Raw genomic sequence first — 57671 nt, 5'->3', positions numbered from 1 at the left:
CGCCCTCCGCGCGGGCCATGCCCTGCAGGGCGCCGATCTGGTAGATCACGTCGTCCGCGAGCTCGTCGGGGCTCGCGTCGACGAAGCGCCGGCCGAAGCCGGCGAGGTCCCGGTAGGAGACGTGCGCGCCGATCCTCACGCCGCACGCGGCGGCCGCGCGCACCGTGCGCCGCATGTGCGAGGGGTCCCCGGCGTGGAAGCCACAGGCGATGTTCGCGCTGGTCACGACGTCGAGGATCGCCTCGTCGTCCCCCATGGTCCAGGCACCGAAGGACTCGCCGATGTCGCTGTTCAGATCGATCGTGCTCATGGGGCCTCTCCGTCGACGCTCGTGGGACGCATCCTCGCTCCAAGGATCGCAGACTCCCCCGAGAGCCGGACCGCCCCGTCGGCCGGACCGCCCCGCCAGCCGGACACCCCGTCGACACGCACCGCCCCACCGGCACGGACCGCGATCCCGGACATTCCGCGCGACCGAACGGGTGACATCGCGCCCAACCCATAAGCATTCCTAGGGTCACCCGAGTACGCTCGTCCCCATGGATCCCCGTCGTGTGCTCATCTTCCGGACGGTCGTGCGCAACGGCACCATCGGTGGCGGTGCCCGCGAGCTCGGCTGGACCCAGCCGGCCGTCTCCCAGCATCTCGCCGCCCTCGAGAAGGAGGTCGGCACCCAGCTGCTGCTGCGCTCCTCGAGCGGCGTCACTCCCACCGAGGCGGGCCAGCGCCTGTTCCGCCATTCCGAGCGGATCGCCTCCTCGCTGCACGCCGCCGAGGAGGAGCTCGCCGAGATCACGGCGCTGCGCCGCGGGCGCGTGCGCTTCGCGACGTTCCCGTCGGCCGCGGCGCTGCTGCTGCCGCCCGCGCTCGCGCGCATGGGCCGGGAGGCCGAGGGCGTGGACGTCACCTTCGACGAGCTCGAGCCGCCGGACGCGATCCAGGGTCTGCTCAGCAACGATCTCGACCTCGCGCTCGTCTTCCGCTACGAGGGCACCACCGTGGACGCCGAGGGCGCCCTCGAGTGGACCCCCGTGCTCGACGACCGCGTGCTCGCGGTGCTGCCGAAGGACCACGTCCGGGCCGACGACCCCGACCTCACCATGGCCGACCTCGCCGAGGAGGAGTGGATCGCCGGTTGTGAGCGCTGTCGCGCGAACCTGCTGGTCAACGCGCAGCGCGCGGGCTTCAGCCCGAAGGTCCGGCACACCACCGACGACGCGATCGTGGTGCAGCGCCTGATCCAGCACAGCGGCGGCATCGCCCTGCTGCCCGAGAGCGCGATCGAGGCCGCGCCCTGCGCGGATGTCACCGTGCGGCCGCTCTCCGGGCTCAACGAGCGCACCATCGGCCTGATCAACCGTCCCGGCGCGACCGCGATCCCCGCGGTCAAGGCGCTGCGGGACGCCCTCATCGACGTCGCGGCGGAGCGCTCGAGCGCCGCCGTGATGATCTGAGGTCCGACAGGGACCCGAGGATCCGAGGACTCGAGGAGAAGCCGATGGAGCCGACGATCGCCCCCGATGCGGGCCGACGGATGAGCCGCGCGAGCCTGTGGGTCCGCCCGGTGCTGATGACCGTGGGCGGGCTCGCGGTGGCAGCCCTGCTGCTGCTCGCCGACCAGGAGATCGCGGCGGCGCTGCTCGTCCTCGCGGCCGTGTTCATGGGCTACTGGACCTCGCCGCTGCGCGCGGGGCGCCACGAGCCGTTCACCCAGGCATTGGCGCGTCGCGACGACGCCCACGCGATCATCCTCTGGGCTCCCGGCGATCCGCTCTCGGCGCGCCTGCAGACGGCCGTGCGCGGCGACCGCGAGGACGTGGCCTGGGTGAACGTGCTGCGCGATCCCTGCGCGGTCGAGTTCCTCGAGGCCCATGGCGGCCGCGGCGCGCTGCCGCTCGTGGTGGTCGGCTCGACGGTGCTGCGACGCGCGACCGCGAGCCAGTACCTCGAGGCGAAGGTCGAGGGCGAGCAGCGAGCCGCCGCGGCGGACTGACGCCGCGGCGCGACCGATGGGCGGGACCGCCCGTAAGCAGGGCTGAGCGACCCGCTCAGGAGCGGGCGTACTCGGCGAGCACCACGCCGGACGCGAAGGCGCGCGTGTCCTCGCGCGTCCACGCCGAGGGTGCGTACGGGCGGTGGCCGAAGAGCGGCACGCCCTCGCCGAGCAGGACCGGGTTGATCTTCAGGGCGAGATGGTCGATCTCGTCGGCGAGCTGCGCGGCGAGCGCGCCTCCTCCACACAGCCAGATCCCCCTGCCCTGCTCCTGCTTGAGCGCGCGGACCGTCTCGACGGGATCGGCGTCGGTGAAGGTCACGCCGTCGCTGCCCGCGGGAGCCTCGTGGGAGCGCGTGAAGACGACCTGCCGCAGGTGCTCGTAGGGGTCGGCCAGATGATGATCGGGCAGTCCCACGGCGTAGGTGTTCCAGCCCATGACCACGGTGTCGAAGGGACCGTCCTCGACCTCGAGCCCGACGGCGCGGGCGAGCGCGGTCGGCGCGGTCCCGCGGTAGCGCTCCCAGAGCGGCCCCATGTGATCGCCTTCGGCCAGGAACGCATCGAACTCGCCGCTCGGGCCGGCGATGAAGCCGTCCAGACTCACGGCGACGTAGTAGGTCAGCTCACGCATGGGGGTTCCGTTCAGGAGGGGCGGCGAGCGCCGTGGGATGCCGTAGGGCGGCGGGGCGACGAGTCGACGGGCCGAAAGCCGACGGGCGGCACGTCGACGGGCGGCACGTCGGCGAGCCTGGTCAGACGAAGGAGACGGTCACGCGCCGAGCGAGCCGATGACCACGTTCCAGGTGTGGATCTCCCGTTCGGCGATGAGGCCCTCGCGTCGGAACGGATCGTCCTCGAGCGCCGACTCGACCGCGGCGACGTCGGCCGCCTCGACGAGCAGCAGGGCGCGAGCGCCCTCGGTGTCGGAGTACGGGCCGCTCGCGATGATCGTGCCGCGCTCCTGCAGGCCGCCCAGGAACTCCCGGTGGGAGGGGCGGTGCTCGTCGAGACGGGCCGGATCGTCCGCGTAGTGGTAGGTGACGGCGAAGGTGGTCACGGGTGCTCTCCTCGTGCTCGATGGTCAGGCCCGGCGCCCGCCGGGGTGTCTCGCGGCGGCGCTGGTCACAGCAGGATATGTCGTCGGCACGAGGACCGGGAAGGGCCGTCCGTCGGCCGTCGGCCCGAGCGGCTCGCGCCGCTCCCCGCCGGCGGCTCCCGCCGCGCGCGTCAGGCGCTGACGACCCCGCCCGCGAGCAGGCCCACGAGCACCAGGCCGACGATGATGCGGTACACGATGAACGAGGTGAACGAGTTCTTCGAGACGAACCGCAGCAGCCAGGCGATCGACGCGTAGGCCACGACGAAGGACACGACGGTGGCGATGATCGTCGGTCCCCATCCCACGGCCTCGGAGATGTCCCCGGCCGAGCCCACGGCCTCGAGCCCGCCCGCCGCGACCAGCGCGGGGATGCCCATGAAGAAGCTCAGGCGGGTCGCGGTGACCCGGTCGAAGCCGAGCATGAGCCCCGCGGAGATCGTCGCGCCCGAGCGGGAGACGCCGGGGAACAGCGGCGCGAGCGCCTGGAACACGCCGATGATCAGTGCGTCGAGCACCGAGACGTGGTGCATCTCCTTGGGCACGATCTGGTTCGCCTGGATGCGGTCGGCCGCCCACATGGCGAAGGACCACACGAGCAGCGCGATCGCGATCACCCACATGCTGCGCAGCGGACCCTCGATGAGGTCCTTGAAGGCGAGGCCCACCACCGCCACGGGGATCGAGCCGACGATGACGCCCCAGCCCAGCGTGTAGTCGGGATCGGTGCGCGCCTCGGCGCTGAGCAGGCCGCGCACCCAGGCGACAGCGATCCGCACGATGTCCTTCCAGAAGTACAGGATCGCGGCGATGATCGCTCCGACCTGGATCACCGCCGTGAACGCGGTCATGCCGCGGGAGTCGATGTCGTAGCCCAGGAGCTTCTCGACGATGTTCAGGTGGCCGGTGCTGGAGACCGGGAGGAACTCGGTGATCCCCTCGATGATGCCGAGGAGGATCGCATGCAGCCAGTTCACGGGGCGTCTCCGGATGTCGGTGCGGACAGGACGCCCGGAGCATATCGCCGAGGTGCGGGGCGAGCCTGAGCGGCGTGGGCGGTGTCGCGGCCCGGTGGTGCCCTGGCCCGGGCAGCGTCCCGACCCGGGTGTCGGGCGGGCCCGGCTGCCGGCGGGCCCGAGCGGCGAGCGGGCGGCTCTTCGATGTCGCTGGGTGAGGTCTCAACCCCATATACGCGCCGAGACCTCACCCAGCGACATCGAAGGCCGACGACCCGCCCGTGCAGAGGCCGGAACCACGGCAGCTCGCAACCCTGCCCCACCCTTGTCAACTTCTCCGGATTTCCGTAACCTCAATGTAGGCAGGTAGCGCCCCCGACGATCGGCACGGCCGACCACAGCCGACGAGCAGGAGGAACGATGGTCCGAGGAACGGCGAACAGCGAGGAAGCGTCCGCGCAGACTCCGTCGGGCGCGTCCGGCCACGGCTCCACCCCCACCTCGCCGACGACCCCGACCTCGACCTCGACCGGCAGCCTCGAGGACCGCATGGATCGGATGGAGCAGAGGCTCGAGGACGTCCTGACCCGACTGGAGACGGCAGCGGGAGACCCCTCCGCGCCGTCGAGCGCCGGTGCGCCGCCGGCCCCGTCGGGCGCAGGCGATCCCGCCCCGGCACCTTCTCCCGCCGCCTCGTCAGCCACCACCGATCCAGCCGACCCCACCGCCTCGGACCGCTTCTGGGCGCTCAACGCGCTGAAGTCGCAGCTCCCCGCGCCCGGCGGCGTGGTCTACGCGGGCGCCGTCGACCTGCCGATCGGCCACGTCGAGTACCAATGGGGGCGGCCCACCGATCCGCTGCTGCGCGCGGACTGGGCCGACCGGGCCGAGCGCGTCGCGGCCCTCGGCCACCCTCTGCGTCTCTCACTGCTGCAGAAGCTGCTCGAGAGCGAGTGCACGGTCGCCCAGCTCGTCGACGAGCTGGATCTCGCCTCGACGGGCGTCGCCTACCACCACCTCCACCAGCTGCAGGCGGCCGGATGGGTGACCTCGCCCGCGCGCGGCACCTGGTCCGTCCCGCCCACGCGCGTGGTGCCGCTGCTCGCGATCATCACGGCCCTCGAGGAGGGCTGAGCGATGAGCGAGAACCCGAAGAACGGCACTCCGGAGGTCGGCGTCCCGGGGCCCGAGGACGCGTCATCGGAGGGTCCTGACGTCGTCCGCCCCTCGCGCCGCACCGTGCTCGGGGTCGGCGTGCTCTCGGCCGTCGCCCTGCTGGGCACGGGCGCGCTCGCCGGCCCCCGGCCCGCGCGGCTCGGCGCGCCGACGGGCGACCAGGATCTCGCGGCCGAGCTCGCCGACCACCTCACCGACCAGCGCACCGTCGCGTGCGCGCTGATCGACGGCGACGACGTCCGCTTCGCGGGCTTCGGGGCCGACGAGCACCGGGAGTTCGAGGTCGGCTCGGTCTCGAAGACGTTCACCGCGGCGCTCGTGATGGACGCGGTCCGCCGCGGCGAGCTGGAGCTCGAGGCGACCGTGCAGGACGTGCTCGGCGCGAGCGCGAAGGGATCCGCGATCGCGGACGTCACCGTGCGCGAGCTCGCGAGCCACACGTCGGGCATCCCGTCCCTGCCGGCGCCGGTGATCGCGAAGAACCTCTGGCGCACTCCCCTGCACCGCGATCCGTACGCGGGCTTCGGCGCGCAGGAGATCGTGGACCTCGCGCTGGACGCGACGCCCGCGGGCCGCGGATCGGTCGCCTACTCCAACCACGGCGTCGCCCTCGAAGGGCAGCTCGTCGCCCGCGCCGCCGGCGCGTCCTGGCCGGACCTCCTCGCGGAGCGGGTGCTCACGCCGATGGGCCTCACCGCCACGCACGCCCCGATCACCGCCTCACGGCTCGGGGCGAAGGCCCCGACGGGCTTCACGAGCACCGGCCACGGCAGTGCCGCGTGGACCATGGACGGCTTCGCTCCGGCGGGCGGTATCCGTTCGACCACGGCTGACCTGGTCACCTGGGTGCGCTCGATGATGGACGGCTCCAATCCGGGGGCCGACGGGATCCGCCCCACCGCGCGGCAGGACGAGAAGACCTCGGTGGGCGTCAACTGGTTCACGACGACGCTGGCGGGCGGCGGCTCGGCCGTCTGGCACAACGGGGAGACCGGCGGCTTCCACAGCTTCTGCGGCTTCTCGCCCGAGGCGAAGCGGGGGTGGGTCCTGCTCTCCGACACGGCCGACTCCGGGACCGACGACCTCGCCTTCCGGATCCTCGACGGGGAGGTCGCCGCATGAACGTCACCGCGTTGCTGCTCGCCCTCGCTCCCTATGGGACGGCACTGCTGCTCACGCTGCTGCTGGTCCTCGAGCTCGTCCACATGCTGCTGGGGCGCCGCCACCCGCTGCGCATCCTCGATCACGTGCTGAGCTGCGGGTTCTTCCTCCTGCTCGCGGGCCTGATGGTGCCGATCGGCGGCGCGCTCACGATCGTCTGGTGGGTGTTCGTGGCGCTGTCGCTCGGCGCGGCGATCCTGGCCCTGGCGCGCAGCCGGGTCGCGGCCCCGAAGGCGGTGTCGACGGCGGTCACGGCCTCGCCGGAGGTGCTCCCGGCACGCGGCACCCCGGCGGCTGCAGAGGCGCGACGGAATCGTCGCCGCCTCCACCGCGCCGCGCGGCCATCGCTCCTCGAGGTGGCGATCACGGTCGCCCTGTTCGCGGGCGCCGCGGCGCTCTGGCTCGTCGCCGGCTGATCCCGCGCGCATCGGCTCCGCCCCACTCGGCATCCCGCCGCGGCCCGCACAGCGCCTGGCGCAGTTCCTCCAGCGCCCGGCGCAGCCCTCGAGAGGTACGAAGTTGTTGCCAAGAACCGTCTTGGCAACAACTTCGTACCTCTCGAGCACCGAATGGCGGTTCGAGGATCGGATGGCTGCGGCTGAGCGGGTGGCGCCCCGCCCTTCAGCGTCCGCGGATCGGCAGCCAGTCCAGGACGTCCTGGATGCCGCGGTCCCAGAAGTCCCAGGCGTGGGTGCCGGGGCGCAGGCGGGAGGTGAGGTCGACGCCGCGCTCCTCGGCCAGGTCGATGAACGCCTGGTTCTGGGTGACCAGGTGGTCCTCGGTGCCGCAGTCCAGGAACAGCTGCGGCAGGGCGGTGGGATCGGCCGAGCCGAGCAGTCCCATGAGGTCGTCGGCCGTGCCGGAGATGTCCTGACCACCCCAGATGCGCTGGGCGAGCTGGCCCGCATGCTGGCTGAGGTCGAGGGCCACGGGGTCCAGCGCACCGGAGAGCGAGGCCGCGGCGGCGAAGCGCTCGGGGTGGTTCAGGGCGAGCTTGAAGGCGCCGAACCCACCCATGGACAGGCCCGCGACGAAGGTGTCCTCGCGCGCCGTGGAGATCCGGAAGGTGCGCGCGAGCAGCTGCGGCAGCTCCTCGGAGACGAAGGTCCAGTACTTCTCGCCGACGGCCTCGTCGGTGTAGAAGGAGCGGCGCACCTCGGGCATGACCACGGCGATCCCGCGCTCGGCGGTGTAGCGCTCGATCGAGGTGCGGCGCTCCCAGATCGTGCAGTCGTCGCTCAGCCCGTGCAGCAGGTAGAGCACGGGAACGCCGCGCGGGGCGACCGCGTCGCCGCCTGCGGCACCCGTACCACCGTCTTCAGCGCCGGCGCCGTCGGCCCCGCCCATCCCGATGCCGGCCGCCTGCTGCGGCATGAGCACCACCATCGAGGTGCCCATGCCGAGGGACTCGGCGAAGAAGTCGGTGCGCATGCGGATCATGGGGGCTCCTCGTGGCTCTGCGGTGCGTGGCTCAGCGGTCAGTGGCTCTGCGGTCAGTGGCTCTGCGGTCGCGGGGCCTCGCCCGTCGCTCGTGCGCGGCGCCGCCCCGGTGGGTCGGCCTCAGTATCCCAGCAGCCGCCCCACGGCGGGCTGCCTGCGGGCATAGGCGTCGACGAGCTTCCCGCCCAGGTCGACCGAGCGCACGAGCGGATGCGTGGAGAAGCCCTCCCACGCGGCGCGTCGAGCGCGCACCGGATCGACGACGGTCGCGGCCTCGAGGATGCAGCGCTCCGCGCCGCGCTGCTGGGCCATCAGTCCGAGCTGCTCGAGCGGGACGGGGCCGACGGCCTGCGGGTGGACGCCGTCGCCGTCGACCAGGCAGGGGACCTCGAGGACGAGATCGGCCGGCAGCTGCGGGACGATGCGCCCGGAGGGGTCGGCGGCGGTCGACGATCCGGCCCGCGCATTGCCCACGTCCAGGATCATCCGCTCGGTGCGGCCGCTCGCGATCGCCGTCATCAGGCGCAGCGCGACCTCCTGGTAACCGCCGCCGGCGACGTCCTCGGGACGGCGCTCCTCGTCGGCCTCCCGGGACTCGGCCATGTAGGTCGCCTCGCGCTCGTGCAGCGTCGCGCGCCAGGCCGCGAGCGGCCCGTCGCAGCAGGCCTCCGACCCCGCCCCCGCCCCCTCCGCGGCCTGCCGGTAGAACCGGCCCTGCTGCTCGACGAGGAACTCGCCGCGGGTGGTGCCTGCCTCGAGGATCCGCTCCCGGGCCTGCTGGGTGAACAGGTAGTAGTAGAGGTACTCGTTGGGCAGGGCGCGCATGGCGCGCACCCAGTCGAAGCCGACGAGCCGCGCCTCCTCGATCTGCTCGAGAGCGGAGTCGTCGGCGAGGATCCCGGGCAGGCGGTCCTCGCCGTCGACCGAGAGGCCGCGCAGCCAGCCCAGATGGTTCAGGCCCACGTAGTCGATGCCGATGCGGTCGAGGGCGTCGGCCGCGTCGACGTCCTCGCCGATCAGGCGGCTCACGCGCCGCACCAGGCCGATCGGGGTGTCGCAGATCCCCACCACGCGGTCGCCCAGCACCGAGCGCATGGCCTCCGTGACGATGCCCGCGGGATTGGTGAAGGTGATGGTCCAGGCGCGGGGCGCGACCTCGGCGATGGTGCGGGCGATCTCGATGGCCACGGGCAGCGTGCGCAGCGCGTAGGCGAGGCCGCCGGCGCCCACGGTCTCCTGGCCCAGCAGCCCCAGGTCGAGGGCGACGCGCTCGTCGACCGTCCGCCCCTCGGCGCCGCCCACGCGCACGGCGCTGAACACGAAGTCCGCGCCGGCAACGGCCTCGCGCAGATCGGTGGTCGCGATCAGGCGGGGCAGGGGGCCGACGGTCCGCCCCTGCGCGCGCAGCTCGGCCCCGAGCTCCTCGACGACCCGTTCGATGGTGCGCAGGCGGGACGGTTCGACGTCCTGCAGGACGATCTCGTCGATCGTGAGCCCGGTGGCGCCGGTCGCGGCGGCCTCGTAGACGAGGGGGACGCGGAAGCCTCCGCCGCCCAGGATGGTGAGCTTCATGGGGTGAGGACCTCCAGGTCGGAGTCGGGGGGCAGGTCCAGCTCGCGGGCCGAGGGCGCCCTGTCCGTGACGAGCTGGTCGAAGCGCGCGAGCGGCGCGACCTCGAGGTACCCGGTGCCGGGCAGCTTCTCGTGGTCGGCCAGCAGGCAGGAGACGCTCGCGATGTCGAGCAGGCCGCGCTTGATCGGCACCTCGCTGGGGGTCGTGTCCAGCACGGTCCCGTCGGCCCGGATCCCGGAGGTGCCCAGGAAGGCGCGGTCCACGCGGATCTGGCGCAGCGCGGACTCGGTGAGGGGACCGACGAGGCTGCCGTAGGTGGGGCGCAGGATCCCGCCGAGCACCACGAGCTCCACGTCGCGCGCCCCCGCGAGCCCGCGCACGACGGCGAGGGAGGAGGTCACCACGGTGATGGAGCGCCCCAGCAGGAAGGGGCACATGGCGGCGACGGTGGTGCCGATGTCCAGGGCGATGACGTCGCCGTCGGCCACCTGGGCCGCCGCCCGCTGGGCCATCTCGCGCTTGGGGCCGACGGCGTCGCGGGCTACCTGCTCGAAGCGCCGCGGGTCGGGCTCGGGGTGCGCGTCGCCCCGCGGGTCGCACGCGCCGCCGCGCACGCGCCGCACCTGGCCGTCCGCGGCGAGCTGCTCGAGATCCCGTCGGATCGTCGCCTCCGAGGCGGCGAAGGACTGCGCGAGATCGGCGACCGGGACCGAGCCGCGGCGGCGCACGGCGGCGACGATCCCACGGCGGCGGTCATCGGTGAGCATGCGGTCAACCTAGCACCGCGCACGCATCTTCACGCAGTTCCGAACACGTCCATTCATCTTCTCGCATCCTTGCGCAACCTGTGGGAAGCTGAGGTCCCCGCTCCCCTGGAGGACCTCATGCACCGTCGCCAGTTCCTCGCCTCCGCCACCGCCGTCGGCGGCATGGCCGCCCTCGCCGCCTGCGCCCCGGGCACCGGCACCACCGACGACCCCACCGGCCCGTCGTCCGACGAGGTCGACACCGATGTCGCCGGGCTCGGCGACATCACCCTGCGGGTGTGGGACCAGGAGGTCCGCGGCTCGCAGGACGAGGCCATCACCGCCCTCATCAAGGCCTTCGAGAAGAAGTTCTCGAACGTGAAGATCGACCGCGTCAAGCAGTCCTTCGACGATCTGCAGAAGCAGACCGCCCTCACCCTCTCCGGGGCCGACGTCCCCGACGTCCTGCAGGTCAACAATGCGCGCGCCGACATGGGCGAGTTCGTGAAGGCCGGGCAGCTGCTGGACCTCTCGGGCTATGCGGAGGCGTACGGCTGGTCGAAGCGCTTCTCGGACTCCGTGCTCTCCAAGGCCCGCTACTCGAAGGATGCGAAGACCTTCGGCGAGGGCTCTCTCTGGGGCGTGCCGCAGACCGGCGAGGTCTGCGGCATCTACTACAGCGCGAAGAAGCTGAAGGGCATCGGCGCCGAGCCGCCGACCTCGTGGGACGAGCTGCGGACGGTCCTGGAGACGGCGGAGAAGGCCGGCGAGCTGCCGATCATGCTCGGAAACCTCGACAAGTGGCCGGCGCTCCACGTGTTCGGCCCGCTCCAGGCCGCCTACGTGGACCCCGAGCAGATCACGAAGCTCGCCATGGGCAACGCGGGCGGCGACTGGACCGACGCGAAGAACGTCGACGCCCTCACCGAGCTCGCCGACTGGGCGGAGAAGAAGTACCTGGGCGACTCCCCCAACGGCCTGGACTACGACGCCGCCTGGGCGGACTTCACCAAGGGCAAGGGCGTGCTGCTGATCGGCGGCTCCTGGCTGGGCACCGACATGGCCAAGGCCATGGGAGACGACCTGCACTTCATGGCCCCGCCCGCCGGCGTCGGCGGGAAGGTCGCGACCACGGGCGGCACCGGTCTGCCGTTCTCGATCCCCGCGAAGGCGAAGAACCAGGTCGCGGCCGCGGCCTACATCGACTTCATCACCAGCGAGGACGCGATGAAGCTGATCGTCGAGAACGGCGGCATGCCCGTGCTGGACACCGCCGACCTCGCTCCGGAGAAGGGCGTGAACAAGGAGATCTTCGAGGCCTTCGACGCCGTCTCGAACGACGGCGTGCTGCTGCCCTACCTCGACTACGCGACCCCCACGTTCTCCGACACCGCAGGCGCGACCCTGCAGGAGCTGATCGGCGGGCAGTCCTCGCCCAAGGACGCCGCGGCGGCCCTGCAGAAGGACTACGCGGACTTCACGGGCGCCTCGTGAGCACGCGCGCGGGGAACACGAGGACTCGGCGCCGGAGCGCCCCGTCGGCCGTGGTCCGGGGCCGGCTCACGCCGTACCTGTTCCTGCTGCCCGGCTTCGTGGTCTACGCGGCGTTCGCGCTGTACCCTCTCGTGCGCTCGGCCCAGTTCTCGCTGTACGACTGGTCGGGGATAGGCGCCTCGACGTTCGTGGGGCTGGGCAACTACGCGGACCTGCTGCACGACGGCGGCTTCCTCGCCGCGATCGGCAACGCGCTCGTGCTCATCATCTTCTACGCGCTGCTGCCGCTCGCGATCGGCCTGCTGCTCGCCGCGGTGCTGCGCCGTGCGCAGGTGCGCGGGCTCGGCTTCTTCCGCACCGTGATCTTCCTGCCGCAGGTGGTCGCGCTGGTCGTGGTCGCCGTCGCCTGGAAGCACATCTATGCGCCCGACGGCCCGCTGAACACCGTGCTGCGCGCCGTGGGCCTGGACTCGCTGGCCCGCGGCTGGCTGGGCGATCCCGGGGCGGCGCTGCCCGCCGTGGGGTTCATCGGCACCTGGCTCGAGATGGGACTGGTGATGCTCCTGCTGCTCGCGGGCATGAGCCGCATCCCCGAGGACCTCTACGAGGCGGCGCGCCTGGACGGCGCCGGACCGGTGCGAGAGTTCTTCGCGATCACCCTGCCCTCGGTGCGCGGGGAGATCGTCTCGGCGCTCGTGCTGACGATCATCGCCGCCCTGAAGACCTTCGACCTCGTCTACATGACGACCTCGGGCGGACCGGGCGACGCCACCACCGTGCCCAGCTACGAGGTCTACCGGCGCGCCTTCGAGCTCAAGGACGTGGGCTCCGCGAGCTCCGTTGCGATCGTGCTGACGATCCTCGTGTTCGCGATCAACCTGCTGGTCACCAGGATCGACGAGCGTCCGGAGACGCGAGGGGGCCGACGATGAGGGTCTCTCCCGCCGAGCGCACCATGAACTACGTCGTCCTCGCGGCGTTCGCCGTGTTCGCGCTGTTCCCCGTCGTCACGATCCTGCGCGACGCCTTCTCCCCGCGCATCGGCGTCTCCGGCGGGATCCATCCGGAGAACCTGGTCGACGCCTGGCGGATCGGCGGCTTCGGGGCCTCGCTCGGGAACTCGCTCGTGGTCGCGCTGATCGTCGTGGTGGTCTCGGTGGCCCTGTCGCTGGGCACCGGCTACGCCTTCGGCACCATGCGCTTCCCGGGCTCGCGCGTGCTGTTCCCGCTGTTCCTGCTGGGGCTCATGATCCCCGCCGAGGCGATCGTGATCCCCCTGTTCTACGACCTGCGCACGGTGGGCCTCACGGACACCTACGCCGCGATCGCCCTGCCGCAGATCGCGCAGTCGATCGCCTTCGGCACCTTCTGGATGCGCGCACAGTTCCGCGCCCTGCCGCAGAGCCTCGTCGAGGCCTCCGCGCTCGACGGGGCGGGTCCCCTGCGCACCCTGGTGCGGATCCTGGTCCCGGCCTCGCGGCCCGCGATCGTGACCCTCGTGGTGCTGGTGGGGCTGTGGACCTGGAACGAGTTCCTCATCGCCCTGGTGATGACCCCGTCGGGCCGTCACCGCACCGCCCCGCTGGGTCTGGCGAACTTCCAGGGCCAGTACACCGCCGACAACGCCCTGCTCGCCGCGGGCGCGATCATCGTCGCCGCGCCGATGCTGATCCTGTTCCTGGTGCTCCAGCGGCACTTCATCCGCGGCATGATCGACGGCGCCTCGAAGGAATGAGAGACGGAGTGAGAGAGATGGACGAGACCGCACCAACGACCGACCCGTCGGCCGGCCCGTCGACCGGCCCCGCCCCCGCCACGACCTCGGCACCCGGGGACTGGGACCCGCTGGCCTCCCAGCGCACGCCCGAGGACCCGCCGCTGGACGTGCTGCTCTCGGGCACGGTCTTCTTCGACATCGTGTTCACGGGCCTCGAGCGGATGCCCGCTCCCGGCGAGGAGCTGTGGTCCGAGGGGCTCGGATCGTGCCCCGGCGGGATCGCGAACCTCGCGACCGCGACCGCGCGCCTGGGTCTGCGCACCGGGCTCGTCGCGGGCTTCGGGGACGACGCCTACGCGGACTGGATGTGGGAGACCCTCAGCCACGACGAGGGCATCGACCTGCACGCCTCGCGCCGCTTCCCCAGCTTCCACTCGCCGCTCACCGTCTCCGTCGCGACCCCGCAGGACCGCGCGATGGTCACGCACGGCCACCCCCTGCCCGAGCCTCTCTCGACGCTCATCGACAAGGCGCCCGCCGCCCGCGCGGCCGTCGTGGACCTCGCAGGGGAGACCGCCTGGTGGGCCCGCCTGGCGGAGGCGGGCACGATGATCTTCGCCGACATCGGCTTCGATGCGACCGGACGCTGGGATCCGGCCGACCTCGCCCCGCTCACCCACTGCCACGCCTTCACCCCCAACGCGGTCGAGGCCATGGGCTACACGCGCACCTCCACCCCGGGCGCCGCCGTGCGCGCGCTCGCGGAGAAGGTGCCGCTCGCGATCGTCACCGACGGGGCCGAGGGCGCCTACGCGATCGACTCCTCGACCGGCGAGGAGGAGTACTGCCCTGCCGTCCCCGTGCGCGCCCTGGACACCACCGGCGCGGGCGACGTGTTCGCCGCGGCGATCGTGCTGGGCACCCTCGCCGGCCGGCCCCTCGAGCAGCGCCTGAAGTTCGCCTCGCTGTGCTCGGCGCTGGCCGTCCAGCAGTTCGGCGGCTCGCTCGCCGCCCCCGGCTGGGGCGACATCACCGACTGGTGGAGGGCGCTGACCAGCTCGTCCGACGGCGGCGACCTGCGCGCGAAGCACACCCGCGACGGCTACTGCTTCCTCGAGGAGGTGATCCCCGACCACGCCGTCCAGGGCAAGCGCCGCGCCCAGGGCACCTTCGCGCTGCGCTCGGACGCCGGCGCGCACTGAGCGCGGGCGCCGCATCCCGAGGATCCGTTCGAGGAGGAATGATGATCCCGATCCCCCAGACCACCACCCGCCCGTCCCGCCGCAGCGTCCTGCGCGGCGGCGCCGCCCTCACCCTCGCGGGCGGCGTCGGAGCACTCGCCGGCGGCGCGCTCACCCCCGCCGAGCAGGCCGCGGCCGCCGGTGCCGTCGACCTGGACGTGCTGTACATCGGCGCGCACCCCGACGACGAGGCATGGGCGCTCGCCGCCTTCGGCCAGTGGCACGAGTTCCACGACCAGGAGGCCGGCGTCATCACGGTGACCCGCGGCGAGGGAGGCGGCAACGCCGTCGGCCTCGAGGAGGGACCCGAGCTGGGCATCATCCGCGAGGCCGAGGAGCGCACCGCGGTGGGCATCGCCGGCATCCGCCACGTCTTCAACCTCGACGCCGTGGACTTCTACTACACGCTCTCCGCGCCGCTCACCCAGGAGGTGTGGGGTGAGAAGGCCGTGCTCAGCCGCATCATCCGCGTCGTGCGCGCGACGCGGCCGGGCGTCATCGTGACGATGAACCCGTCGGCCGTCGAGGGCAATCACGGCAACCACCAGCAGGCGGCGCGCTTCGCCCTCGAGGCCTACCTGATGGCCGGCCGCGAGGACGTCTTCCCCGAGCACTTCGACGAGGGGCTGAAGCCCTTCTCCCCCGCCCGGATCCTGCGCTCGGGCTCCGACGGCACGGGCGGCACCGGCCCGGACGCAGTGGCCGAAGGCTTCGAGCCCACCGTCGCCTCCGACGTCGTCTTCGGCGCCTGGAACGGCACGGAGTCCGCGGAGCACGGCACGCGCTGGAGCGCCCTGCTCGACGAGTCGATCCACTCCTACGCCACGCAGGGCTGGACGGTGAATCCGCCGTCGCCGACCGACCCCGCGAAGATCCCCGTCGCCTGGTTCACGCTCCTCGACTCCCGCACGCCGCTCGCGGATCCCACCAGCGGCGACGAGGCCGCCCTGCGCGGCGCGTCCCTGCCGTCGGCGAAGGGCGGGCTGCCCGAGGGCACGCGACTGGAGATCACCGCCGACGCCTTCGAGGTGGTCCCCGGCGTCCCGTTCGCCGTGGAGGTCACCGCGCGCGCCGCCCGCAGCGCCCTGCCGCGGGCGGAGGTGGCGCTGGAGACGCCGAAGGGCTGGACCGTTCAGGGTCGGACGTCCCTCGGCACGATCGCGACGGGGCGCAGCGCGACGGCCCGACTGACCGTCACGCCCGCCTCCGACGCCGAGACCGGGACGGCCGTGCAGGTGACGGCGACCCTGCGCTCTCGACACGGCGAGGGCCGCAACCTGCTCCCGCTGCAGGTCTCCGGCCCGGTGCGCGCGGGTCTGGCGCCCCGCTCCGAGATCGCGCAGTTCCTGGAGTGGACCGAGAGCCTGGGGATGCAGCGCCTCGACGCGCTGGTCCCGACGCAGCACGCGCTGGGATCGGGGCTCGCGAAGACGCTCGACGTCGAGCTCCGCAACCTCACCGACGACCCCCGCTCCGCGGACGTCGAGCTCACTCTCCCCGAGGGCATCACGGCCGACCCCGCGACGCTCACCGGCACCTCGATCCCCGCCCATGGGACGAAGACCGTGCAGGTCACCCTCGAGAACACGGACTCGTCCCTGCCCACCGCCAACCGGGCGCCGCACGGCGGGATCTACCCGGTGACGGTGCGCGCCGTGAGCGACGGCGCCGCGCACGTGGAGAAGCAGGGGCTCGTGCTCGTGCCCCGTCTGGTCGCGAAGACCTCGGACGGGGTCGAGGTGGACGGTCGCCGGGAGGACGGCGAGTACCCGGGCGATCCGATCGACGTGGGCACCCTGTGGGAGGGCGCGGAGGTCACCGCGGCCGACGCCTCCGGCTCCTCCTGGGTCACCGTCGACGAGGACGCGCTCCACGTCTTCGTGCACGTCGTCGACGACGTCGAGGGCACGGTGCTCGGGGCCGACGACAACAAGCAGCGCTTCCGCACGGACTCCGTCGAGATCATGATCGACCCGCGAGGCGACTCGGAGTCGACGGCCTCGACGTTCATCCTGGGCATCCTCCCGGACACCCTCGACGCCGACGGGGCCTCGGCCGGTGTCGCCGCCGGCCGGGACCACGACCAGCACCAGGGCGCGCTCGCGCAGACGGCGCCGGGAGTGCGCGTCGCCTCCCGCATCAGCGACCCGTACGAGGGCTACGACCTCGAGGCGACCATCCCCTTCGATGCGCTCCCCAACGGGATCGATCCCGAGCACATCGGCCTGAACGTCGTCGTGTACGACTCGGACACCCAGGACCGCACCGGCCAGTCCCGCATCGGCTGGTCGACCTTCCCCGGTGTGCAGGCGGACCCGTTCCGCTGGGGCGTGCTGCAGCTCCCGCAGGCCGACGCCGGGGACGACGCGCCGCAGGACCCGGTCATCCCGAACACGGCCGCCCGCTCGGTCGAGTCGGCCCAGTCGATCATCCAGTCGGCGGGCGACGGCGTGGGTCTCGGCGGACGGCCGAGCCTGGGGCGCTCCGCACTGAGCATCCACGACGCCCACCGCTCCGGCGACCGTGTGCGCGCCCGTGTCCGCTCGCGCCGCAGCGGCACCCTCCGCGTCCTCGCCTGGGACGGCGAGCGCACGCTGGGGCGGGCGGAGGAGGTCGAGGTCCGCGCGGGTCGGACCACGCACGTCTCCTTCACGATCGAGACGCCGAAGGGCGGGTCGTCCGCGCGGCACCGGATGCTCCTCGCCGCTTCCCTCGAGGACTCCGACGGGGCGACGGCAGCCGCGACCGCGAAGGTGTGAGCGAGTCCGCGCCGGGGTGACCTGCCGGCCGTCGGCCGTCGGCCGTCGCTTCCGGTCGCCGCTCGTCGGCCCCGGCCGATGGCCGCCGACCCCGTGACGCCGCTCACCGCACGGGGTAGCGTCGAGCCATGAAGAAGCTCATCGATGCCACGGCCGACGTCGTCGTCGACGCCCTGCGGGGCATGGCCCTCACTCATCCCGATGACCTGCAGGTGGACCTCGAGAACCGCGTGGTGCTGCGCGGCCGCCCCAAGTCCGACGGCAAGGTCGCGATCATCTCCGGCGGCGGCAGCGGGCACGAGCCGCTGCACGGCGGCTTCGTGGGCGAGGGCATGCTCGACGCGGCCTGCGCGGGCGAGGTCTTCACCTCCCCGGTCCCCGACCAGATCACCGCCGCGATCGCCGCCGTGGACCGCGGCGCCGGCGTGCTGCAGATCGTCAAGAACTACACCGGCGACGTCATGAACTTCGAGATGGCCGCGGAGCTGGCCGACGCCGAGTCCGGCACCGAGGTGCGCAGCGTCGTCACGAACGACGACGTCGCCGTCGAGGACTCCACCTTCACCGCCGGCCGCCGCGGCGTGGGCGGCACCGTGCTCGTCGAGAAGATCGCGGGCGCCGCCGCCGAGGAGGGCCGGTCGCTCGACGAGGTCACCGCGATCGCCGAGAGGGTGAATCAGAACGCCCGCTCGCTCGGCGTGGCGCTGACCTCGGTGACCGTGCCCGCGAACGGCAAGCCGTCCTTCGAGCTGGGCGATGACGAGATCGAGATCGGCATCGGCATCCACGGCGAGCCCGGGCGGCGCCGGGAGAAGATCGCCCCGGCGCGCGAGATCGCCCGCACCATGCTCGAGCCGATCCTGGCCGAGCTCCCCGGCGAGGGCCCGGTGCTCCTGTTCGTCAACGGCATGGGCGCGACCCCGCTCCTCGAGCTCTTCATCCTCGCGGCCGACGCCCACGCGGTCCTCGAGGAGGCGGGCGTCGAGGTCGCGCGCGACCTGGTCGGCAACTACATCACGAGCCTCGACATGGCCGGCGCCTCGATCACCCTGCTGCGCCTGGACGAGGAGCTCACCGCGCTCTGGGACGCGCCGGTCGCCACGCCCGCGCTGCGCCGCGGGCTCTGAGCCCGGCGGTCGCCCTGTCGGCCGTACCCGGCGGTCGCCCCGTCGGCCGCCCCACATCAGCCACCACGAAAGGAGCTGGCGATGACCAGCGAGAACACCCCCGTCTCGGAGCTCGGACTGCCCGAGCTCACCACCTGGCTGCGCCGCTGCACGGAGCTGGTCGACGAGAACGCCCCGTATCTCACCGACCTCGACGCGGCGATCGGCGACGCCGACCACGGCGCGAACATGCAGCGCGGCTTCGACGCCGTCGCCGGGATCCTCGACGCCGACTACGAGGACGTCCAGGCGCTCATGAAGAAGGTCGGGATGACGCTCGTCTCGAGCGTCGGCGGCGCGTCCGGGCCGCTCTACGGCACGTTCTTCCTGCGCTTCGCGACCAGCGCGAAGGGGGCCGACGCCCTCGACCTCCACGCCCTGTTCGCCGCGCTGCAGGCGGGCGTGCACGGCATCGAGGAGCGCGGCAAGTCGATGATCGGCCAGAAGACCATGCTCGACGCCTGGGTCCCGGCGCTCGACGCCTACCAGCGGGCGGGCGAGACCCTGCAGGGCGCGGTCCTCGCCGGAGCCGCCGGTGCGCAGGAGGGCCGCGACGCGACCGGGCCCATGGAGGCCACCAAGGGGCGTGCGTCCTACCTGGGCGAACGCTCCGTCGGGCACATCGATCCCGGCGCCGCCTCGACCGCGCTGCTCTGGGAGGCGCTGGCCGACGTGGTCCGCCCCGGCGGCCCGACGCCCGACGGCGAGGCCGGTGCCGACGGAGAGACCCGCGCCGACGGGGAGGCGGCCTCATGACCGGCATCGTCGTCGTCTCGCACTCGCGTCCGCTCGCCGAGGCCGCCGTCGACCTCGCCCGGCAGATGGTCCGCGACGGCGGGCCCCGCATCGAGATCGCGGCCGGCGTGCAGGACCCCGAGACCGATCAGCTGGGACTGGGCACCGACGCGGCGGCGATCAGCGCGGCGATCGAGGAGGCCGACGACGGCCAGGGCGTCGTCGTCCTCATGGACCTGGGTTCGGCGATCCTCTCCGCGCGCACCGCCCTCGAGTTCACCGAGCCCGACATCGTCGAGCGCACCCGCCTGAGCTGGGCACCGCTCGTGGAGGGGCTCGTGGGCGCGGTCGTCACCGCCGCGAGCGGCGCCGACCCCGCCGAGGTCGCTGCACAGGCCGAGGTCGCCTCCGAGGCCAAGCACCAGCAGCTCGCCGACTGACGGGCGCCGCTGCGCACCGCTGGCCGTCGGCCAGCCCGCGCCACACCTCACCGTCGGCCCCGTCGGCCCCGCTCCGCAGCGCACTCAGCCAGTCGGGGCCGTGAGAAGTGCGAAACGGTTGCCAAGAGCGCTCTTGGCAACCGTTTCGTACTTCTCACGGGACGACCGCGCCCCATCAGCGCGAGCGCCGCCGCCCTGGGGATCACTCCCCCGCGGTGATCATCTCCGCGCACTTCTCGCCCATCATCATCACGGTGATGTTGGGGTTGACGGTGACGATCTCGGGCATCGCGGAGGCGTCGACGACGCGCAGGCCGGTGACGCCCTTGACGCGCAGCTGCGGGTCGAGCGGCGAGTCGGCGTCGTCGAGCGGGCCCATCCGGCACGTGCCCACCGGGTGGTAGACGGTGTTGTGGGTGGCGCTGATGTACTCGGCGAGCTCCTCGTCGGTCTGCGCCTCGAGGCCCGGGGACAGCTCGCGGCCCGCCCACTCGGCCATGGCCGGCTGGGAGACGATCTCGCGGGCCTTGCGGATGCCGGCGATCATCACGCGCATGTCGTGGCCCTCGGGGTCGGTGAAGTAGCGGGGATCGACCTTGGGCTTGTCACGGAAGTCCCGCGAGCGCAGGCGCACGGTGCCGCGCGAGCGGGCGTGGGTGACGTTCGGGGTGAGGCAGAAGACCTCCTCCGCCGTCGGGTAGCCGGCGCGGTAGGTGTGCATGTCGAAGGGCACCGACCCGTAGTGCATCATCAGGTCGGGCCGGTCCAGGCCCTCCTCGGTGGGGGCGAACACGCCGATCTCCCACCACTGGGTGGACTCGCGGACCATGGGCTGCTTCGACTCCCACTGGACCAGTCCCTCGGGGTGGTCCTGCAGGTGGGCGCCCACTCCCGGGGAGTCCACGCGCACGTCGATGCCGTGCTCCTCGAGGTGCTCGCGCGGGCCGATGCCGGAGAGCATGAGCAGCTGCGGGGTGTTGATCGCCCCGGCGGAGACGATCACCTCGCGCCGGGCCTCGATGAGCGAGGGCCGCCCGAAGGCGTTGTCGACGACCTGCACGCCGGTGCAGCGCTGGTCGTCGTCGAACTGGAGCTCCCGCGCCCAGGACCCGGTGAGGATCGTGAGGTTCTCGCGCTCGAGGATCGGGTGCAGGTAGGAGACGGAGGACGAGGAGCGGGTGCCGTCGGCCCGACGGTTGACCTGGAAGAAGTTCGCGCCGTTCACGACAGTCTGCCCGGCGTTGAAGCGCGTGCGGGGGATGCCCGCCTGCTCGCAGGCCTCGAGCAGGGCGACGCCCGAGGGGTCCTTCGGCGGCACGTTCATGAGGTGCACGGGGCCGTCGTGCCCGTGGTGGGCGTCGGTGTCCTCGTTGGTCTCGAGCTTCGTGTACAGCGGGTAGGTGCGGTCGGACTCCCAGCCCTTGGCGCCGTGGACGTCGGCCCACTCGTCGAGGTCCTCGCGCGGCGCCCAGAAGGCGATGCAGGAGTTGTGGGAGGAGCAGCCGCCCAGCACCTTCGCGCGCGCATGGCGCATGAACGAGTTGCCGTTCTCCTGCGGCTCGATCGGGTAGTCCCAGTCGAAGCCGGACTCGAGCAGCTCCATCCAGCGGTCCAGCTGCAGGACGACGTCGTGGTCCTGGTCCGAGGGGCCCGCCTCGAGGAGGCCGACGCTCACCTCGGGGTCCTCGCTCAGGCGGGCGGCGACGGCGGCGCCGGCGGAGCCGCCGCCCACCACCACGTAGTCGAAGGTGTGGGTGGTCTGCATGTGTGGTGTTCTCCTTCGTTCGGTGTCCGGGGGTCGGGGCGCGGCGGGGCCGACGGGCCGGTCAGGTTCTCTGCTCGGTCCGGCGGCCGCTCGCGCGCTCAGTGCTGGGGGAACCAGCCGGTGACCGCGGGGCGCAGGTTCTGGTAGATGTGCTTGGCCTCCTGGTACTCCGCGAGGCCCGTCGGCCCGAGCTCGCGGCCGGAGCCGGACTGCTTGTACCCGCCCCACTCGGCCTGCGGCAGGTAGGGGTGGAAGTCGTTGATCCAGATGGTGCCGTGGCGCAGCGCACGGGCGACGCGCTGGGCGCGGCCGGCGTCCTGGGTCCAGACGGCGCCGGCGAGGCCGTAGAAGGTGTCGTTGGCGATGGCGATCGCCTCGTCCTCGCTGGTGAAGGTCTCGACGGTGACCGTCGGCCCGAAGGCCTCATCGCGCACGACGGACATGCCGCGGCGCACCTGGTCGATGACGGTGGGCTGGTAGTAGAAGCCCTCGTCCAGGCCCTCGCCGGTGGCGAAGGCGCCGCCGGTGCGCACGCGCGCGCCCTCGGCCTCGCCGGCGCGCACGTAGGCGTCGACCTTCTCGCGGTGGGCCTTCGAGATCAGCGGACCGGTCTCGGCGGCCTCGTCGAAGGGTCCGCCCAGGCGGATCTGCTCGGCGCGGCGCACGAGCTCGTCGACGAACCTCTCGGCGATGGACTCCTCGACGATCAGCCGGGCGCCGGCGGAGCACACCTGCCCCGAATGGACGAAGGCGGCGTTCATGGCGTTGTCCAGGGCCGCGTCGAAGTCGGCGTCGGCGAAGACGACGTTGGGGTTCTTGCCGCCCAGCTCGAGGGCGACCTTCTTGACGGTGCGCGCGGCGTTCTCCGCGATCAGGCGGCCGGTGACGAGTCCGCCGGTGAAGGACACCATGTCCACGTCGGGGTGCGTGGACAGCGGACCGCCGACGCTCACACCGGCCCCGAGCACGAGGTTGCCGACGCCCGCGGGCAGGCCCAGGTCCTCGAGCACCTGCAGCATGAGGATCGCGGTGTGCGGGGTGAGCTCGGCGGGCTTGAGCACGAAGGAGTTCCCGGCGGCGAGCGCGGGCGCGATCTTCCACGCGGCCTGCAGCAGCGGGTAGTTCCAGGGGGTGATCAGCGTGCACACGCCCACGGGCTCGTGCTCGATGCGGCTGGCCACGTCCGGGTCGCCGGCGTCGACCACGCGGCCGGCGTCCTGCGCGGCGATCCGCCCGAAGTAGTCGAAGCAGGCGGCGATGTCGTCCATGTCCAGGCGCGACTCGACGAGGCGCTTGCCGGTGTCCAGGGACTCGGCGCGGGAGAACTCCTCCTTGCGCTCGCGCAGCTGCTCGGCGGCGCGCAGCAGCAGGGCGCCGCGGTCGGCGGCGGGCACGGAGGTCCACACGCCGGAGTCGAAGGAGCGCCGGGCGGCCTCGATCGCGGCGATCGTGTCCGTCTCGGTGCCCTCGTCGACGACGGCGACGAGCTCGCCGTCCGCGGGGCAGCGGATCTCGCGCGTGCCGCCCTCGGCGGCGGCGCGCCAGGTCCCGTCGATGAACAGGGTGCTGGGCATGGTCTCTCCCTTCGTGGTGGGGCGCGGGCCCCGGGGTGATGGTCGGTGCTGTCGGCAGGTCGGGTGGCGGGCTCAGCGCACGGGGGCGGGCTCGTCGTCAGTCCGGTCCTCGTCGGCCTGGTCCCCGCGCGCCGGATCCCCGTCGGCCGACGGGCCCTCAGGATCCTCCTCGACCGCCGGGAAGTCCTCGTGCCAGTCGGTGGTGACGGCCGAGGCGAGGGCCCCGTCGGCCCCTCCCTGCGAGACGCGCAGGTACTCGAGGTGCGACTCGTAGAGGTCCAGGACGTCGGTGATCAGGTGCTCCGAGGAGTAGCCGTACACGTCGTAGCCGCGCGAGCCGGTCGCGGTGAAGACCTCGAGCCGGTAGTAGTCGTCGTCCTCGGGGGCGACGCGCACGGCGAAGGACGGCATGGGCTGGGCGACGGGGTGCACCTGGTAGACGAAGTCGTCGCATCCGGGCAGGCGCACGCGCAGCACGAGGCTGGGCACGGGATGGCCCTCGACGTCCTGCCTCTCGACGTCGACCTCGGCGCCGCCCTCGCGCATCTCGGAGGCGACCTCCTGCAGGGCCGGGGCGACGGTGCGCTCGAGGTAGCGCAGGGTCGCGCCGCGCTGCGGGTAGGACATGGAGCGGCGCAGTCGCGAGCGCCAGGAGCGCTCGGAGGCGCCGGAGCGGGCGACGAGGGTCGCCCGGAAGCTGTCGACCTGCTGGGTCTCGCTGCGCAGCGCGCGATACAGCGACACCATCACCAGGTACATGACGATCGAGAAGGGCACGCCGATCACGAGCGTCGCCCCCTGCAGGGTGGTGATCCCCCCGACCAGCAGCATCGCGAGGGTGAGCACGCCGGTGAGGACCGCCCAGAAAACGCGCATCCAGGTGGCGCCGTCCTGCTTCGGGTCCTCGATCACGGAGGTGAAGTTCGCGAGGACGAGCGCGCCGGAGTCGGCCGAGGTCACGTAGAACAGCAGGCCGGTGAGGGTCGCGAGGCCGATGAGCAGCGTCGCGCCCGGGTACTGGGCGAGCAGGTCGTAGAAGGCGCGCTCGGGTGTGGCCATCGCGACCTGCCCGAAGGCGTCGTCCCCGCCGATCACGAGCTCGAGGGCGCTGTTGCCGAACACCGAGATGAACAGGGCGATGAACAGGAACGGCACCACCAGCACGCCCAGGACGAACTGGCGCAGTGAGCGGCCGCGGGAGATCCGCGCGAGGAACAGGCCCACGAACGGCGCCCAGGCGATCCACCAGGCCCAGAAGAACAGGGTCCAGGTGCTCGACCAGGTGTCCGGCTGCTCCCACGCGAACGTGTCCAGGAGCATGCCCGGGAAGCGGGAGAGGAAGTCGCCGACGTTCATCACGAGGCCCTCGAGGATGCGGCGCGTGTTCCCGGTGGCGGCGATGTAGACGAGCAGCACGATCGCGAGGATCACGTTGAGCTCGGAGAGCCGGCGGATGCCCTTCTCGACGCCGCTCACGGTGGACACGGTCGCCATCAGCACGCTCAGCACGATGAGGCCGATCTGCGCGCCGACGCCCTCGGGCAGCCCGAAGAGCTGGTGCAGGCCGTAGTTCAGCTGCACCACGCCGATGCCCAGCGAGGTGGCGATCCCGAAGACGGTGCCCAGCACGGCGGCGATGTCGACCGTGTGCCCGGCCCAGCCGTCCATGCGCCGGCCGAACAGCGGGGAGAGCAGCGTGCGGATGCTCAGCGGCATGTTGCGCCGGTAGGCGAAGTAGGCGAAGGCCGCGCCCATCAGCGCGTACATCGCCCAGCCCACGGGCCCGTAGTGGAAGAGGGTCCAGACGATCGCCTGCCGGGCGGCCTCGATGTTCTGCCCGCCGCCCGTGGGCGGCTCGTAGTACTGGGAGATCGGCTCGGAGACCGAGAAGAACATGAGGTCGATGCCGATGCCCGCGGCGAACAGCATAGCCGTCCAGGTGAACAGGTTGAACTGGGGCCGGGCGTGGTCGGGGCCGAGCTTGACGGCGCCCGTGCGGCCGAGCGCCAGGAGGAGCACGAAGGCGACGACGATGCCCGCGGTGACGATGTAGTACCAGCCCAGGTTCTGGGAGGTCCAGGTGACGATCGCGCCGATGACCACCCCCGCCTGCGCGGGCGCCAGGATCGCCCAGAGCGCGACCGCGCCGATCAGGGCGGCGGAGCCGATGAGCACGGGGGGGTTCGCGCGGGGTCCGCGCGGTGCTCCCGGCGCCGGTGCGCTCGGGCCGCTCGGGACTGCGGCCGACGATGCGGCCGACGGGTCCGGCGTCGGCGGGGCCGTGGTGGTCGGGGTGCGGTCGGTGCCTGCTGTCATCTGCTCCTCGTCCTGCTGCGGGCGGTCGCGGATCCCGGCACCAGGACGCCGAGCGCCCAGGGCTCGCCGTCGATCCTCCAGCACCCTAGACGAGGCATCGGGCGGCAGCAGCGGCCCCTCGCAACCGGCTGACCGGTTGCGGCAGCCCTCGGGACAGACCTGCCGTCACCAGCACAGACCCCCGCTTTCCCGGGGTGCTCCGCGAGACGCGCGGAGCGGCCCGAACTCCCGGGAGCGACCCCGCGGATCGGGAGGCACGTCACAGCCCGTGTCCGTACGATGGACCGATGGAGACCTCACCCGCCCCTGAGGCCCTGCCCGCTCCCGACTCCGACGCGCCGCGATGGCAGCACGCGATCTGCTGGCAGGTCTACCCCCTGGGATTCTGCGGCGCCCCGCTGCACCGCGAGGACCTGGGTGCCGAGACCTACGGCGAGCGCCAGGGCGACAACGTGGTCCATCGGCTGGACCGCATCGTCGGCTGGCTCGACCACCTGCTCGCGCTCGGCGCGGACGTGCTGATCCTGAACCCGATCTTCGACTCCGTCTCACACGGCTACGACACCCTCGACCACCTGCGCGTGGACCCCCGGCTGGGCGACGAGGCGGACCTCGAGGCACTCATCGCGGCGTGCCGCGAGCGCGGCATCTCGCTCGTGCTCGACGGCGTCTTCAACCACGTCTCGCACCTGCATCCGCTGGTGCGGCGGGCGCTGGCCGATGGCCCCGACTCTCCCGCCGGCGCATGCATCCGCTGGTCCGGCGCCCATCCGTACGGTTTCGAGGGCAACGAGGACCTCGTCGAGCTGAACCTCGCCGAGCCCGCGGTCCAGGAGCGGATCGCCCAGGTGATGAACCTGTGGCTCGACCGCGGGATCGACGGCTGGCGGCTGGACGCCATGTACGCGGCAGGCCCCGAGGCCTGGGCGCCGATCCTGGACATGGTGCGGGCCGAGCACCCGGAGGCGTGGATCCTCGGCGAGGTCATCCACGGCGACTACCGCGCCTTCGCCGAGGCCTCCGAGGCGGACTCGATCACCCAGTACGAGCTGTGGAAGGCGATCTGGTCCTCGATCCGCGAGACGAACCTCTTCGAGCTCGCCCACGCGCTCGGCCGGCACGAGGCCTTCGTGCACGGTGCGGGCAGCAGCGACGACACAGGCGGCGGTGACGGCGCGGGCGGCGTCATGGGCTCGCCGTTCCTGCCGCTGACCTTCCTGGGCAACCACGACACCACGCGCATCGCCTCGCAGCTCGAGGACGGGCGTGACCTCGCGGTCGCGTTCGCCCTGCTCGCACTGCTGCCGGGCATCCCCGCGATCTATGCGGGCGACGAGCTGGGCGCCGTCGGCGCCAAGGAGGAGCGCGCGGGCGGCGACGACGCCGTGCGTCCCCTGTTCCCCGCCTCGCCCGACGCGCTGCGCTCGGGCATGGGGCCCGACGGCACATGGCACGGCGAGACCCCCGTCGGCGCCTCCCCCTCCCTCGCACTGCTCTCCCGCCCCGCCGCGCCGCGCATCTTCGAGGTGCATCAGCGCCTGCTCGGCCTGCGCCGCCGCGAGGGCTGGCTCGCGACCGCACGGGTCCGCGTGGACGAGGACTCGCTGACCAACGCGTCCGTGCGCATCGTGCTCGAGCCCAGCATGCCCGCGCCGTCCGACGGCCCCGCCTCGTCCGACCCGCCCGCCGCCCCGCGCTCCCTCGCCCTCTGGCTCAACCTCGGCGACGACCCCCTCGACCTGCCGAACGACGGTGAGGTCCTTGCGCAGGTCTCGGGCGCCGACATGCTCGACGCCGTCGGCCCCGCCGCTCCCGACACCGTCCCTCCGCACGGCGCGGCCGTGGCGCGGTGAGCGGTGCGGTGCGGTGCGGTGCGGTGCGGTGACGAGCCGACCCCCTTCGCCTCACACACCCCCTGCACCTGTCCAGCGTCGCGTCATAGGCTCGGCCCCATGAGCACCTCCACCGCGCTGAAGCCCGCCGAGTCCGTCCGCACCGCCCCCGTCGTCGCCACAGGTCTGCTGGGCGGCTGGATCACCGCGCGGGAGACGGGCATCCGCCCGCTCGGCGGCGTCGTCCTCGCCGCCGCGGGGGTCTACGCGGGCCGCACCTGGCTCGCCAAGCGCGGCGCCGGGGCCACCGCGGCGCTGAGCGCCCTGTACGTGCTGGGCTTCGGGCTCTCGCACCCGCTCGCGAAGAAGATCGGCCCCTGGCCGTCCGTGCTGGCCGTCGCCGGCGCGAGCGCGGGCGCCGCGGCGCTGCTCTCGGACGCGAAGCCCGCGCGGGACTGACCCGCGCCGAGCGGCCGCAGCGGCCGCACAGGACCGAGGGGCCACCCGCGACGCCGCGCCGTCGTCCGGCCCGACTCGACGTCCCGCTCCGATCCCGCCTCGATCACACCTCGGAATCCCCTGGTTTCCCACGTGATCGTTGACTAGGCTAAAGGGCCGGTCCGCACGAGGCTCCCGATGCCCTCGGAGCCCGCCGGACCGGCCCGCCCCGCATCCCGCCCCTTCTCAGCCCGGTGCCCCGACCCGTCGGAGCATCCGGGCTGGACCGTCCTCCCCGCCCGCTCCGCCTCCTCAGCCCGCGCCGCACTCCCCCGCCCATCACCGCACAGCGAGGTGCCGCCTCTTCATGATCGCGTCCATGGGCCGTCTCTGGCAGACGGTCCGCCCCATCCGCTTCCGCCTCTTCCTCGGACTCCTCAGTGCGCTCGTCGCCTCCACGAGCGCCCTGCTCATCCCGCAGGCCCTCGAATGGATCATCAACCGTCTGGACGCCGATCCGACCGCCGCCGCGGTGTGGACCGGCGGCGCGCTGGTGATGGGCATCGGGCTCCTCGAGGCCTCCCTCATCTGGTTGCGACGCATGTTCGCCGTCTCGCCCTCGACCACGGTCGAGAAGGAGATGCGCGTCAGCTTCTACCGCAAGGTCATCCACCTGCCCGTCGCCTTCCACGACGCCTGGGGATCCGGCCAGCTGCTCTCGCGCATGATGAGCGACATCAGCCTGATCCGCCGCTGGGTCGCCTTCGGCATGATCATGATCGTCACCGACGTGGTCACGATCATCGTCGGCATGGTGCTGCTGTTCCGCTCGAGCTCGCTGCTCGCGCTGATCTTCGTCTGCGCGGCGGTGCCGGTGTGCATCCTGGCCTTCCGTTTCAACCAGCGCTTCGCCTACCTCTCGCGCCTCTCGCAGGACCAGAACGGCGACCTCGCCACCACCATCGAGCAGTCGGTGCAGGGCATCCGCGTGCTCAAGGCCTTCGGCCGCGGCCCGACGGCCCTCGAGGGCTTCACCGCGCAGGCCGACGAGCTGCGCCGCACCGAGGTGAAGATGGCGACGGCCATGGCCACCTTCAACATGTTCATGTTCATGCTCCCCGAGCTCGCCCTCGGCCTCGCGCTGCTCCTGGGGCTGTACGAGACGGCGCACGGGAACATGACCGTGGGGCAGATGGCCTCCTACTTCGCGACCGCGACGATGGTCATCGGCCCGGTGCGGATGCTCGGCAACCACCTGGGCCAGGCGATCAACACGAACACGGCGCTCGACCGCCACTTCGAGGTCATGGACCTGTCCAACGACATCACCTCGCCCGAGAGCGCGGACGAGCCCGCCCTCGCCGGCTCGCGCGGCGACGTGCGCCTGACGGGTGTCCACTTCCGCTACGCCGACGCCCCCGCGCGGATCCCCGACGTCATCGACGGCGCCGACCTGCACATCCGCCCCGGGGAGACCATGGCGCTGGTGGGCGTCACCGGCAGCGGGAAGTCCACGCTGCTGCAGCTGATCCCCCGCCTCTACGACGTCACCGCCGGCCGCATCACGATCGACGGCGTCGACGTGCGCGACATGGACCTCGTGGACCTGCGCTCGCTGACGGCGGTCGCCTTCGAGGACGCCACCCTGTTCTCCGACACCGTGCGCGGCAACGTCATGCTCGGGGCCGACGAGACCCTCACCCCCGAGCAGTCCGAGGAGCTGCTGCACCTCGCGCTGCGCACGGCCGACGCGGGCTTCGCCCTCGACCTGCCCGACGGCCTGGACACCCGCATCGGCGAGGAGGGCATGAGCCTCTCCGGCGGCCAGCGCCAGCGCCTGGCGCTCGCCCGCGCGATCGCGGCGCGGCCCTCGGTGCTGCTGCTCGACGACCCGCTGTCGGCCCTGGACACGAAGACCGAGGAGCGGGTGACCGACCGTCTGCGCGAGGTGCTCGAGGGCACCACGACGCTGATCGTCGCCCACCGCACCTCGACGGTGGCCCTCGCCGATCGCGTCGCGCTCATCGACCACGGGGAGATCGTCGCGGTGGGCACCCACACCGACCTCATGCGCAGCTCCGCCCGTTACCGCTACGTGATCGCGAACCAGGAGGAGGAGGCCCGCAGCAACCAGGACATCGAGACCCTCACCGGGGAGCTCGATCTGCGGGAAGTCCAGGAGACCGCAGGGAAGGAGGGCGAGCGATGAGCGCCCCCGCACGCGAGGAGGACGAGGAGCAGCGCGTCCTCTCCCCCGAGGAGAACAGGCAGGCCCGGTCCCGCTCGCTGACCCTGCTGCGCGAGCTGCTGCACCCCGTGCGCGGCCAGTTCGCCGCCATGAGCGTGATGGTCGTGATCGCCCAGCTCGCGGTCGTCGCGGGCCCCGCGATCATCGCCTGGGGCATCGACAACGCCCTGACGCCGATGGTCGAGGGCAACCCCGCGCCAGCGCTCGGCGCCGCCGCCCTGCACCTGAGCTGCGCGATCGTCGGCGGCGTGCTGACCTTCGGGTACGTCCGCCAGGGCACCGTGGTCGGTGAGCGGATGCTGCTGAGCCTGCGCCGGAAGGTCTTCCGCTTCACCCAGAAGCAGGACCTCGAGTTCCACGAGCGCTACACCTCCGGCCGCATGGTCTCCCGCCAGACCTCCGACATGGAGGCCCTGCGCGAGCTCGTCGACTCCGGCGTCGACATCCTCGTCGGCTCCACCCTCTCGATGGTGTTCACGGTGATCCTCATCGTCACCATGGACTGGGTGACCGGCGTGGTCATGCTGCTGATGCTGATCCCCGGCGTCATGCTCACCAGCTGGTTCCAGAAGCGCTCGCGCGAGCAGTACCGCCAGATCCGCACCCATTCCGCGCGGCTCATCGTCCACTTCGTGGAGACCATGGGCGGCATCCGCGCCGTCCAGGCCTTCCGCAAGGAGCCGGCCGACGAGAAGCGCTTCGACGACCTCGCCCAGGACTATCGGGACGCCTCGCTGGCCTCGACGATGACCTTCGGCATCTACCAGCCGGCCCTGCGCATCCTCGCCAACGCGACGATCGCGGTGGTGCTGCTCGTGGGCGGCTTCCGCGTGCTCGGCGGCCACCTCGAGGTGGGGTCGCTGGTGGCGCTCGCGCTGTACTCGCGGCGCTTCTTCCAGCCCATCGACCAGCTCGCGAGCTTCTACAACACGCTGCAGAGCGGACTGTCGGCCCTCGAGAAGATCGCGACGCTGCTCGCGGAGTCGCCGAGCGTCAAGGAGTCCGAGCACCCCACGCCGATGCCGGCCTCCACCGGGCGCGTCGACTTCGAGGACGTCTCCTTCCGCTACACGGCCGACGGCCCCCTCGTGCTGAAGCCCCTGGACCTCCACATCCCTCCGGGGCAGACGATCGCCCTGGTGGGGCAGACGGGCGCGGGCAAGTCGACGGTCGCGAAGCTCATCAGCCGCTTCTACGACGCGACCGAGGGCGAGGTGCTGCTGGACGGCGTGGACCTGCGGGACATCTCCATGGAGGACCTCACGCGCAACATCGTCATGGTCACCCAGGAGGCCTACCTGTTCTCCGGGACGGTCGCGGACAACATCGAGCTGGGCATGCCCGGGGCCCCGCGCGAGGACATCGAGCGGGCGGCCCGCGCCATCGGCGCGGACGACTTCATCGAGAACCTCCCCGACGGCTACGACACCGACGTGAACAAGCGCGGCGGCCGCGTCTCCGCTGGCCAGCGGCAGCTGATCTCCTTCGCCCGCGCCTTCCTCGCCGATCCGCGCGTGCTGATCCTCGACGAGGCCACGAGCTCGCTGGACATCCCCAGCGAGCGCATGGTCCAGGAGGGGCTGACCAAGCTGCTCGGCGAGCGGACGGCGCTGATCATCGCCCACCGCCTCTCGACGGTGATGATCGCCGACCGGGTGCTCGTGGTCCACGGCGGCGAGGTCGTCGAGGACGGCTCCCCCGCCGAGCTCGTCGCCGCCGGCGGCCGCTTCGCCGCGCTCTACCAGGCCTGGCAGGAGTCCCTCTGACGGCACCCCTGGGCGATGTCGCGCAGACGACATCGCCCAGGGGGTGCCGGCTTCCGTTCCGGGTGCTATCTTCCGACATATCCCCGTCGGACCGGGTCCCCGCAGGACGATGACGCCCCGCGGCCCGTCAGATCCTCCAGAGGTCACCATGCATCTGCCCCTCCTCCAGCGCGCCCGATTCCAGGACGTCCGCGTCCGTCCCCTGCTCGCCCTCCTGCTGCTGCTCGCGCTCGTCGCGGGCCCGCTCGCGGTCGCCCCGTCGGCCGATGCGGCGACGAAGAAGCCGCTGGACATCGTGAAGATCGTCTACGACCCCGCGGGCCGCGACACCTGGAAGAACGGCCACCTGAACAAGGAGTACATCGTCCTGAAGAACACGGGGAAGAAGACCCTCTCGCTGACCGGGTACACGCTGCGCGACAACGGCCCGCAGCGCTTCCGCTTCCCCAAGGGCACCAAGATCAAGCCCGGCAAGACCCTCACGATCCGCTCGGGCAAGGGGAAGAACACCTCCTCCACCCTGTACTGGGGCACCAAGAGCTACATCTGGAACAACACCCACGACACCGCCCGGACGTACAACTCCAAGGGCAAGAAGCTCGAGTCCTGCGCGTACAAGAAGCTCACCAAGAAGGCGACGAAGAAGTACGTGCGCACCACCGCGACGACCGCCTACTGCTGACGCCGCCGGTCGCCCTGCGGCACCTGCACGCCCAGCCGGCGAGCAGGTGCCGCACGGGCCGGGCGATAGAGTGGGAGGGCTCCCGCGACCTCGGACCGCGCCGGCGGTGTGCGTCCGCTTCGCCCGAAGCCCCTGACCGCCCGTCGCTGCCGGTCCCGCGCAGCCGGCGCCCACGACCCCGGAGCCGCCCATGATCAACCTGGCGCTGGTCATCGGCCTGCTCGCCGTCACCGTCGTCTGCGTCGCCCTGGGCGAGCGCCTGCGGCTGCCCTATCCGATCCTCATGCTCCTGGCGAGCTCCGCGATCGCCTGCATCCCCGGTCTCCAGCACCTCGAGATCGACGAGGATCTGATCCTCCCCCTATTCCTGCCGCCGCTGCTGTTCGCGACCGCGCAGAAGACCGACTGGTCCGTCTTCCGCTTCCGCTGGCGCACCCTGCTGTTCCTCGCCGTCGGGCTCACGGCGACCACGGCCGTGCTCGTGGCGGGCGCCGTGTTCCTGCTCGTGCCGGCCGTGTCCTTCCCGCTCGCGCTCATGGTGGGCGCGATGGTCGCCCCTCCCGATCCGGTCGCGGTCGAGGCCGTCGCCGGCCCCGCGCGGATGCCGAGGCGGCTGCTGTCGATCCTGCAGACCGAGGGCCTGTTCAACGACGCCGTCGCCATCGTGCTGTTCACCGCCGCGCTGAGCGCGCTCACCGGCCCGGACACCCTGGGTGTGGGCCAGGGCGTGGGCCTCGTGCTGAACTTCTTCGTGGGCGCCGCGATCGCCGTCGCGATCGGCCTCGTGATCGGCTTCCTCTACCGCTTCGCCTCGCACCGCGTGACCACGACGGCCGCGCGCACCGCGATGAGCGTCGTGGTCCCCTTCGCCGCCTACATGCTCGCCGAGGAGCTGCACGCCTCCGGGGTGATCGCCGTGGTGGTCACCGCGCTGGAGACCCGCCGCCGCGCCCGCGCGGAGGACTCCGAGGCCAGGATCTCGCGCGCGACCTTCTGGGACGTGGCGAACCTGCTGGTCACCGGCCTCGCCTTCGGTCTGATGGGCATGCAGCTGCGCGACATCGTCGCGAACGAAGGCGCGGACGTGCTGCGCTATCTTCCCGTCGCGGCCGTGGCCTGCGTGATCGTGGTGGCGGTGCGACTGGTGGGCATGCTCCTCATCAAGCCGATCGTTCGCTTCGACGCCGGCGAGGTCCTCTCCCTCAAGGACTCCTCGGTCCTCACCTGGTGCGGGATGCGCGGCCTGGCGACCCTGGCCCTGGCCCTCGCGATCCCCACCTCGGGGGTCTCCGGGGCGGAGGCCGACGCCCGCAACATGATGGTGATCGTGGCCTGCTCGGTGCTGCTGGTGACCCTGGTGCCGACGGGCCTCGGGCTGGGCTGGCTGCTGCGCCTGCTCAAGCTCCAGGACGACGGCACGGTCGCCGACCAGGAGATCGCCGAGCTCACCCATCGTGCGCAGCGCGCCGCCCTGGGTGCGATCCACGAGCGCTTCGAGGAGACCGGCGAGCTCACCGAGGAGCAGATGCGCGCGGTGAAGAAGCGCTTCAAGGGTCTGCGCCAGGAGCTGGACTCCACGACGCAGGCGATGAGCGCGATCAACCCCGACGGCTCACCGGTGGACCCCGAGGCGCAGAAGGCCCTCGCCGCGCGGCGCAAGAAGATGAAGCGGGGGCGCGAGCTCATGGTCGCCGCGCAGACCGTGGGCCTGGACGCCGCGCGCGCCGAGGTGCTCCTGGCGCGATCGGAGCCCGGCATCGACCCCGAGGCGGCCGACGTGGTGCTGCGCCAGCTGGACCTGCAGATGCTCGCGGCCCCGCCCCGCATGCGCGCCCGCAAGCACTGACGAGCACCGACATCGGGGGGGGGGAGCTTTCCACCCCCGGGGCGGCTGCTTGCTGGACCCGCAACGGGCAAGCCGCGCTTCGATGTCGCTGGGTGAGGTCTCGAGCCCATATAGGCGTTGAGACCTCACCCAGCGACATCGAAGCTCCGGATGCACCCGGCGGCCCCAGCCCGGCACCGGCCCAGGCCCAGGCCCAGCCGGCCCCGGGTCGGACGTCAGCCCTCGGCGCCCTCGTGCACGCCGGGCTGGGGGATCGGCTCGAGGTCGCGCAGCTGCGTGACGTGGCGCGGCTCGAGCTCTTCGATCGAGTGCACCTGGAGCAGGCGCATGGTGCGGGCGACCTCCTCGGAGAGGATCTCGATGGTGCGGTCCACGCCCCGACGGCCGCCGGCCATGAGACCGTAGAGGTAGGCGCGGCCCACGAGCGTGAAGTCGGCACCCAGGGCCATCGCGGCGACCACGTCGGAGCCGTGCATGATGCCGGTGTCCACGATGATCTCCGTGGCCGAGCCGACCTCGCGCTTGACCTCGGGCAGCAGGTGGAAGGGCACGGGCGCGCGGTCGAGCTGGCGGCCGCCGTGGTTGGAGAGCACGATCGCGTCGACGCCCAGGTCGGCGAGCTTCTTCGCGTCCTCGACGTTCTGCACGCCCTTGATGGCGATCTTCCCGGGCCACATCGCGCGGATCTCGCGCAGGTCGTCGTAGTCGATCGACGGGTCCATCGCGGAGTCCAGCAGCTCGCCGACGGTGCCGCCCGTCGAGGTGAGCGAGGCGAACTCGAGCTTCGGGGTGGTCAGGAAGTCGATCCACCACCAGGGCCGCGGGATCGCGTTGATGACTACGCCGGGGGTGAGCTGCGGCGGGATCGAGAAGCCGTTCTTCTTGTCGCGCAGGCGAGCGCCCGCCACGGGGGTGTCGACGGTGAAGAAGAGGGTGTCGAAGCCGGCCTTGGCGGCGCGCTCGACCAGCCCGTAGGAGATCGACCGGTCCTTCATGACGTACAGCTGGTACCAGTTGCGCCCGTGCGGGTTCGTGGCGTGCACGTCCTCGATCGAGGTGGTGCCCAGGGTGGACAGCGTGAAGGGGATGCCCGCGGCGCCCGCGGCGCCCGAGCCGGCGATCTCGCCCTCGGTCTGCATGAGCCGGGTGAAGCCCGTGGGGGCGATGCCGAAGGGCTGCGCCGAGGGGCCGCCGAGGATCTCCACGCTCGGGTCGACGTGGGAGACGTCGGTGAGGATGCCGGGGTGGAACTCGACGTCCTCGAAGGCCTTGCGGGCACGGTGCATCGAGATCTCGCGCTCGGCGGCGCCGTCGGTGTAGTCGAAGGCCGCGGCCGGGGTGCGGCGCTTGGCGATCTTCCGCAGGTCGTAGATGGACTGCGCCTTCTCCAGTCGGGTCCCGGTGAAGTCGAGCGAGGGCTTGCGGAACTTCATCAGCTCGAAGATCTCTTCGGGCTTGGGGAACTGGCGGGTGACCATGGGGCCTCCTTGTGCGAGGTGCGGTGCCGGGGCATCGCGTGCGGATCTTTCCTGGACCTCGGGTCGACGACGGCGGCACGTCGCCGTCGGCCGGGCGGGCGGGGATCGGGAGGGCCGGCGGTGTGGGACACCGTCGGCCCGCCCTCTCAGCGTGTCACGAGTTCGAGCACGGGGACGCCGGGCGGGGTGAAGCCGAAGACCTGTCCGTAGAAGGACAGCGAGGACTCGGTCGCGCGGATGATGCTCTCGGCCTTGCGGAAGCCGTGCTGCTCGCCGTGGAACAGCAGGTAGGCGTGCGGAATGCCCTTGGCGGCGAGCGCGTCGCGGAACATCTCGGACTGGCTGGGCGGGACGATGCGGTCCTCGTCACCCTGCAGCAGCAGCACGGGGCACTCGAGCTCGTCGACGTGGCTGAGCGGGGCCCGCTCCGCGTAGAGGTCCTTCCGCTCGGGGTAGGGGCCGACGAGCCCGTCGATGTAGCGGGACTCGAAGTCGTGGGTGTCGCGGATGAAGTTCTCGAGCTCGGCGACCCCGAAGCTCGAGACGCCCGCGGAGAACGTGCTGGTGCGGGTCAGGCATGCGAGCGTGGTCCAACCGCCCGCGCTGCCGCCCTCGATGCCGAGGCGCCGGCCGTCGGCCAGTCCGGAGGCGACCAGGTGATCCATGACGGCGACGGTGTCGGCGACGTCGACCACGCCCCACTGGCCCTTGAGGCGATCGCGGTAGGCGCGCCCGTAGCCGGTGGAGCCGCCGTAGTTGACCTCGACAACGCCGATCCCGCGCGAGGTGTAGTAGGCGACCGGGAGGCTGAGCACGGGAGGCACGGCCGACGTGGGTCCGCCGTGCACGCGGGCGATGACGGGCGGGAGCTCGTCGGCCGGGCCCTCGATGCCGCTCTGGCGCGGAGCGAACCAGATCGCGTGGACGGTGCCGCCGTCGGGCAGCGGCACCTCGATCTCCTCGGCGCTCGGGAGGACATCGGGGTCGGGAGCGTCGTCCCGCGAGGAGCGCACCTGGCGGAGGGCGCCCATGTGCGGGGCCGCGAACCCGCCCTCGATGCGGGTGAGGTAGATGGCGGAGAAGCGGGCCGGGGAAGCGCCGAGCAGGACGAGGCCGCCGTCCTCGCACACGTCCATCCCGGCGATCGAGGTGAGCGGCAGGTCGAGGTCGACGACCTCCCCGCTCGAGATCGTGAGCATGCCCAGGGTCTCGCCGGCGTGCCCGTGGGCTGCGAGCACGTGATCGGCGTCGAGCACCGCGTACCACGTGGTGCCGAGCCCCCACATGGCGCCGCCGAACTCCTGCCGCGCGAAGGGCGAGTCCGCCGGGAGCACGGCGCGACTCCCGTCGGCCGCGGACCACACGCGCGGGTTCCACCAGCCGGACTCGTCGGAGACGAACATCAGGCGCTCGTCGTCGAGCCACTCGGGCTGCAGCACGGAGATCTCCCGGTCCCCCTCGGCCGCCCCGCCGGGCCCGCCGAAACTGCCAGGGCCGACGGGCCCGCTGGGGGCGCCGGCGACGATCTCGCCGGTCCCGGCGCTGCCGCCGATGAGCGGGGCGACATGCAGGAGCGTCCCGTCCCAGGGCATCTGCGGATGCTCCCAGCTGATCCAGGCGACGCGGGTGCCGTCGGGGCTGAGGCGTGGGTAGGCGACGAAGCGGGAGGCGGGGGTGACGCGGCGGATCGCGCCCGGGTCCACGGCGGCCGAGCCGTCCAGCGGGACCGCGGCGACGAAGCGCTCGATGTGCGGGGCGCCGTCGGGATCCGTGCGGGGCCCCTCGGCCCCGCCGGTGTGGTCCTCGCAGATCCACCAGACCTCGCGGGAGCCGTCGGCGAGGGTCACCGGGGTGGGGCAGGCCCATCGCAGCGAGGGCCCGTGGGCGGACTCGACCTCGGGGCCGACGGGGGTCAGGGGACGCGGCTCGCTGCCCTCGGTGAACGCATAGACCCGCTGGTCATCGAAGTTCACGAAGAGCACGAGGGGGGCGCGGAGGACGGCGGGGTCCTCGTCGACGAGGGCGTCCGGGATGGCGGCCCACGACCCTCCGCCGTACTCGTGCACGCGGGAGCGCGCGTTGAAGGGCGCGGGCAGCACGGTGACCGTCCCGGCGTCCTCGGGGGCCGGCGCGGGAGAGCGCCCACCCGCGCCGGTGGGCGTGGCGACGGGATCGGCGGTGCGCACGATCGCCTGCCGCCCGCCCTCGGCGGCGATGCCCTCGAGCCACCACAGCTGCTCGCCGACGAACACCGGGCCGCCCAGACGCGCTCCCCCGGTGGCGAGCTGCTGGGCGGTGATGGGCGAGGGCCAGGTGCCGTACGGGAGCGTCGTCGTCATGGGGCCAGGGTATGCCGGGGACCCGGGGAGCGCGCGGGCGTTCACGCGTGCCCCGCCGGGCCGGCTCGGGCCCGTCGGCCCTGCGGCCCGCCCGGTCAGCGGCGGGACGGCCGCACCAGCGGGAACAGCAGGGTGTCTCGGATCGAGAGCCCGGTGAGGTTCATGACCAGCCGGTCGATGCCGAGGCCCAGACCGCCCGTAGGCGGCATCCCCTGCTCGAGCGCGCGCAGGAAGTCCTCGTCCACCTCCATGGCCTCGGGGTCCCCGGCCGCGGCGAGCACGGACTGGGCGACCAGGCGTGCCCGCTGGTCCGCGGGGTCCACGAGCTCGGAGTAGGCGGTCCCCTGCTCCGCTCCGTTGATCACCAGATCCCATTTCTCGGCCAGGAGCGCGTCGCGGCGATGCGGGCGGGTGAGGGGCGAGGTCTCGCGGGGGAAGTCGGTGAAGAAGACGGGCTCGATCGTGCTGCCCTCGCACAGCGCGTCGTACAGCGCCTCGACGACCACGCCCCAGCCCGCGTCGGCGGGGAGCTCGATCCCGGCCCGCGCCGCGTGCCCGCGCAGCACGCACACCGGCGTCTCGGTCCCCACCTCCTCGCCGAGCGCGCGGGAGACGGCCGTGCAGAGGGGGACGACGGGCCAATCGCCCGAGAGGTCGATCTCGTGCCGCACGCCGCCGCTGTCGGTGCGCAGGCCGACGGGCCGCCCGTGCACCGCGATCGCGGCCTCCTGGATGATCCGCTGGGTCAGCAGGCGCATGCCGTCGTAGTCGCTGTACGCCCGGTAGGCCTCGAGCGAGGTGAACTCGGGATTGTGCGTCGCATCCGCCCCTTCGTTGCGGAACTGCCGGCCGATCTCGAAGACCTGCTCCATCCCGCCGACGACGAGCCTCTTGAGGTGCAGCTCGGTGGCGATGCGCAGGTAGAGGTCCATGTCGTAGGCGTTGATGTGCGTGGTGAACGGACGCGCGTTGGCGCCCCCGTGGATCCTCTGCAGCACGGGCGTCTCGACCTCGTCGAACCCGAGGTCCTCGAGGGTGCGGCGCACGCTGCGCACGATGAGGGAGCGCTGGTGGGCGACGGTGCGGGCCTCGGGCCGCGTGATGAGGTCGACCGAGCGCTCGCGCACGCGGGCCTCGGGGTCGGTGAGTCCCCGTCGCTTGTCCGGCAGGGGCCGCAGGGCCTTGGAGGTGAGCACGAGGCTGCGCGCGTCCACGCTCAGCTCGCCGCTGCGGGTGGTGATGACCTCCCCGCGCACGCCCACCTGGTCGCCGATGTCGAGACCGTGGTGCCAGAGCTCCCGCGAGGCGCCGTCCGCGCGGTCGCCCACCAGGATCTGGAGGTCCCCGCCGCCGTCCCGCAGATCCGCGAATCCCAGTCCGCCGTGGTCGCGGAGGCGGAGGATCCGCCCGGCGATCGCGACCTCGATCCCGGTCCGCGCGTCCGGGCCCAGGGGCGTCGGACCGGCCGCCTCCGCACGCTCCTGGGCGAGCGCACGCACCTGGTCGAGGGTGTGCGTGCGCGGGAAGCCGACGGGGTACGGGTCCACGCCGCGACGGCGCAGCTCCTCGACCTTCCGGGCGCGCACGCGCATCTGCTCGGGCATGCTGCGTGCGGCGAGGGCCCGGGCCACGGGGTCGACGGCCGGCGGCATCAGAGCGCGCACCTGCTCGGCGTGCTCCGCGTCCCCCGTGGCGAGCGCCTCGGGGGCCTGCGGGCGCGAGCGGCGGAGCCGTCCGGGCAGCTCGGGCAGCTCGGGCAGCTCGGGGGCGCGCAGGAACCCCTCGGCGGTGCCCGCGGCGATGCCCACGCGAGGCAGGTCCGCGCTGGATTCGAAGCACAGGTACCGCGGCTGCCATGCGGGCAGGTACTTCGCGTTCGCACGGTACAGCGACTCGAGCTGCCAGGTCCGGCTCGCCAGCTGCAGGCCCCGCCGCCACAGCCGGGCGAAGGGTCCTGCCCCGATCTCCGAGCCGCGCTCGAAGGCCTCGCGGAACACCGCGAAGTTCAGCGAGAGCCGGTGCACACCGATCCCGGTGCCCCGCTCGGCGAGCTCGCAGACCATCAGCTCGATCAGTCCGTTCTCCGACGACGGGTCCCGGCGCATGAGGTCCAGGGATGCTCCCCTCGACCCCCAGGGGACGAAGCTGAGGAACCCGCGCAGGCGACCCTCCGCGTCACGTGCCCGCACCAGCAGGCAGTCCGAGTCCAGCGGATCGCCCAGGCGCCCCAGCGCCATCGAGAATCCCCTCTCCTCGCCGCCGTCCCCGCGCCAGCGCGCCGCGGCGTCCTCGAGCTCGGCGAGGTCCTCGGGGCCGAGCGCGCCGTGGCGCAGGATCTCCACCGCGTGCCCGCGCTCGCGCAGATGGGCCACGGCCCTCCTCAGCGAGCGGCGCTCGGGTCCGGCGAGCGTGAAGTCGCGCAGGTCGAGCACGGCCTCGTCGCCGATGTCGTAGACGACCATGCCCGAGCGGGCGAAGGCGATGCCCGCCTCCTCGCCCGCACCGATCACGGCGACGGAGAGCCCCGCGGATCGGGCCTGGGCGCGCCAGGCGGAGATCGCCGCATCCCACCGCGCGGGGTCCCCCACGGGGTTCCCGCTCGCGAGATCGATCGTGCCGATCGTCCGGTGCGAGATGCCCGCGCGCGGGCGCTGGTCCTGGAGAGGATCGCCGTCGGGCTCGACGTCCCAGGTCACGATCTTGTCGCGGCGCGTGGCGAAGTACCCGAGCGAGTCGGTGTCGCCGAACTCCCTCAGCAGTGTGCGCACTCGGGCCTCGTCCGGGACGGCGAGCTCCTGGCGCCGCCGCGGTGGGCGGAACAGGAGGGTCGCCGACGTGAGCACGACGACGGCTCCCAGGAGCCCGATCACGGCGTGCACCCAGAACGGGGCGTGGACCCCGCGGACGATCTCGCGGAGGCCGACGTCCCCGGCGAGTCGGCCGAGCACGAACCGCAGCGCCGTGCCCGCGGTCCCGGCGGTGCCGAAGCGGCCGACAAGCACCATGCCGACGCCCACGGTCACCGCTCCGCCCCCGAGCAGCATGGCGAGGGACAGGCGCAGGCTGCCCGGAGCCCGGCGCGCGGTGAACTGCGGCCAGGAGCGCACCAGCACCACGAGGGCTCCGATGCCGAGGACGACGCCGACCATCGAGAGGACCGCGCGCCGATCGTGCGCGATCAGCAGGAGGCGCCCGATCTGCGGCACCACGCACCACCACAGCAGCACGAGCCACCAGGCGGCGCGCAGGCGTCGGCGCAGCGCCACCCCCATGACCACGACGAGCGCCGTGTAGATGAAACCGGGCACCACGGGGATGGTCAGCGCGGAGATCGGATCGTGCGGGCGGTCGAAGTACCTGTGCCAGTGCGGCAGCACCGTGGCCAGCAGGTTCAGGGCCGCGAAGGCGAACATGGCGGCCGCGAGCCGGTCCGGCCAGCGGCTGTCGCGCGCATGCCAGCGGCTCGCGCGGATCGGCCGGTCGTCGGCCCGTCGTCCACCCGACTCCGACGGATTCCGAAGGATCTGCTGTTCCGGGGAATCCGGAGGGTCCGCGGTCACCATGGACGCGGCGGACGCGGCGGACGCGGCGGACGCGGCGGACGCGGTGGACGTTGCGGGCGCCGTGGGTGCGGTGGGCGCGGTGCCGCGCTGCGTGGATTCCGTCATGAGCTCGTTCCCCCTGCATTCCGAGTCGTCTCGGGCGCGTCGGCCGTCGGCCCGGGCGGCGCCTCCCCGAACCGTGCGATCGCGACGGCCCCCGCCGTCGCGATGAGGCATCCCAGCACCGCAGCGAGCTCCCACCCCGCGCGGGGGCGGTCGCCGAGGGCGAGGACGCCCACGAGCGCGGGGCCGAGGGTCTCCGCCACCACGAGCGGAGCCGTCGCCTGGGTGACGCTGCCCCGCTGGAGCGCCGTCGAGTACGCCAGCTGCGCGAGCACCCCGCACACCACGAGCGCGTACGCCGTGGGAGAGACCAGCAGCTCGCGCGCCCAGTCCACCGTCGCGGGGGCCGAGACCACGGCCGGAACGGGCAGCACGCGGGCGGCCACGGCGGTGACGCCGAACGAGAACCCGGCGACAGCACCCAGGATCCCGGCGCTGCGGACGCCGTCGCTCCCCTGCGGGGCGCGGGCGCCGACCGCCGCGATCAGCACGAGCGCGAGCGCGCTCCCCAGCACCGCCCACTGCCCGGGCATCGGGAGGGTCACGGCGCGATCGGGAGCGGCCGCCAGGGACACGAGCACGAGGCCCACCACGACGACCGCGATCCCCGCGACGTCCTTCCTCGTCAGCGGCGTGCGCAGGAGGATCGCCGCGAGCACCGCCGTGACCACCAGGAAACTCGCCACCACGGATTGCACGACGAACAGCGGCAGCGTGCGCACCGCGAGAAGGGAGAGCACGAAGCCGAGACCGTCCAGGGCGATCCCGATCAGATAGCGCCACGAGCGCAGAAGACGCACCAGGAGCCGGGGATCGAGCCCGGAGGCGGCGCTCGTGCGGCGAGCCGCGGAGGCCTGGAGCACCGAGCCGGTGCCGTAGCAGAGTGCCGCGCCGCCGGTGCTCGCGAAGCTGAGGATCACGGCCCGACTCTAAGCGGCGTCGCACCCCGCGCAATCAGGTTCCTCTCCCGATGATCTCCGTCGCAGATCACCCGCATTTCCCAGTGACGGGTCGCAGAATCGTCGCGCAGCACGAGAGAAGAGGCGAGACGATGGCACGACGAGGACTGCGGCGCGGAGCGCTCCTGCTGACCGGGGCAGCCGCGGCGGTGCTCTATTCGAACTTCCTCCTGGATCTCGCCCTTCCGGGCACCCACGACTGGAGCGTCGTGGTCAGCGAGCTCGAGATCCCCGGCCGCCCCGGCTCCGCGTTCCTGCGCACGACGGACGTCGCGGCCGCGGTGCTGACGCTCGGGCTCCTGCCGCCCCTCGCCCGCCGCTTCCCGCGCTCGCGCCTGCGGAACGTGCTGATGGCCGGGGTGGCCTCGTTCTCCGTCGGCGGGATCCTGGCGGCGATCGTGACGCTGCCCTCCACGGTGCTCGGGGAGGAGGCCGGGGTCCCCAGGGCGAGCCGTCAGGGTGCCTCCGCGGCGCTCCAGGAGGCGGTCCACAACGGCGTCAGCATCCTCTCGGTGGGAGGGATGGCGGTGGGCGCCGCCGCGGCCGCGCTTCTCCTGCGCGGCACGGGGCACCTCCGCAGACCCTGGCTGGGCGCGGCGGTCGGGGCCGTCGCCGCGGGGTGCGCCGTCGCGCTCGGCGCGGATGCCCTGGTGCTCGTCCGTCCCGGTCTCGCCGCGGCCGAGGGCATCGCCCAGCGGTTCCAGATCCTCACCCTGAGCGTCTGGACCCTCGCGCTGACGGGTCTGGCGCTCGAGGCCCCGCCGCGTCGTGTCGGCGCGCGTCTGACCGCCGGCACGGGGACGTCGCCGTCGACGCCGACGCCCCTCCCCGATCCGGCGAACGCCTGAGGCGCCCTCCGCGCACGGGACGTCGCCCTCCGCGCACGGGACGTCGCCCTCCGCTGACGGGACGTCGCCGGGAGGGCCGTCGAACGGGCAGACTGGACCCATGGCAGACTCCACCGACCCTCGCGTCGCCGTCTACCTGGACTTCGACAACATCGTCATGTCCTGGTACGACCGCGTGCACGGGCGCCACTCCTTCAGCCGCGACCGCCAGAAGATCGCCGCCGACCCCACCGACCCCGAGGTCGCCGAGCGCCTCGCCGAGGCCACGGTCGACGTGGGCGCACTCATCGACCACGCCGCATCCTTCGGCTCCATCATGCTGACCAGGGCGTATGCCGACTGGTCGGCGCCCGTGAACGCCGACTACCGCTCGCAGCTGGTCGCGCGCGCCGTGGACCTCGTGCAGCTGTTCCCGGCCGCCGCCTACGCGAAGAACGGCGCGGACATCCGCCTGGCCGTCGACACCGTCGAGGACTGCTTCCGGATCCCCGACCTCACGCATGTCGTGATCGTCGCCGGGGACAGCGACTACGTCCCGCTCGCCCAGCGCTGCAAGCGCCTGGGCACCTACGTCGCCGCGGTGGGCGTGGCCGGCTCGACCGCGAAGTCCCTGGCCGCTGCCTGCGACCAGTTCGACTCCTACGAGACCCTGCCCGGCATCGAGCTGCCCGAGAAGCCGGCGAAGTCCCGCTCCGCGCGCGGCGGCTCCGGCGCGAAGAAGGGCCGGGGCGGGGCCGACGGCGGGAACGGATCGGACGGCACGAACGGCGCGGGCGGGTCGAGCGGGTCCGACGGGTCCGACGGGTCCGACGCTCCCGGTGCCGGGTCCACCGGCGCCGAGTCGGCCGACGGCTCCGGCTCCGCCGCCAAGGGGTCGAAGGGCGCCAAGGGCTCCGCCGGGAACGGCGGCAAGGGCGGCAAGCACAAGGGCTCCGAGCGCGGGGGCGATGCTGCTGACGGCGCGGACCAGGTCGAAGCTGCCTCCTCCGATGCGGACCTCGATGCTCTCGAAGCGGATCTGGACATCGACGACTCCGACGACATCAGCCCCGAGGAGGCGCAGGCGGCGGCGAGCAGGCTGCTGGGTCGCGCCCTGCAGCTGGGCGAGCGGGACGACACCGAGTGGCTGCACAGCTCGCTCGTGAAGACGTACATGCGCCGCATGGACCCCTCGTTCAGCGAGAAGCTGCTGGGCTTCCGCTCCTTCTCCGACTTCCTCAAGGCCAACGACGACATCGCCGAGCTCGAGGAGACCGGGCACGAGCGCCTGGTGCGCGCGATCGAGCCGCCCGTGAAGCAGACGGCCAAGCGCTCGGGCAGGCGCCGCCGCACCAGCTGAGCGGCCCCGTCGGCCGACGCGATCGGCCGGCGAGATCGGCGCATGCGATAGGCCGGCGAGATCGGCCGGCGAGAGGTGAGTTGTTGCTCTTATAGAGCCCGAATAGCAGCAACAACTCACCTTTCGATGCTCGGTCCGGCACCCGGGGTCGGCTCTCGCCGTCGCGCTTTCCCTTCGCCGCCGCCGGACCCGCGGCTCCCCCCCCTTGACTCCTGACCCCGGCAAGCGCATGCTCAACATGTGCGGATGCCCGCACATGTCTTGGCGGAGGTCCCCGATGGCCGATCCCGATGCCCGTGCACGGCACACATCGGTCTGGGACGCCCTCGCGCATCCCGCGCGGCGCCGGATCGTCGAGATCCTGCGGGGCGCTCCTGCCCCCACCGGACGGATCCACGAGACCCTCGAGGACGAGGGCCTCTCGACCAGCCGCTTCGCGACCCTGCGCCATCTGCAGCAGATGCGCGAGGCGGATCTCGTGCTCGCGTCCCGCAGCGGCCGCGAGCGCATCAACGCCCTGAACGGCTCCGCCCTCTACGAGGCGACGATCGGCTGGCTCGCTCCGCCGGACCGCTCTCTCGCCACCTCCCTGCACCGACTGCGGCTCAGCGCCGAGGAGAACGCCATGTCACTCACGACCATGCACGTCACCCAGTCCATCGTGATCGCCGCGTCCCGGGAGGCCGTGTGGCGCGCCTTCCGCGAGCACCCCTCGCAGTGGTGGGGCGCGCCCTACACCCTGCGCGATCAGCCCGGGTCCGCGATCGAGATGCCCGTCGAGGTCGGTGCGCCGATCGTCGAGCACTCCGGGTCCCACCGCGCCGCCTGGGGCATCCTCACCGAGATCGACCACGAGCGCACCTACGCCTGGACGGGGAACATGGGGATGGGCGGTCCCAGCTGGGGCACCGTCTCCTACGTCTTCGCCGACGAGGGCGAGGACACGCGCATCACCGTCGACCACGTGCAGATGGGCGAGATCCCCGATGGCGTCGCCGCCGGCTACGACGCGGGCTGGCTGGACCTCAACGAGCGGCTGCGGCTGTTCGTCGAGGAGGGCGAGGCGTACGGGCTCGCGGGCACCAACACGGCTCCGCCGTCGATCGGCTGACCCGACGCGACGCGTCCTGACCGGGCCGATCAGAGCAGTTCGGGCCCGGCCCGAAGAGCGGATCCGACCCCGCCGAGCAGGCGCTGCCGACCCACCGGGTCGACGGGGCCCACGGAACCGGGCCTCAGGCGAGGATCTCGCCCTGGATGCCGGTCCTCACCGTCCCGCCGATCCAGATCGTCCCCTCGGCGTCGACGTCGACGAGGACGCGGCCGTCGCGCCCCAGCCGGGTGCCCTGCCGGACCGTCCACGGCGGGGCGAACCGTCCGCGCTCCAGCATCCACTGCGCGATGCCGGCGTTGAGGCTGCCGGTCACGGGGTCCTCGTAGCCGGGCGTGCCGGAGACGGGACCGGGCGCGACGAAGCCGCGGACCTCGTAGGCGGGCCCGTCGGCGTCCGCGGTCGGGGCGTCCGCTGTCGCCCCGACAGCACCGAGCGCGCCGATCTTGCGCCCCGGGATCGCCGCGAGATCGGGCTCGAGGTCGAGCACGTCCTGCGCCGAGGCGAGCTCGAGGACGCACCAGCCGGCGCCGTTGTCGACCCAGGCATGATCGAGGACGTCCGCGGGATCGATCCCGAGGGCAGCAGCGGCGTCCGCGACGTGGTCGGCGCCCATCGGTCCGCTGCGCACGAGGGGCGGAGCGGCGAAGGCGAGCTCGTCGCCGCGCACCCGCACCTCGACGAGGCCCGCACGACATTCCTGCACGACGATGCAGTCGTCGGCCGAACCCGTCGCTCCCCCGCCGCCCGCCCGGCCGGCGAGCCAGGCGGAGGCGCTGCCGAGGGTCGGGTGGCCGGCGAAGTCGAGCTCGGTCGAGGGGGTGAAGATGCGGACGCGGTAGTCGGCGCCGGCTCGGGTGGGGGCGAGCAGGAACGAGGTCTCGGAGAGGTTCGTCCACGAGGCGATGCGCTGCATCTGCTCATCGCTCAGACCCTCGGCATCGACGACGACGGCGAGGGGATTGCCGGCGAACGCATCCGCCCCGAACACATCGACCTGTCGGAAGCGCCGAATGCTCGGCGTCTTCCCGGTCTCGGTGCTCGGGGCGGATGCGGATGCTGCGGCGTCGGCCGCGTGGGCGCTGGTGGCCGCGGAGGGCGAGGTCATGGCTCGATCCTGTCAGACCGGCCGCGCCTCGGCCCGCTCGCGGTCAGCGGCCGCAGTCGTCGAGGGCCTGGGTCTCGGAGGTGATCGCCTCGACGCCGTAGTCCTCGGGCTGGGACTCGGGGACATCGGTGCCCACGAGCGAGGCGCCCGCGGTCTCCTTGAGGAAGAACAGCGCGACGATGCCGAACAGGCAGCCGAACATGACGTACACGGCCGGGAACTCGAGGAAACCGGTCGCGCTCACCACGGCCTCGTTGATCGGCGCGGCCGTGCCCCCGAAGACCGAGGTGAAGAAGTTGTACGTCACGGCGAAGCCCGCGAAGCGCACATGCGCCGGGAACATCGCCGGGAATGTCGCGGAGATCGTCGACAGCTGCGGGATGTACAGCAGTCCCAGCACCGCGAAGCCGATGATCGCCCACACGAAGCCCTGGCCCATCAGGTAGTACATCGGAAGGGCCATCACGAACAGGCCGATCATCGATGTCCACCACATCTTCTTGCGGCCGATCACGTCGGAGAGGCCGCCGCAGAAGGGCAGCAGGGCCATCATGATGACCTCGCCGATCAGGATCGTCGCCAGGGACTGGTTCGCCGACATGTTGATCTTGGTCTCGAGGTAGCCCGGCATGTAGGTGAGCAGGGTGTAGTTCGCGATGTTCAGCGGGATCACGAGGCCCGCCATCGTGAGGATCGGCTTCCAGTAGTCGCGGATCAGGCTGACGAGCCCGTGCACGGCGGACTCCTGCGCCTCGCCCTCGTGCTCGAGATCCTGGAAGACCGGGGTCTCGTCGAGGCGCGACCGCAGGTAGAGGCCGATCAGACCCATCGGCAGCGCGAGGAAGAACGGCAGGCGCCAGCCCCACGAGGCCATGGCGTCCTCGGAGAGGATGAGCTGCAGGATCAGCACCACGATGGTGCCGAGCGCGAAGCCGCCGAGCGTGCCGAACTCGAGGAAGCTGCCGTAACGGCCGCGTCGCTTGTCCGGCGCGTACTCGGCCATGAACGTGGCCGCGCCGCCGTACTCGCCGCCCGTCGAGAAGCCCTGCACGATGCGCAGCACCGCGAGGAGGATCGGCGCGAGGATGCCCACCTGCTCATACGTGGGGAGCACGCCGATGAGGGTCGTGGCGAGGGACATGATGATGATCGTGAGGGCGAGGACGTGCTTCCTGCCAGACGGTCGCCGAGCGGCCCCCAGATGAAGCCGCCGAAGGGGCGGGCGATGAAGGAGATCGCGAGGAACGCATAGGTCCAGAACTGGGCCGCGGACCCCTCCGGGAAGAAGTGCGAGGCGATGTAGGTGGCGACCACGGCGTAGACGCCGTAGTCGTACCACTCGGTGGCGTTGCCCATCGCCGATGCCGCGACCGCTTCCTTGATGGTCTTGCGCGGTGGGAGGTCCGCGAACGGGGTCCCTCCCGTCGTCGTCGTGGGAGGTTCGTCCGGATGCTTGAACGGGGCTGCGGATGACGTGTTCACGTGTCTCCGATCGACGATGACGCACGGGACTCGCCCCCGCACTCGGATTCGGCCGACGCCTCAGCGTATGTGGCCTACCAGACACATGCCAGAATCCACAGCTTCTTGGGGCTGTACCCACCGGACATTGCGGGCGGACACGCCCGGACTCATCGGGTCATCGGGCCACGCGCCGCGCTGGCCATCGCCCGTACAGTGGGCCCATGACCTCGTCTTCCGCTGCTCCGACCCCTGATTCGACCCTGCCCTCGACCGCTCGCGAGTTCGTCGAGGCGCTCGTCGCGCTCGACACCACCTCGGACACCGGCAACCTGCCCGCGATCGAGCTCATGGAGCGGGCGCTGCGGGAGGCCGGCGCCGAGGTGCACGTGCGGCCCAGGGGCGACGGGAGGAACGCGAACCTCGTGGCGACCTTCCCCGCGAACGAGGAGGGCGATCCCGGCGCCGACGCTCTCTTCGTCGACCCCGAGGACCCGACCCGCCGCGGCGTCCTGCTCGCCGGGCACGCGGACTGCGTGCCGGTGACGGGCCAGGACTGGGCATCGGAGCCCTTCACGCCCACCGAGCGCGACGGTCGGCTCTACGGGCGCGGCACCGCGGACATGAAGTCCTACCTCGCGATCGCGACGGCGCTCGCCCCCGAGTTCGCGGCCGCCCGGCGCACCGTGCCCGTGCACATCGCGGCGACCTGGGAGGAGGAGACCACCTGCAACGGCGCCCGCGCGCTCGTCACCCAGCTCGAAGAGCTCGGGATCCGGCCCGCGGTCGCCTTCGTGGGCGAGCCGACGTCCATGCGGGCCGTGCCCGCCCACAAGTCGATGAACGTGCTGCACGCCGACTTCCACGGCGTCGCCGCCCACTCGAGCCTGCTCCCCCACGGCCTGAACGCGATCCGCTACGCCGCGCGGTTCGTGGACTGGTTCCACCGCGAGATCATCGACGATCTGCGGGAGAACGGCCCGCACGATCCCGCCTTCCCCGTCGCCTGGACCACGGGCGGCGTGAACCTCTTCGACGGCGGCATCGCCACCAACACCGTCCCCCAGGACGTCCATCTGAAGTTCGAGTTCCGCGCCCTGCCGCAGGTCGACGTCGAGCCGATCGTCGCCCGCATCCAGGAGGAGATCGACCGCCTCGATCAGCAGATGAGGGCCGACGCCCCCGCCGATCCCTCGGACCCCGTCGCCGCGCAGCGGGTTGGCGCGCAGCTCGACGTCGTCTCCCTGCTGTACGGACTCGACGGCTCGGCCGACGGCCCGGCGGCCCGCGCGGCCGTGGCCCTCGGCGCCGAGCGCACGGAGGAGAAGGTCACCTACGGCACCGAGGCGGGCATCTACGAGCACGCGGGCATGGCCGCCGTGGTCGTGGGACCCGGCGACATCGCCCAGGCCCATGGCACCGACGAGTTCGTGGAGATCACCCAGCTCGAGTGGTGCGAGCGGTTCCTGCGGAACGTCGCGGGGGCGCTCGCGGCCTCCTGAGCACCGGCGCGGCTCGCCCGCATCCGCGCCTTCCCATCTCCCGGACGCCTCTCCGGGGCCTCGACCCCCGTGGCACCATGGACTGCGGTGAGCCGGGAAGTCTGGTCGGCATCGGGGCATAGAGTGCCCTGATCCCCGACCCCGTCCTGCCCTGGAGGCCCGATGACATTCCCGGCCTGGACGATCGCCCCGTTCGTGCTGATGCTCGCGGCGATCGCGATCGCACCGCTCGTCCCCGCGCTCTCGAAGCTCTGGGACCGTCCGCGGAACCAGCTGATCTACGCCCTCCTGCTGGGCCTGCCCGTCGCGATCGGCGTGATCGCCGTCGGGCAGTGGCACCTGGTGATCGACGCTCTCGTGGAGTACGGGCAGTTCATCGCGCTCCTCCTCGCCCTGTTCATCGTCTCCGGCGGCTTCTTCCTGCGCGGCGACATCGCCGCGACACCGCGCGTGAACACGATCTTCCTCGCGATCGGCGGGGTGCTCGCGAGCTTCATCGGCACCACGGGCGCCGCCATGCTGCTGATCCGCCCGCTGCTGAACACGAACCTCGAACGTCGGCACAAGGCGCACACGGTCGTCTTCGCGATCTTCATCGTCGCCAACTGCGGCGGCCTGCTCACCCCGCTCGGCGACCCGCCGCTGTTCCTGGGGATGCTGCGCGGCGTGCCGTTCACCTGGACCTTCCACCTGCTGCCGATGTGGCTGTTCGTCAACGCCCTGCTGCTGCTGACGTACTGGGCGCTCGACCGCCGGATCATCGCGCACGAGGCCACGGAGGACGTCTACGCGGATACCGTGAACGTGATCCCGCTGAAGCTCGTGGGCGCGAGCAACGCGATCTGGTTCGCGATCATCATCCTCGCGGTCGCGCTCATCCCCTCGCTGGATCCCGACGCGATCGTCGAGGGCGATGCGACGTGGACCCAGTACGTGCCCTGGCGGGAGATCGTCATGATCGGCGCGGCCCTGTGCTCGCTGTTCCTGGGCAGCCGCAGCATCCGCTACGACGAGAACGAGTTCGAGTTCGGGCCCATCCAGGAGGTCGCGGCGCTCTTCGTCGGCATCTTCCTCACCATGATCCCGGCGCTCGCTGTGCTGCGCTCCGCCGCCCCGTCGCTCCCTCTGAACGAGATCACGCTGTTCGTGTTCACGGGCGGTCTGAGCTCTGTCCTGGACAACGCCCCCACCTACGCGACCTTCTTCGAGATGGCCTCGCAGCTGCCGGGCGAGCCGCGCGTGGCCGACGTCCCCGAGCTGTACCTGATGGCGATCTCGCTGGGCGCCGTGCTCTGCGGAGCGATGACCTACATCGGCAACGGCCCGAACTTCATGGTGAAGTCGCTCGCCGAGACCTCGGGCGTGAAGATGCCCAGCTTCGGCGGCTACGTGCAGCGCGCCGTCATGTACCTCGCGCCCACGCTGATCGCGATGATGCTGCTGTTCATCGCCCAGCCCCTGTGGCTGAAGGCCATCGGGCTCGCCCTCACCCTGCTGCTGCTGGGCCGCATCGTCATGCTGTTCGTGACGACCGACGGCGAGGTCGGCGCGGCGCTCGCGCATCTGGACCCCGACGTGCGCGGCACGCGCCCCGCCGTCCCGCCCGTCGGCCGCAGCCGGAAGCCCGCAGGGGCCTTCGACTCCCCGCCCCGGCCCGATGAGCCCTGAGACCCCGGCACCCCCACTCCCGAGGAGAGCCGCATCATGACCAGTCGACGACGCACCGAGCACGAGTCCCGACGACGCCGCAGGATCCTCGAGCGCGGCACCTACCGCGAGCACCTGCGCATCGAGCGGATCCTCACGCAGGAGACCACCGGCGGATTCGTGCTGCTGGGGGCGACCGTGCTCGCCCTCGTGCTCGCGAACTCTCCGCTCGCCCCGGCGTACTTCGGGGTGCGCGATGCGCATCTGGGCTTCGACGTGGGCAGCTTCCACCTGAACCTCAGCATCGGGCACTGGGCGGCCGACGGGCTGCTCGCGATCTTCTTCTTCCTCGCGGGCCTCGAGCTCAAGATGGAGTTCACGGTGGGCGACCTGCGCTCACCGGGGAAGGCGCTGGTGCCGGTCGTCGCCGCGGCCGGAGGCGTCGCCGTGCCCGCCGTCATCTTCACGGTCATCAACGTCTTCGGTCCGCCGGGGGCGCTCACGGGCTGGGCGATCCCCGCCGCGACGGACATCGCCTTCGCCCTCGCCGTGCTCGCCCTGCTGGGCTCGCACCTGCCCAGCGCCGTGCGCACCTTCCTGCTGACCCTCGCGATCGTCGACGACCTCATCGCGATCCTCATCATCGCGATCTTCTACTCGAGCGACCTGCACCTGCTCTACCTGGTGCTCGCGATCGTGCCGATCGCCGCGTACCGTCTGCTGGCCACGCGCGCCGAGTCCCTGTTCAGGATCTCCTACGGCGCGGCGTGGTTCCTGCTGCTGCCGCTCGGGGCGATCACCTGGGCGCTGTTCCTGAACTCGGGCGTGCACGCGACGATCGCCGGCGTGGTCCTCGCCTTCATGGTGCCGGTGCGCTCGCGCACCCGCCTGGGCGCGAAGTACTCGCTGGCCGAGACCTTCGAGCACCGCTTCCGGCCGCTGAGCAGCGGGATCGCGGTGCCCGTGTTCGCGTTCTTCAGCGCGGGCGTGGCCGTGGGCGGCGCCAGCGGGCTCCTCGAGGCCTGGGAGTCGAGCGTCGCGATCGGCGTGGTCGTGGGGCTCGTGTGCGGCAAGATCCTCGGCATCGTCGGCTCGACGTTCCTGGTCACGCGCCTGCAGCGCGCGAACCTCGATCCCGATGTGCGCTGGATGGACCTCGTGGGCATGGCCGCCCTCGCGGGCATCGGCTTCACCGTCTCGCTGCTCGTCTCGGAGCTCAGCTTCGAGGCGTCCGACCCCATGCACGACCACGCGAAGGTCGGAGTGCTCACCGCCTCCGTGCTCGCCGCCGTGGTGGGCGCGGTGATCCTGCTGCCCCGGGATCGGCACTACAAGCGGATCGCCGAGCGCGAGGCGGCCGACGCGGATGCCGACGGGGTCCCCGACGTGTTCGGCGGGGATGCGGAGGAGCCCTCGGATCAGCGCCCGTAGGCGCGGGCCGGGATCTGGGTGGCGAGCTTCCCGCCGGAGACGTCCAGCAGGGTCCCGGTGATGTAGCCGGCGGCGTCGCTCGCGAGGAAGATCAGCAGGTTCGCGACGTCGTCCGGGCTCTCCCAGCGCCGCAGCGAGAGCGTGTCCAGGAGGCGGTCCTGGGCGTCCTGGGGCATCTCGGCGAAGCCGTTCATCGCGGTGGGGACCATGCCCGGCGCATAGGCGTTCACCGTGATGTCCCACGGGCCGAGCTCGGAGGCGAGCACCCGCGTGAACTGGACGACCGCCGCCTTCGAGGCCGCGTAGGCGGCGCTGCCGACGCTCGGCACGATGGCCGCGAAGGACGCCGCGTTGATGATCCGACCGCGGCCGGCCGCCTGCATGACCGGGGCGACGGCCCGGCTCATGAGGAAGACGCCTCCCATGTTCACGTCGAAGCACGCGCGCCAGCGCTCCCACTCGAGGTCGGCGACGGGCCCCTCGACGTTGATGCCCGCGTTGTTCACGAGCACGTCGATCGTGCCGTGGCGCTCGACGATCTCCGAGACCGCGGCGGAGACCGACTCCGGGTCGGCCACGTTGCAGGTGACACGGGTGATCGCAGGGGCCGACGGGGCGCTCGAGGGAGCCGGTTCCGCGGCACCGTCGGATGCGTCCTCGGGGAAGGCGAGGTCCAGGGCGACCACGCGCGCGCCCTCCGCGGCGAAGCGCCCGGCGATCACCGCGCCGATGCCGCGCGCGGCGCCCGTGACGACCACGACGCGGTCCTTGAGATCCAGCTCCATCGCTCGCTCCTCCTCGGTGGTGCGCGTCGAGTCCCCGGTGCTGAGCGTCGACGCCTCGGTGGTGTGCGTCGACGCTCTCTGCCCGGTGTTCAACGCCGTGTCGAAAAAGCATACTATTCAGAGCGACGCGCACGGCACTCCGCTCGCCGCGCGCACGACGACCCTCCGGAGGACGCCATGACCACGCACGACACCCCGCAGTCCCGCGCGGCCGACGCGCCCGCGGGCCGGGTCCTCTGGGTGACCGGCGGCGGCAGCGGCATGGGTCGTGCGAGCGCGATCGCCGCCGCCCGCGCGGGGTGGGACGTGGCCGTGAGCGGCCGTCGGGCTGCTGCTCTCGAGGAGACGGTCCGCGCGATCGAGGACGTCGGCGGGATCGGGCTGGCCCTTCCGCTCGACGTCCAGGACCGCGAGGCCGTGCGCTCGGCGGTCGAACAGGTCACCGGCCGCTTCGGACGGCTCGACGGGCTCGTGCTCGCGGCCGGTCTCAACGTGCCGCACAGGCGCTGGGAGGATCAGGACCTCGGCGAGTTCGACCAGGTCGTGGCCACGAACCTGACCGCCGTGGCGAGCGCTCTGGACGCCGCCCTCCCCCACCTGCGCACGAGCGGCGGCGTCGCCGTCGTCATCTCCTCGTTCGCGGGCTGGAGCTTCCAGCCGGGGGCCGGCGTCGCCTACTCGGCGTCCAAGACGGCGCTCGGCTCCCTGGTGCGCACCCTGAACCAGCAGGAGGCGGGTCACGGCGTGCGCGCGTGCCACCTGTGCCCGGGCGACGTCGCGACCGACTTCCTCGACCAGCGCCCCGAGGTGCCCGACGCCGCGGCCCGCGCCGTCATGCTCAGCCCCGAGGACGTGGCGCGCGCCGCCTGCTTCGTGCTCGACGCCCCGGCGCACATGTGCGTGGACGAGCTCGTCGTCTCGCCGGTCTCGCAGGCGTGAGCGGGCACGACGGGCTGCCGCCGGCGAGCGGGCACGACGACCGGACCGGCGCGCATCCGACGCGCTTCGACCGGGCGCTCGACGAGCTGGGAACGGCGATCGTCCGCGGCGACCTGCCCGCGGGGCACGCGGACACCGTCGAGGGCCTGGTCGGGCGCACGGGCGCCTCGCGCAGCGTGATCCGCGAGGCGACCCGCGTGCTGACCGCCCTGGGCATGCTCAGCGCCGGGCGGCGCGTGGGCCTGCGGGTGCGGGGCCGCGAGCACTGGGACGTGCTGGATCCGCTCGTGATCCGCTGGCGCCTCGCCGGACCTGAACGGACGACGCAGATCGCCGAGCTGCGCGCCCTGCGCCGCGCCGTCGAGCCGGAGGCCGCCGCCGCGGCGGCGAAGCGGGTCGCCGCCGGTGAGGCCACGGGAGTGAGCCTCCGTGCGCTCGAGGACGCGGCCGCGCAGATGCGTCAGTGGGCGGGCTTCGGCGCGGTCCCCGGGGCCGACGGCCCGGACTCGTTCCTCGCCGTCGACAGCGCCCTGCACGCCGCGGTCCTCGCGCTCTGCGACAACGCGATGTTCGCGCGGCTGCGCACGGTGATCGAGGAGAGCCTGCGCGAGAGAGCGCTCGTGGAGCGCGCGGACCTGCCGCCCGAACCGCACGACGTGGACCTGCATCTGCAGGTTGTCCGCGCGATCAGCGAGGGCCGTGCCGAGGATGCCGCACGGGCCATGCGCGAGATCGTGGTGCGGACGGGGTGAGCGGCGGCCGAGGAGAGTGCTGAGCTCGTCCCCTCAGCGCCCCCGCGTCTTCGGCTTCACGCACACCACGGGGCACGGCGCCTCCATGATCACGCGCTGCGCGGTGGACCCCAGCAGCATCTTGCCGATGGGGGTGCGGCGGCGCACCCCCAGCACGACCTGGTCGATCTTCTCGTTCTCGATGGTCTGCAGGATGTCGTCGGCCGCGTCGTCGCGCCGCGGCACGACCCGCAGCTCGAAGTGCACGCCGCTGGCATCGAGCCGCTCGTGCAGGGGCTCGCGCCCGGCGTCGCCCGCGCTCTTGCGGGGATCGTCGCTGCGCTCGGAGGCGAGCACCACGAGCGTGGCGTCCTTGGTCCTCGCCTCCTCCAGTGCGTACTCGAGGGCGGCTTCGCTGGTGGGGCTGGGCACGTAGCCGAGCAGGATCTTCATCGTCGACTCCAGGTGTCTCGGGGTGGCTCGGGTTGCTCGGGTTGCTCGGGGAGGATCGGGGTCTCGAGGTCTCGACGGGCGCCGCGACCAGGCACCCGGCCGCTCACTCGCGGCCGATCTCGTCCTGGTCGTGGAAGCGCGTGCGCCGGCCCTTGATCGCGGAGTTGTACAGGTAGGTGATCACGTACAGCACGAGGCCCACACCGAGCAGTCCGCCCGCGATGAAGTAGTTCTCCTTGGGCTGGGCGATGGGGGTGACGAGGATCAGCGACGTGACCCCGCCGACCACGGCCACCACTGTGGGCGTGCGGAAGTGCCCCTTCGCGCCCGGGTCCTTGCGGAGCACGATCACGGAGACGTTGACCAGGCAGAACACGATCAGCAGCAGCAGCGCCGTGGTTCCGCCGAGGTTCTTGATGATGGTCTCCGGCAGGGCGTAGCTGACGACCACCACGAGCGCGAAGGCGAGGAGCGTCGAGAAGACGATGCCTCCCACGGGGCTGCGGCGCCCCTTGAGCACGACCCCCAGGAACGGCGGGAGCACGCCCTGCTTGGCCATGCCGTAGAGCAGGCGCGAGGCCATCATCATGTTGATCAGCACGGTGTTGGCGACCGCGAAGATCGAGATGATCGGGAAGATCGTGTCCATCGGCAGGTTCGGCGCGCCGTGCGAGACCACGCTCAGCAGCGGGGTGGTGGCGGTGGTGAGCTCGCCGATCGGGACCACGGCGACCGCCGTGAGGGAGACCAGCACATAGACCACGCCCGTGATCGACAGGCCGCCCAGCAGCATCTTCGGGAAGTTCTTCGAGGGGTTCACGGTCTCCTCGGCCATGTTCACCGAGTCCTCGAAGCCGACCATCGAGAAGAACGCGAGGGCGGTCGCGCCGATCACCGCCATGAACATGCTCTTGTCCTCGGGCGCCTCGAACAGCACCACCCGCGAGAAGTCCGCGTCGCCGCGACCGATCGCGAGGAAGCCGATGATCAGCACCATCGCCAGGCCGCTGAGCTCGATCAGAGTGAGCACCACGTTGGCCTTCACGGACTCGCTCACGCCGTAGGAGTTCACGCAGGCCACGACGGCGATGAAGACGAGCGCGATGATCACGGCGACGTGATGGGAGCCGGCGGCACCGAGGGTGTCCTCGAGGTGGAAGACGGCCAGCACGTTCTCCGCGAGGAAGATCGCGCTGTTCGAGGCCGAGGTGATGCCCGAGGACAGCACCGCGAAGGTCACCATGAAGGTGACGAAGTGGATGCCGAAGGCCTTGTGGACGTACAGCGCGGCGCCCGCGGCCTGCGGGTACTTCGTCACCATCTCCACGTAGGACAGCGCCGTCATCATCGCGACCGCGAACGCGAGGATCACCGGCAGCCAGCCCGCGCCGCCCACCTGGCCGGCGACCTGGCCGGTCAGCGCGTAGACGCCGGTGCCGAGGATGTCGCCGACGATGAACAGCAGCAGCAGGCCGGGGGTGATGGCCTTCTTGAGCTCGGTGCCCTGGCCCGGGGACGAGCCGTCGCCGTCGGGGGCGGTGAGGGTGGGATCGCCGGGTGCGCCGGAGCCGGCGCACCCCGCGTTCCCACCCTCACCGGCCCCCTCGGGGACGGCGCGTCCCCGGGCCAGGGCCCCGAGCACAAGACGGCCAACACCCCCGCCCGGCTGCCGGGGGTGATGGCCTTCTTGAGCTCGGTGCCCTGGCCCGGGGA

The 57671-nt window shown here is 72.2% G+C and carries 46 protein-coding genes (1 of these 46 running past the window's edge); 27 read left to right on the top strand and 19 right to left on the bottom strand.

What is annotated here, in order from left to right; all coding sequences use genetic code 11:
- Positions 1-310: the start of a LamB/YcsF family protein gene (locus MHY49_RS05480; protein ID WP_239203070.1), read on the bottom strand. 530 nt of this gene lie to the left of the window's left edge; 310 of the gene's 840 nt are visible here — the first part of the coding sequence; it begins with the start codon at positions 308-310; its stop codon lies beyond the left edge, outside the window.
- Positions 311-539: 229 nt separating this feature from the next.
- Between MHY49_RS05480 and MHY49_RS05475 the strand changes: the two genes are divergently transcribed.
- Entirely contained in the window at positions 540-1454 is a 915-nt protein-coding gene (locus MHY49_RS05475; RefSeq protein WP_200503204.1) for a LysR family transcriptional regulator, read from the top strand.
- Between the two features lie 44 nt (positions 1455-1498).
- On the top strand, positions 1499-1993 hold the full coding sequence (locus MHY49_RS05470; protein WP_228356546.1) for a hypothetical protein: 495 nt from the start codon (positions 1499-1501) through the stop codon (positions 1991-1993).
- A 55-nt stretch (positions 1994-2048) separates the two neighbouring features.
- On the opposite strand, the gene MHY49_RS05465 is transcribed toward MHY49_RS05470, so the two are convergent.
- From MHY49_RS05465 to MHY49_RS05455, 3 genes are all read right to left on the bottom strand, one after another.
- Positions 2049-2627 (bottom strand): dihydrofolate reductase family protein, encoded by a 579-nt coding sequence (locus MHY49_RS05465; RefSeq protein ID WP_239203069.1) that lies wholly within the window; start codon positions 2625-2627, stop codon positions 2049-2051.
- A gap of 138 nt (positions 2628-2765) precedes the next feature.
- The gene (locus MHY49_RS05460) at positions 2766-3053 is read right to left on the bottom strand and encodes a YciI family protein (RefSeq protein ID WP_239203068.1); all 288 of its coding nucleotides are present in this window, start codon (positions 3051-3053) and stop codon (positions 2766-2768) included.
- A gap of 170 nt (positions 3054-3223) precedes the next feature.
- Complete coding sequence (locus MHY49_RS05455) at positions 3224-4069, bottom strand: undecaprenyl-diphosphate phosphatase (protein WP_200503207.1); 846 nt, start codon at positions 4067-4069, stop codon at positions 3224-3226.
- 399 nt (positions 4070-4468) lie between these two features.
- Between MHY49_RS05455 and MHY49_RS05450 the strand changes: the two genes are divergently transcribed.
- Genes MHY49_RS05450 through MHY49_RS05440 form a run of 3 tightly spaced genes read left to right on the top strand, consistent with a single transcriptional unit; the run spans position 4469 to position 6801 of the window.
- The gene (locus tag MHY49_RS05450; RefSeq protein ID WP_239203067.1) at positions 4469-5182 is read left to right on the top strand and encodes a helix-turn-helix domain-containing protein; all 714 of its coding nucleotides are present in this window, start codon (positions 4469-4471) and stop codon (positions 5180-5182) included.
- Positions 5183-5185: 3 nt separating this feature from the next.
- Complete coding sequence (locus MHY49_RS05445) at positions 5186-6346, top strand: serine hydrolase (RefSeq protein ID WP_239203066.1); 1161 nt, start codon at positions 5186-5188, stop codon at positions 6344-6346.
- Positions 6343-6801 (top strand): hypothetical protein, encoded by a 459-nt coding sequence (locus tag MHY49_RS05440; protein ID WP_239203065.1) that lies wholly within the window; start codon positions 6343-6345, stop codon positions 6799-6801. Before MHY49_RS05445 ends, MHY49_RS05440 begins: the two co-directional genes overlap by 4 nt.
- Positions 6802-7006: 205 nt before the next feature.
- On the opposite strand, the gene MHY49_RS05435 is transcribed toward MHY49_RS05440, so the two are convergent.
- The 3 genes from MHY49_RS05435 to MHY49_RS05425 form a co-directional block, all read right to left on the bottom strand.
- Positions 7007-7825, bottom strand: a complete 819-nt coding sequence (locus tag MHY49_RS05435) for an alpha/beta hydrolase family protein (protein WP_239203064.1) — start codon at positions 7823-7825, stop codon at positions 7007-7009.
- Between the two features lie 120 nt (positions 7826-7945).
- Entirely contained in the window at positions 7946-9397 is a 1452-nt protein-coding gene (locus MHY49_RS05430; RefSeq protein ID WP_239203063.1) for a 6-phospho-beta-glucosidase, read from the bottom strand.
- Positions 9394-10164 (bottom strand): DeoR/GlpR family DNA-binding transcription regulator, encoded by a 771-nt coding sequence (locus MHY49_RS05425; protein WP_239203062.1) that lies wholly within the window; start codon positions 10162-10164, stop codon positions 9394-9396. Before MHY49_RS05425 ends, MHY49_RS05430 begins: the two co-directional genes overlap by 4 nt.
- A 117-nt stretch (positions 10165-10281) precedes the next feature.
- On the opposite strand from MHY49_RS05425, the gene MHY49_RS05420 reads away from it, so the two are divergent.
- The 8 genes from MHY49_RS05420 to dhaM all read left to right on the top strand — a co-directional run bounded on the left by MHY49_RS05420 (position 10282) and on the right by dhaM (position 19695).
- A complete protein-coding gene (locus MHY49_RS05420) occupies positions 10282-11637 on the top strand; it encodes a substrate-binding domain-containing protein (protein ID WP_239203061.1) in 1356 nt (451 codons plus the stop codon).
- On the top strand, positions 11634-12569 hold the full coding sequence (locus MHY49_RS05415) for a carbohydrate ABC transporter permease (protein ID WP_370646002.1): 936 nt from the start codon (positions 11634-11636) through the stop codon (positions 12567-12569). The genes MHY49_RS05420 and MHY49_RS05415 overlap by 4 nt, the downstream gene beginning before the upstream one ends.
- Entirely contained in the window at positions 12566-13372 is an 807-nt protein-coding gene (locus MHY49_RS05410; RefSeq protein WP_200503214.1) for a carbohydrate ABC transporter permease, read from the top strand. The genes MHY49_RS05415 and MHY49_RS05410 overlap by 4 nt, the downstream gene beginning before the upstream one ends.
- Positions 13373-13389: 17 nt before the next feature.
- Positions 13390-14556, top strand: coding sequence for a carbohydrate kinase family protein (locus tag MHY49_RS05405; protein ID WP_239203060.1), 1167 nt, complete (start codon positions 13390-13392; stop codon positions 14554-14556).
- A 41-nt stretch (positions 14557-14597) separates the two neighbouring features.
- On the top strand, positions 14598-17354 hold the full coding sequence (locus MHY49_RS05400; RefSeq protein ID WP_239203059.1) for a sugar-binding protein: 2757 nt from the start codon (positions 14598-14600) through the stop codon (positions 17352-17354).
- Between the two features lie 128 nt (positions 17355-17482).
- Positions 17483-18481 carry a dihydroxyacetone kinase subunit DhaK gene (gene dhaK / locus MHY49_RS05395; protein ID WP_239203058.1) on the top strand — a complete coding sequence of 333 codons (999 nt, stop codon included), beginning with the start codon at positions 17483-17485 and terminating at the stop codon, positions 18479-18481.
- An 81-nt stretch (positions 18482-18562) separates the two neighbouring features.
- Positions 18563-19276: a dihydroxyacetone kinase subunit DhaL gene (gene dhaL, locus MHY49_RS05390; protein WP_239203057.1), complete on the top strand. Its 714-nt coding sequence runs from the start codon at positions 18563-18565 to the stop codon at positions 19274-19276.
- Positions 19273-19695: a dihydroxyacetone kinase phosphoryl donor subunit DhaM gene (dhaM, locus tag MHY49_RS05385; protein ID WP_228356561.1), complete on the top strand. Its 423-nt coding sequence runs from the start codon at positions 19273-19275 to the stop codon at positions 19693-19695. Before dhaL ends, dhaM begins: the two co-directional genes overlap by 4 nt.
- A gap of 202 nt (positions 19696-19897) precedes the next feature.
- Here the strand turns inward: dhaM and MHY49_RS05380 are convergent, their stop codons facing one another.
- From MHY49_RS05380 to betT, 3 genes are all read right to left on the bottom strand, one after another.
- A complete protein-coding gene (locus MHY49_RS05380; RefSeq protein ID WP_239203056.1) occupies positions 19898-21460 on the bottom strand; it encodes a GMC family oxidoreductase in 1563 nt (520 codons plus the stop codon).
- A 98-nt stretch (positions 21461-21558) separates the two neighbouring features.
- Complete coding sequence (locus MHY49_RS05375; RefSeq protein WP_239203055.1) at positions 21559-23034, bottom strand: aldehyde dehydrogenase family protein; 1476 nt, start codon at positions 23032-23034, stop codon at positions 21559-21561.
- Between the two features lie 72 nt (positions 23035-23106).
- A complete protein-coding gene (gene betT, locus MHY49_RS05370) occupies positions 23107-25350 on the bottom strand; it encodes a choline BCCT transporter BetT (RefSeq protein ID WP_239203054.1) in 2244 nt (747 codons plus the stop codon).
- Between the two features lie 287 nt (positions 25351-25637).
- On the opposite strand from betT, the gene MHY49_RS05365 reads away from it, so the two are divergent.
- From MHY49_RS05365 to MHY49_RS05340, 6 genes are all read left to right on the top strand, one after another.
- Positions 25638-27203, top strand: coding sequence for an alpha-amylase family glycosyl hydrolase (locus MHY49_RS05365; protein WP_239203053.1), 1566 nt, complete (start codon positions 25638-25640; stop codon positions 27201-27203).
- A 99-nt stretch (positions 27204-27302) separates the two neighbouring features.
- Positions 27303-27641 carry a hypothetical protein gene (locus MHY49_RS05360; RefSeq protein ID WP_239203052.1) on the top strand — a complete coding sequence of 113 codons (339 nt, stop codon included), beginning with the start codon at positions 27303-27305 and terminating at the stop codon, positions 27639-27641.
- Positions 27642-27987: 346 nt separating this feature from the next.
- Positions 27988-29829 (top strand): ABC transporter ATP-binding protein, encoded by a 1842-nt coding sequence (locus MHY49_RS05355; RefSeq protein ID WP_239203051.1) that lies wholly within the window; start codon positions 27988-27990, stop codon positions 29827-29829.
- Positions 29826-31634: an ABC transporter ATP-binding protein gene (locus tag MHY49_RS05350; protein ID WP_228356567.1), complete on the top strand. Its 1809-nt coding sequence runs from the start codon at positions 29826-29828 to the stop codon at positions 31632-31634. Before MHY49_RS05355 ends, MHY49_RS05350 begins: the two co-directional genes overlap by 4 nt.
- Positions 31635-31782: 148 nt before the next feature.
- Entirely contained in the window at positions 31783-32316 is a 534-nt protein-coding gene (locus tag MHY49_RS05345; protein WP_239203050.1) for a lamin tail domain-containing protein, read from the top strand.
- Positions 32317-32506: 190 nt separating this feature from the next.
- On the top strand, positions 32507-34162 hold the full coding sequence (locus tag MHY49_RS05340) for a sodium:proton antiporter (RefSeq protein WP_239203049.1): 1656 nt from the start codon (positions 32507-32509) through the stop codon (positions 34160-34162).
- 215 nt (positions 34163-34377) lie between these two features.
- Here the strand turns inward: MHY49_RS05340 and MHY49_RS05335 are convergent, their stop codons facing one another.
- From MHY49_RS05335 to MHY49_RS05320, 4 genes are all read right to left on the bottom strand, one after another.
- The gene (locus MHY49_RS05335; RefSeq protein ID WP_239203048.1) at positions 34378-35640 is read right to left on the bottom strand and encodes an alpha-hydroxy acid oxidase; all 1263 of its coding nucleotides are present in this window, start codon (positions 35638-35640) and stop codon (positions 34378-34380) included.
- Between the two features lie 146 nt (positions 35641-35786).
- Positions 35787-37979, bottom strand: coding sequence for a prolyl oligopeptidase family serine peptidase (locus MHY49_RS05330; protein WP_239203047.1), 2193 nt, complete (start codon positions 37977-37979; stop codon positions 35787-35789).
- A 95-nt stretch (positions 37980-38074) separates the two neighbouring features.
- Positions 38075-41647, bottom strand: coding sequence for a bifunctional lysylphosphatidylglycerol synthetase/lysine--tRNA ligase LysX (gene lysX, locus MHY49_RS05325; protein ID WP_239203046.1), 3573 nt, complete (start codon positions 41645-41647; stop codon positions 38075-38077).
- Positions 41644-42564, bottom strand: a complete 921-nt coding sequence (locus tag MHY49_RS05320; protein WP_239203045.1) for a hypothetical protein — start codon at positions 42562-42564, stop codon at positions 41644-41646. Before MHY49_RS05320 ends, lysX begins: the two co-directional genes overlap by 4 nt.
- Before the next feature lie 131 nt (positions 42565-42695).
- Between MHY49_RS05320 and MHY49_RS05315 the strand changes: the two genes are divergently transcribed.
- The 3 genes from MHY49_RS05315 to MHY49_RS05305 all read left to right on the top strand — a co-directional run bounded on the left by MHY49_RS05315 (position 42696) and on the right by MHY49_RS05305 (position 45901).
- Entirely contained in the window at positions 42696-43451 is a 756-nt protein-coding gene (locus tag MHY49_RS05315; protein ID WP_239203044.1) for a DUF998 domain-containing protein, read from the top strand.
- A 100-nt stretch (positions 43452-43551) separates the two neighbouring features.
- Positions 43552-44790 (top strand): NYN domain-containing protein, encoded by a 1239-nt coding sequence (locus tag MHY49_RS05310; RefSeq protein ID WP_239203043.1) that lies wholly within the window; start codon positions 43552-43554, stop codon positions 44788-44790.
- 277 nt (positions 44791-45067) lie between these two features.
- Entirely contained in the window at positions 45068-45901 is an 834-nt protein-coding gene (locus tag MHY49_RS05305) for a helix-turn-helix domain-containing protein (protein WP_239203042.1), read from the top strand.
- A 124-nt stretch (positions 45902-46025) separates the two neighbouring features.
- Here MHY49_RS05305 and MHY49_RS05300 read toward each other — a convergent pair whose 3' ends face one another.
- On the bottom strand, positions 46026-47009 hold the full coding sequence (locus tag MHY49_RS05300) for a PhzF family phenazine biosynthesis protein (RefSeq protein ID WP_239203041.1): 984 nt from the start codon (positions 47007-47009) through the stop codon (positions 46026-46028).
- A gap of 43 nt (positions 47010-47052) precedes the next feature.
- Positions 47053-48150, bottom strand: coding sequence for an MFS transporter (locus MHY49_RS05295; protein WP_370645997.1), 1098 nt, complete (start codon positions 48148-48150; stop codon positions 47053-47055).
- 544 nt (positions 48151-48694) lie between these two features.
- Here MHY49_RS05295 and MHY49_RS05290 point away from each other — a divergent pair.
- From MHY49_RS05290 to nhaA, 3 genes are all read left to right on the top strand, one after another.
- Positions 48695-49972: a M20/M25/M40 family metallo-hydrolase gene (locus tag MHY49_RS05290; RefSeq protein ID WP_239203040.1), complete on the top strand. Its 1278-nt coding sequence runs from the start codon at positions 48695-48697 to the stop codon at positions 49970-49972.
- Between the two features lie 162 nt (positions 49973-50134).
- Positions 50135-51640 (top strand): sodium:proton antiporter, encoded by a 1506-nt coding sequence (locus MHY49_RS05285; RefSeq protein WP_239203039.1) that lies wholly within the window; start codon positions 50135-50137, stop codon positions 51638-51640.
- Positions 51641-51676: 36 nt separating this feature from the next.
- Positions 51677-53050 (top strand): Na+/H+ antiporter NhaA, encoded by a 1374-nt coding sequence (gene nhaA, locus MHY49_RS05280; RefSeq protein ID WP_239203038.1) that lies wholly within the window; start codon positions 51677-51679, stop codon positions 53048-53050.
- Here nhaA and MHY49_RS05275 read toward each other — a convergent pair.
- Positions 53038-53835 (bottom strand): SDR family NAD(P)-dependent oxidoreductase, encoded by a 798-nt coding sequence (locus MHY49_RS05275; protein WP_239203037.1) that lies wholly within the window; start codon positions 53833-53835, stop codon positions 53038-53040. The genes nhaA and MHY49_RS05275 overlap by 13 nt on opposite strands.
- A 177-nt stretch (positions 53836-54012) precedes the next feature.
- Here MHY49_RS05275 and MHY49_RS05270 point away from each other — a divergent pair, with 177 nt between their 5' ends.
- Positions 54013-54774, top strand: coding sequence for an SDR family oxidoreductase (locus MHY49_RS05270; protein WP_239203036.1), 762 nt, complete (start codon positions 54013-54015; stop codon positions 54772-54774).
- Positions 54771-55526: an FCD domain-containing protein gene (locus tag MHY49_RS05265; RefSeq protein WP_239203035.1), complete on the top strand. Its 756-nt coding sequence runs from the start codon at positions 54771-54773 to the stop codon at positions 55524-55526. Before MHY49_RS05270 ends, MHY49_RS05265 begins: the two co-directional genes overlap by 4 nt.
- A 33-nt stretch (positions 55527-55559) precedes the next feature.
- Here MHY49_RS05265 and MHY49_RS05260 read toward each other — a convergent pair whose 3' ends face one another.
- Together MHY49_RS05260 and MHY49_RS05255 are read right to left on the bottom strand one after the other, a co-directional pair.
- Positions 55560-55958, bottom strand: a complete 399-nt coding sequence (locus MHY49_RS05260) for a universal stress protein (RefSeq protein ID WP_239203034.1) — start codon at positions 55956-55958, stop codon at positions 55560-55562.
- A gap of 103 nt (positions 55959-56061) precedes the next feature.
- Entirely contained in the window at positions 56062-57600 is a 1539-nt protein-coding gene (locus MHY49_RS05255; protein WP_239203033.1) for an APC family permease, read from the bottom strand.
- Positions 57601-57671 lie beyond the last annotated feature (71 nt).

The organism is Brachybacterium sp. ACRRE, assembly GCF_022346485.1.
Taxonomy (GTDB): domain Bacteria; phylum Actinomycetota; class Actinomycetes; order Actinomycetales; family Dermabacteraceae; genus Brachybacterium; species Brachybacterium halotolerans.
Note: the sequence above shows the minus strand (reverse complement) of the source record. Positions and strands in the feature narration are given on the sequence as shown.

Coding starts and splice junctions, on each gene's coding strand:
- MHY49_RS05355 (WP_239203051.1), top strand. CDS start 27,988: ATGATCGCGTCCATGGGCCGTCTCTGGCAGACGGTCCGCCCCATCCGC.
- MHY49_RS05475 (WP_200503204.1), top strand. CDS start 540: ATGGATCCCCGTCGTGTGCTCATCTTCCGGACGGTCGTGCGCAACGGC.
- MHY49_RS05375 (WP_239203055.1), bottom strand. CDS start 23,034: ATGCCCAGCACCCTGTTCATCGACGGGACCTGGCGCGCCGCCGCCGAG.
- dhaM (WP_228356561.1), top strand. CDS start 19,273: ATGACCGGCATCGTCGTCGTCTCGCACTCGCGTCCGCTCGCCGAGGCC.
- MHY49_RS05305 (WP_239203042.1), top strand. CDS start 45,068: ATGGCCGATCCCGATGCCCGTGCACGGCACACATCGGTCTGGGACGCC.
- MHY49_RS05330 (WP_239203047.1), bottom strand. CDS start 37,979: ATGACGACGACGCTCCCGTACGGCACCTGGCCCTCGCCCATCACCGCC.
- MHY49_RS05405 (WP_239203060.1), top strand. CDS start 13,390: ATGGACGAGACCGCACCAACGACCGACCCGTCGGCCGGCCCGTCGACC.
- MHY49_RS05260 (WP_239203034.1), bottom strand. CDS start 55,958: ATGAAGATCCTGCTCGGCTACGTGCCCAGCCCCACCAGCGAAGCCGCC.
- dhaK (WP_239203058.1), top strand. CDS start 17,483: ATGAAGAAGCTCATCGATGCCACGGCCGACGTCGTCGTCGACGCCCTG.
- MHY49_RS05285 (WP_239203039.1), top strand. CDS start 50,135: ATGACATTCCCGGCCTGGACGATCGCCCCGTTCGTGCTGATGCTCGCG.
- MHY49_RS05380 (WP_239203056.1), bottom strand. CDS start 21,460: ATGCAGACCACCCACACCTTCGACTACGTGGTGGTGGGCGGCGGCTCC.
- MHY49_RS05445 (WP_239203066.1), top strand. CDS start 5,186: ATGAGCGAGAACCCGAAGAACGGCACTCCGGAGGTCGGCGTCCCGGGG.
- MHY49_RS05470 (WP_228356546.1), top strand. CDS start 1,499: ATGGAGCCGACGATCGCCCCCGATGCGGGCCGACGGATGAGCCGCGCG.
- MHY49_RS05360 (WP_239203052.1), top strand. CDS start 27,303: ATGAGCACCTCCACCGCGCTGAAGCCCGCCGAGTCCGTCCGCACCGCC.
- MHY49_RS05430 (WP_239203063.1), bottom strand. CDS start 9,397: ATGAAGCTCACCATCCTGGGCGGCGGAGGCTTCCGCGTCCCCCTCGTC.
- betT (WP_239203054.1), bottom strand. CDS start 25,350: ATGACAGCAGGCACCGACCGCACCCCGACCACCACGGCCCCGCCGACG.
- MHY49_RS05275 (WP_239203037.1), bottom strand. CDS start 53,835: ATGGAGCTGGATCTCAAGGACCGCGTCGTGGTCGTCACGGGCGCCGCG.
- MHY49_RS05345 (WP_239203050.1), top strand. CDS start 31,783: ATGCATCTGCCCCTCCTCCAGCGCGCCCGATTCCAGGACGTCCGCGTC.
- MHY49_RS05270 (WP_239203036.1), top strand. CDS start 54,013: ATGACCACGCACGACACCCCGCAGTCCCGCGCGGCCGACGCGCCCGCG.
- MHY49_RS05315 (WP_239203044.1), top strand. CDS start 42,696: ATGGCACGACGAGGACTGCGGCGCGGAGCGCTCCTGCTGACCGGGGCA.
- MHY49_RS05450 (WP_239203067.1), top strand. CDS start 4,469: ATGGTCCGAGGAACGGCGAACAGCGAGGAAGCGTCCGCGCAGACTCCG.
- MHY49_RS05400 (WP_239203059.1), top strand. CDS start 14,598: ATGATCCCGATCCCCCAGACCACCACCCGCCCGTCCCGCCGCAGCGTC.
- MHY49_RS05410 (WP_200503214.1), top strand. CDS start 12,566: ATGAGGGTCTCTCCCGCCGAGCGCACCATGAACTACGTCGTCCTCGCG.
- MHY49_RS05465 (WP_239203069.1), bottom strand. CDS start 2,627: ATGCGTGAGCTGACCTACTACGTCGCCGTGAGTCTGGACGGCTTCATC.
- MHY49_RS05340 (WP_239203049.1), top strand. CDS start 32,507: ATGATCAACCTGGCGCTGGTCATCGGCCTGCTCGCCGTCACCGTCGTC.
- MHY49_RS05295 (WP_370645997.1), bottom strand. CDS start 48,150: ATGTCCCTCGCCACGACCCTCATCGGCGTGCTCCCCACGTATGAGCAG.
- MHY49_RS05420 (WP_239203061.1), top strand. CDS start 10,282: ATGCACCGTCGCCAGTTCCTCGCCTCCGCCACCGCCGTCGGCGGCATG.
- lysX (WP_239203046.1), bottom strand. CDS start 41,647: ATGACGGAATCCACGCAGCGCGGCACCGCGCCCACCGCACCCACGGCG.
- MHY49_RS05425 (WP_239203062.1), bottom strand. CDS start 10,164: ATGCTCACCGATGACCGCCGCCGTGGGATCGTCGCCGCCGTGCGCCGC.
- MHY49_RS05310 (WP_239203043.1), top strand. CDS start 43,552: ATGGCAGACTCCACCGACCCTCGCGTCGCCGTCTACCTGGACTTCGAC.
- nhaA (WP_239203038.1), top strand. CDS start 51,677: ATGACCAGTCGACGACGCACCGAGCACGAGTCCCGACGACGCCGCAGG.
- MHY49_RS05435 (WP_239203064.1), bottom strand. CDS start 7,825: ATGATCCGCATGCGCACCGACTTCTTCGCCGAGTCCCTCGGCATGGGC.
- MHY49_RS05440 (WP_239203065.1), top strand. CDS start 6,343: ATGAACGTCACCGCGTTGCTGCTCGCCCTCGCTCCCTATGGGACGGCA.
- MHY49_RS05290 (WP_239203040.1), top strand. CDS start 48,695: ATGACCTCGTCTTCCGCTGCTCCGACCCCTGATTCGACCCTGCCCTCG.
- MHY49_RS05300 (WP_239203041.1), bottom strand. CDS start 47,009: ATGACCTCGCCCTCCGCGGCCACCAGCGCCCACGCGGCCGACGCCGCA.
- MHY49_RS05335 (WP_239203048.1), bottom strand. CDS start 35,640: ATGGTCACCCGCCAGTTCCCCAAGCCCGAAGAGATCTTCGAGCTGATG.
- MHY49_RS05365 (WP_239203053.1), top strand. CDS start 25,638: ATGGAGACCTCACCCGCCCCTGAGGCCCTGCCCGCTCCCGACTCCGAC.
- MHY49_RS05350 (WP_228356567.1), top strand. CDS start 29,826: ATGAGCGCCCCCGCACGCGAGGAGGACGAGGAGCAGCGCGTCCTCTCC.
- dhaL (WP_239203057.1), top strand. CDS start 18,563: ATGACCAGCGAGAACACCCCCGTCTCGGAGCTCGGACTGCCCGAGCTC.